Here is a 56,807-nt window from a genome sequence, read left to right as displayed (position 1 = left end):
CAGGGCGGCCGAGCGACGCTGCGGGCGGGCCTTGCCGCCACCGTTCTGTCGCTGGCGGCAGTGGCGGCGGGACCGGCCTTGACGACCAGCGCCTGCATGGTGGAGAGCCGCTACTATTGCATCCGCTCGCTCGACGTTTCCACTGACTTCGGCGCCCCGACACGCCTGATGGTGCTCGATCACCTGGGCCACGGCATCAACGTGCTCGACGACCCGGCGCGGCTGGTGATGCCCTATGCGGCGATCATCGACACGGTGACGCGCGCGCGTCTCGGCGGTCTGCCGGAACGCGCCTATTTCATCGGCGGCGGATCGCTGACCCTGCCCCGCGCCTGGGCGGCCGGGACACCGCGACCCGGCATTGTCGTTGCCGAGATCGATCCGCAGGTTACCCGCGTCGCTGCATCGGATTTCGGCGTCGACCCGACGCGCTTCACCGTCCGTCACGGCGACGCCCGCGCCCTTCTGGAGGGATACAGCGGCCTGCAACTGGTCATCGGGGACGCCTTCACCGACATCGCGGTTCCCGCGCATCTGGTGACGCGCGAGTTCTATTCGCAGGTCGGTTCGGCCCTCGCGCCGGAGGGCTTCTACGCGATGAACCTGATCGACCACATGGACCGGCTGCAAGCACTCGCCGCAACCGTTCGCACGCTGCGCGAGGTCTTCGACACGGTCGAGGTCTGGGTGGAGGCGGAGGACTTCACCGCCGGCGGACGCACCACATTCGTGCTCGTCGCCGGCCGCACCCCCACGCCGCAGGCCCGCTTCGTGCTGCCGCCGGATGCGCCGGGGAGCAGTGCTCGCATCCTCGGGCGGATGCCGGCGGCGCGTATCGACACGCTGGTGGCAACACTCGATCCGCCGGTGCTCACCGACGACTATGTGCCGATCGACCGGCTGATGGGACCCAAGCCCTGATCCAGCTCCGGCTTGATACCGGCGCGCACCGACGCCATCTCCCGAGCGTACGGACAACGGGAGACCCACCGACCGATGCTGATCACAACGACCAACACGCTGCAGGGCCGCGAGATTTCCGACTACAAAGGGATTGTCACGGGCGAGGCCATTCTCGGCGCCAACATCTTCAAGGATCTTTTCGCCGGCATACGCGACATCGTCGGCGGCCGGTCCGGCGCCTATGAGGAAGAGTTGATGAAAGCCCGCGAGATCGCCCTTGGCGAGATGCAGCAACGCGCCGCTCAGCTTGGCGCCAACGCCGTGATCGGCGTCGATCTCGACTATGAGACCGTCGGCCAGAACGGCTCCATGCTGATGGTCAGCGCGACGGGAACCGCCGTAACCATTCGCTGAGCTGTCCTGGAACGAAAACGGCGGGGTCATTCCCCGCCGTCATCGCCTGTCCTGCATGCCGCCGAAAGACGCGGCGACGCCTCAGTCCAGTCCGTCGAACAGCGCCGTGGACAGATAGCGCTCGGCGAAGGAGGGGATGATCACAACGATCCGCTTGCCCTTCATTTCGGGGCGCGCGCCGACCTTCAGCGCCGCCGCCAGCGCCGCGCCCGAAGAAATGCCGACAGGCAGGCCCTCGATGCGGGCCACCTTGCGGGCCAGTTCGAAGGCCTCGTCATTGGCGACCGTGACAACTTCGTCATAGGCCTTGGTGTTGAGCACACCCGGCACGAAGCCGGCGCCGATCCCCTGGATCTTGTGCGGGCCGGGATTTCCGCCGGACAGGATCGGACTGTCGGTGGGCTCGACGGCGACCACATGGAGATCCGGATTGCGCTGTTTCAGCACGCCGCTGACACCGGTGATCGTGCCGCCCGTGCCGATGCCGGAAACGAAGACGTCAACCTTGCCGTCGGTGTCGTTCCAGATCTCCTCGGCGGTGGTACGGCGGTGGATATCCGGGTTGGCCGGGTTCTCGAACTGCTGCGGCATTACCGCGTTGTCGATCTCGCCGACCAGTTCCTCCGCCCGGGCGATCGCACCCTTCATGCCCTTGGGCCCTTCGGTCAGCTCCAGCTCCGCGCCGAGCAGCTTCAGCATCTTGCGCCGTTCGATGGACATGGTCTCGGGCATCACCAGGATCAGCCGGTAGCCCTTGGCGGCAGCCACGAAGGCGAGCGCGATGCCGGTGTTGCCGGATGTCGGCTCGACCAGGGTCGTCTTGCCGGGAACGATCCTGCCATCGGCCTCCAGCGCCTCGATCATCGAGACGCCAATGCGGTCCTTGACGCTGGAGATCGGGTTGAAGAACTCGAGCTTGCCGAGAATTTCCGCCTCGACGCCGGCATCCTGCGCGAGCCGGTCAAGCCGGACGAGGGGCGTGTCGCCGATGGTCTCGGTGATCGAGGCATAGATGCGGCCGCGGCCGGGTTTCTTGTCGCTCATGCGAGGCTCCCTGCTTGGCCGGGCCGCGTCGCGCCCGGCATCTCGTTCTCCGGTCAATCTAGGCACTGACTGCGACGCTGGCGAGACCCCCGGCCAACCAGCCATCCCCGAAGATTGGAACGGGATGCCCGAAATCCCCCGATTTCCGGAACGAAATTTCACAGAAGACCTGCCGGAGCCGGACGTCGCCCAGTCAATGATGCCCGGTCGATCCGAACCCGCCCTCTCCCCGGCGCGTCTCGTCGAGAACCGAGACCTCGACAAGACTTGCCCGGGAAACGGGTGCGATGACCATCTGCGCGATGCGGCTGCCACGTTCCACGGTGAAGGGTTCATGGCCAAGATTGATCAGGATCACCTTGATCTCGCCGCGATAATCGGAATCCACCGTCCCCGGCGTGTTGAGAACGGTGACGCCGTTTCGCGCGGCAAGCCCCGAGCGCGGCCGGACCTGGGCTTCCGTTCCCGGCGGCAGGGCAATGGCAATCCCGGTCGGCACCAGCGCCCGCGAGCCCGGTGCGATCACCAGCGGCGCCTCGACGGCGGCCAGAAGGTCAAGGCCGGCGGCCTCCTCGCTCTGATAAGCGGGCAGCGGCAGGTCGGCACCATGGGACAGGCGGCGTACTTGAACGGGAAGGGTCATGGCGTTTTCCGGGTCGGCAGCTTCGGGAACGGCGCGGGAGGGGTTCCCCCGTTGCGGTGATCGCATCGGACAGCGCCCGGATCAAGCGCTTCGCCCCGCTCGTCCACGCCGGATCAGGTAAGCCGCCGCGCAATCTCGGCGACCAACCGCCGCGCGACCTCGTCCTTGGGAAGCGTCGGCCAGTCTTCGACACCCTCGCGGCTGACGAGACGCACCGTGTTCGCGTCCCCGCCCATCACGCCATGCTGGGGGGAAACGTCATTGGCAACGATCAGGTCGGCGCCCTTGCGGTCAAGCTTGGCCCGGGCGTTGTCGACAACCGCATCGGTCTCGGCGGCAAACCCGACAACAAGACGCGGGCGCAGTGTCGCGTGACGCCCCACGGTCGCGAGAATGTCAGGGTTCTCGGCCAGCGCCAGCGCCGGCACCTCGCCGCTGCCGTCCTTCTTGATCTTGCGGCCGCTGGCCTCCGCCGCGCGCCAGTCGGCAACCGCCGCCGCCATCACGGCGACATCGGCGGGCAGCGCCGCGTCGACCGCCGCCAGCATCTCGCGCGCCGTCTCGACCCTGATCACGTCGACGCCCGGCGGATCGGGCAACGTCACCGGGCCGCTGACCAGCGTCACCCTGGCACCGTGACGCGCCATCCAGCCGGCGATCGCGTGGCCCTGCTTGCCCGACGAACGGTTGGCGATATACCGCACCGGATCGATCGGCTCATGGGTCGGGCCGGACGTGATCAGGACATGGCGGCCGGCAAGGCTCGGCGCCACCGGCGACAGCATGTCTTCCAGTGCCGAGACGATCTCCAGCGGCTCGGCCATGCGGCCGATGCCAGCCTCGCCACTCTCGGCCATCTCGCCGGAATTCGGGCCGACAAGGGCAAGACCGTCGGCCGCGAGCCGCGCGACATTGCGCCGGGTCGCCGGATGATTCCACATGGCAGGGTTCATGGCCGGAGCAAGCAGCACCTTCTTGTCGGTGGCGAGCAGCACCGCAGTCGCAAGATCGCCGGCGAGCCCGGCCGCCATCTTCGCCATCAGGTCGGCGGTGGCCGGTGCGACAATGATCGCATCGGCCTCCCGCGACAGGCGGATATGGCCGACATCATGCTCGTCGTCGCGATCAAAGAGGTCCGTGAAGACCTTGTCGCCGGTCAGTGCGCCGACCGCCATGGGCGTGACGAACTGGCGCGCACCTTCCGTCATAACCGCGCGCACACGGGCGCCGCGCTCGCGCAGGCGGCGCACCAGGTCGAGGCTCTTGTAGGCGGCGATGCCGCCGCCAATAACGAGAAGAATGCGCTTTTGCGAAAGATCCACCCGGCTCACTCCCCCGGTTCAGACGCCGAATGCCGGCCGGCAACGGTTCGCTCGGAGCAGCGTCAGCTTCCCGAGCCGAACGCGCGCGGCGCCGGCGAGACAACGCGCGATCCCGACCCCGTGACCTCGTAGATCGCAAGCCCGCGCTGGTTGCCACCGTTCCGTTCGAAGCGGAACACGCCGTCGATGCCAAGGAACCCGTCGCGGTTGGTCAGGACCCGTTCGGAAAACCGTGCCTGGCCCGCCGAACGCACCAGCCCCGCGGCGAGGATCGTCGCGTCATAGGCAAGCGATGCGTTGCGCGGCGGCTGGCTGCCATAGGTGCTGCGATAGCGATCGGCGAATGCCTGGAAGCCCGCGCTGTCGGGTCCCGGATACCAGGCTCCGGTCAACGGCGAGGCGTTGAGCACCTGTGGCGTCTCCCACTGGCCGCTGCCCAGGAGCCGGGTCGTGGCAAGGTTCACGCCGCCAGTGGTCAGCGTCTGCGCCACGAAGGGCGCGACATTGCCGGCGGGAACGAAAATCGCGTCGATCTGGGCTGCGTTGGCCGCGATTCGCCCGGCCTTGGCGGCAATATCGGATGTGTCGTTGCCCTGCAGGGTGTAGCGCTCGATCGACACGATACGGCCTCCGGCCCGGCCGACTTCCTGGCGGAACGCCGCCTCGGCCACCGCGCCGTATGTATCGTCAGGCAGGAGCGCTGCGAACGAGCGCTTGCCCTGGCGCGCGGCATGCGAAACGATCCGCGCCACGTCGCTGCGCGGCAGGAAGCTCAGCAGATAGACCCCGCGCGAGCCGACGGATTCATCGCTGGAAAAAGCAACGACCGGCACTCCGGCCGAGCGCGCGGCCGATCCGGCACCGCCGACGGCCGGTGCGAAGACCGGACCGATGATCAGCTCCGCCCCTTCGGCGATCGCGGCCTGGGCGGCGGCCTGACCGCCTTGCGCCGTCCCGCCGGTATCCTTGACGAGAATCTGGATGTCGGCGCCCTGGAAGTCGGACAGGGCCAGTTCGGCGGTGTTGCGGAAAACGGTGGCGATGGAGGTCGCGCTGCCACCACCGCTCATCGGCAGGAGCATGGCGACGCGGACCGACCCGGTACCGATGGTCTGACCGCTGACCGGCGGCTGGCCGGACGGCGTGGAAGGATAACCCGGATATTCGCCAAGGCTCGATCCGGAACAGCCGGCGAGTGCCATCGACGCGCCAAGCGCCAGCCCCTGGGCGGCCCGTCGCCCGCGCGCGAGGCGGAAAGTCTCTTTCACGATTCGAAGCACTGGGCCCGATCTCCCCGTATCGGCAGTCCATGTCCGCGATCTGCCACCCCGCCGCGGGCAGCCTGCGCGCGATCCTCGCGCGCTGCGTTCCCGCAAATGCTTACCAGCACGCCCGGCGCGCTGCAAACCTTCGCTGGCCAGCTTGGCCTTGCAGGTGATTCCTGTCAAAACGGACGAGATCGATCCGGCCGCCTTGCGCTGCGCCGGTCCCCGCCTCCCGCTCCGGACCCGCCATGACGTCTCCCGACCCAGACACGACCCCAGACGACGACGGCACGGGCGACCCGGCCGCGCAGGACGAAACGGGCGGGCAAGGCGACCGGTCCTTCTTCATCGGCGCACACAGGCTGGACGCGCCTCGAATCGAGGCCGGGCTCTACATCGTCTCGACGCCGATCGGAAATCTCGGCGACATGACCTTGCGCGGACTGGAGACGCTGGCCGCCGCCGATATCGTCGCCTGCGAGGACACGCGCGTGACGGCGACCTTGATGCGTCGCTTCGGGTTGAGGACGCCGCTGACCGCCTATCACGAGCACAACGCCCAGCGCGCGAAGCCGAAACTGATGGCCGCGCTTGCCGAGGGAAAGGTCGTGGCGCTCGTCTCCGACGCCGGCACACCGCTCGTCTCCGATCCCGGCTACCGGCTGGTGCGCGACGTGATCGAGGAAGGGCACCGCGTCTTTCCCGTGCCCGGCGCCAATGCGCCGCTGGCCGCTCTCGTGGGGTCCGGACTTCCTTCCGACACGATCTGCTTTGCCGGGTTCCTGCCACAGAAAAGCGGCCAGCGCCGTACCAGGTTGCAAGAGCTCGAAGCGCTCCCTGCCACGCTTGTCCTGTTCGAAAGCCCGCACCGGATTGCCGCCTCGCTCGCCGACATGGCGGAGGTTCTGGGGGACTCGCGTCAGGCTGCGGTGGCGCGCGAACTGACCAAGCGCTTCGAGACCTTCGAGCGCGGCACCCTCGGGGAACTGGCCGGGCGCTTTGACGGCGAAACCGTCAAGGGCGAGATCGTCGTCGTCATCGCGCCGCCCGAGGCCCGCCCGGCTGCCGAAGCCGCCGATGCAGACGCGCTGCTCGGCGCGGCCCTGAAGACAATGAAACCCGCAGGCGCCGCCAAGCATGTCGCCGGACTGACCGGTCTTGACCGCAAAGACCTCTACGCCCGCGCCCTGGCGATCAAGGCCGGCTGAGCGCCCGGTTTTGCCGGCCGGCGGAAAGCATGCTAGGCCAACCCGGCACCAACGGCCGTGCCATCGGCCCGCTTTCCGGAGACGCGCGTGACCAAGATCATCATGGTGTTTTTCGCCGCCGTCGCCGCCATCCAGTTGATCAAGCCGCTCGGCTGGCCCGGCCTGCATCACCGTCGCGATGCCTGGAAGCTGGCCGCCGGCGGGTTCCTGGTGACCGTCTTCGCGGTGATCCTCGCCGCCATGTTCCAGCCCGCCGCCTGAACAGTCCGCGCAGAGGTCGCCATGACACGCCCCGACCGCCCGGACACGCCAAGCGGACGGAGGCGCGGCGCCTATCGCCTCGGTTTGCGCGCCGAGACGCTTGCCGCCGCGCTCCTGCAACTCAAGGGCTGGCGGGTGCTCGCCCGCCGCTACCGGGCAGGGGGCGGCGAGATCGACATCATCGCAAGACGCGGGGCGACCATCGCCTTCGTCGAGGTAAAGGCGCGCACTTCCCGCGACCAGGCCCTTGCCTCGATCACCCCGCGCGCCCGGAGGCGGATCGCGTCGGCGGCGCGGTCCTGGTGCGCCAGCCGCGAAGACCTCGGCACTGCAACGCTGCGCTTCGACGCGATCCTCGTCCTGCCATGGCGGCTGCCCGAGCATGTCGTCGACGCCTTCCCCGCCCCGCCCGACTGAGCCCGGGAGGCGCCGCGCAGGGGCTGCGACTGGACAAAGCCCCTTACGGATCGCATATGCTCTCCAACCCTTCCGGGACCGTTGTCCCGTTTTTTCCATCCGCCTGTCCGGGCGCCGGAGACCCTCCCATGCCGTCTTCCACAAAGCCGACCTCCCGTCCCCTCAAGGTCGCGGTCCAGATGGACCACATCTCCAGCATCAACATCGCCGGCGACAGCGCCTTCGCGCTGATGCTGGAAGCCCAGGCGCGCGGCCACGTCCTGCACCACTACACGCCGGAGCGGCTCGCCATGAACGGCGACACGGTCACGGCGGCGCTCGAGCCGGTCACCGTGCGCGACGAGCCGGGCAACCATTTCTCGCTCGGGGACAAGCGGCTCACCGACCTTTCCGAGATGGACGTCATCCTGATGCGGCAGGATCCGCCCTTCGACATGGCCTATGTCGCGGCGACCCACATGCTGGAGAAGATCCACCCGAAGACCCTCGTGGTGAACGACCCCGCATCGGTGCGCAACGCGCCGGAAAAGCTGTTCGTCACCGAATTCGCCGACCTGATGCCCGAAACGCTGATCACCCGCGACCGGGACGCCATCGACGCGTTTCGCGCCGAGCACCGCGACATCGTCATGAAGCCGCTGTTCGGACATGGCGGGGCGGCGGTCTTCCGCATCACCGCCGACGACCTCAATTACGGCTCGCTCTATGACTTCTTCGCCGCCACCTTCCGCGAGCCCTGGGTAATCCAGCGCTTCCTGCCGGAGGTCTCCAAGGGCGACAAGCGCATCCTCCTGGTCGACGGCGAGTTCGCCGGTGCGGTCAACCGGGTGCCGCAGGCAGGCGACCTGCGCTCCAACATGGTGCGTGGCGGTGCGGCGCGCGAGGCCGACCTCACCCCGCGCGAGCGCGAGATCTGCGCCCGCCTCGGCCCGGCCCTGCGCGAGAAGGGCCTGATCCTCGTCGGCATCGACGTCATCGACGGCTGCCTGACGGAAATCAACGTGACGGCCCCCACCGGCATCCGCGCCGTTGCCCGCCTCGGCGGCCCCGACATCGCCGGCAAGGTCTGGGATGTCGTGGAGGCCAAGCGCGCCGCGACCTGATCCTCTTTCCGCGAGTCGCCGCCCCGTCTCCCGCCCCGGTTGTGACCGACTTCCGGTTGCGCTAAGTTGCATCCAGTCCAGTTGCGCCGGTCGCGCGCAAGGCTACGGAGGCGGGAGGGGCGATGGTTTCGCGGGTCACGACGGTCGCGTTCCAGGGGATCGAGGCGCAACCTGTCGATGTGCAGGTGCAGATCGGCCCCGGCCAGGTCGCCTTCACGATTGTCGGCCTGCCGGACAAGGCGGTCGGCGAAAGCCGCGAGCGGGTGCGTTCCGCCTTGCTGGCATCAGGCCTGTCGCTGCCGGCCAAGCGCGTCACCGTCAACCTTGCCCCCGCCGACCTTCCCAAGGAAGGATCGCATTTCGACCTGCCGATCGCGCTGGCGCTGATGGCTGCCATGGGCGCGGTACCGGCCGCCGAGCTGGAGCGCTATGTCGTGCTTGGCGAACTGGCGCTGGACGGCACGATCACGGCCGTCGCCGGTGTGCTGCCGGCGGCGATCGGCGCCAACACACTGTCCAAGGGCCTTATCTGCCCGGCGACCTGCGGTGCGGAGGCCGCCTGGGCCGATCCGGAGATGGACCTGCTCGCACCGGTCTCGCTGATCCAGCTCGCCAACCACTTCAAGGGCACGCAGATGCTGTCGCGTCCCGCGCCGAAGCTGAACGCCGACCCTGCAGTGCTGCCGGACCTTTCGGAGGTACGCGGCCAGGAGACCGCCAAGCGCGCGCTTGAGATCGCGGCCGGCGGCGGCCACAACCTGCTGATGATCGGACCGCCGGGCGCCGGCAAGTCGATGCTCGCCACCCGTCTGCCGTCGATCCTGCCGCCGCTCAGCCCGAAGGAGTTGCTGGAGGTCTCGATGATCTCCTCGATCGCCGGCGAACTGGCGGACGGACGGCTGACCGACCGGCGACCGTTTCGCGCGCCGCATCATTCCGCCTCCATGGCAGCGCTTGTCGGCGGCGGCATCCGGGCCCGACCCGGCGAAGTCTCGCTTGCGCACAACGGCGTGCTGTTCCTCGACGAGTTGCCCGAGTTCCACCCCCAGGTGCTCGACAGCCTGCGGCAGCCGCTGGAAAGCGGCGAGACGGTCATCGTGCGCGCCAACCACCGCACCAGCTATCCCTCGCGCGTTCAGCTGATCGCGGCGATGAACCCCTGCCGCTGCGGCCATGCGGGCGAACCCGGCCACACATGCCGGCGGGGCGAACGCTGTGCGAGCGAGTACCAGTCGCGCCTGTCGGGCCCGCTGCTCGACCGGCTCGACCTGCGCATCGAGGTTCCGGCGGTCTCCGCCGCCGACCTGATCCGGCCGGCAGACGCGGAAAGCTCAAGCGCCGTCGCCGGCCGCGTGGCGGCGGCGCGGCAAAGGCAGACGCAACGGTATTCCGTCCTCGGCGTTTCGGCGCGCACCAATGCGCAGGCAGGCGCACGGCTGATCGAGCAGGTCGCGGCTCCCGATGCCGCCGGGATGGAGCTCCTGCAGGGCGCGGCCGACGCCCTGCAGCTCTCGGCGCGCGGCTATCACCGGGTGCTCAAGGTCGCCCGCACGCTGGCCGATCTGGACGGCGCGGAAACCGTCTCGCGCCTGCATCTGGCCGAAGCGCTCAGCTATCGGGGCGCCAGTCTGGAACGCCGGGCGGCCTGAGCGCCCCCTCCGCCCTTGGCTGCTGGGCCGCCGCATCCTAAATGAGGATCCAACGGAGATCCTCATGCACCATTATTCCCTTCTCGATCTGGCCCCCGTGCCGGAAGGCAAGACGTCGGCCGACGCGCTTGCCAACACCATCGATCTGGCCCGCAAGGCGGAAGCCGCCGGCTATCACCGCTACTGGCTCGCCGAGCACCACAACATGCCGGGCATCGCCAGCGCGGCCACGTCCGTCGTCATCGGCCAGGTGGCGGCGGCGACGAAGACCATCCGCGTCGGGGCAGGCGGCATCATGCTGCCCAACCATGCGCCGCTGGTCATCGCCGAGCAGTTCGGCACGCTGGCGACGCTGTTTCCCGGGCGGATCGATCTGGGTCTCGGACGCGCGCCGGGAACGGACCTGGCAACGGCCCGGGCGCTGCGCCGGCACATGGCGGGCGAGGACAACTTCCCGCAGGACGTCGTCGATCTCATCGCCTATCTCGGCGACCCGTCGGAAGGCGGGCCGGTGCGCGCCATTCCCGGCGAGGGCACCAACGTGCCGGTCTGGATCCTCGGTTCAAGCCTTTACGGCGCACAGCTTGCAGCCGCTTTCGGCCTGCCCTACGCCTTCGCTTCCCATTTCGCGCCGGCGATGCTGGAGGAGGCGCTTGCCGTCTACCGCAGCACATTCCGGCCCTCGGAACAGCTTGCCGAACCGCGCGTGATGATCGCCGCCGGCGTCTTCGTTGCCGACACGGATGCCGAGGCCCGCTATCTTCGATCCTCGCAGATACTCTCCTTCGCTCGGCTCCGCACCGGGCATCCTGGAAAGCTGCCCGCCCCGGTCGAGGACGTTGGTGCCGAGATCCCGCCCCACGTCCTTGCGCAGGTCGACCAGGCCCTTAGCGTGTCGGCCACCGGATCGCCCGAAACCGTCCGGCGCGAGCTGGCTGCGATCCTCGATCGCTACCGGCCCGACGAGTTGATCGTCACCGGAATGATCCATGACCACGCAGCCCGGGTGCGGTCCTTCGAGCTGGCGGCCGGGATCCTTGGCGATCTGGTCGAGGGCGAGCGACGGTTGCTCCGGGGAGCGTGATGCGCCCGCTTGCGGGCGCATCGGCCGCCGGTTCCAGGTAGTCCGCCCCACTCAAGGCCTTTTGCCGCAACGGTTTCTCAATCTCTCCCGCCGAAAATGGACAGGTTCGTGTGCCTTGCGCGGACCAACCGATTGACGAGGAGAGCAGGTGGCCGCCCCGAAACGCCATGACCGTGCGGAGCAACGCGACACCGGAACGACCGCATCTGAGCGCATCGAGGCCCGTGCGGGCGAGGCTTCGGCGCTCGCCGCACCGCGCACCCTTGCCGGCGTTCTTGGCGGCCTTGTGCTTGTCGCCGTCTCCTTCGCAGCCTTCGTTGGCGGCGCGGCTCTCGTCGTGGCGGTGGTGCCGGAGACGCTGCGCCTTACCGTTGCCGGCACGGCGCTTGCGCTAACCGGGCTGGCGACCGGAGTGTTCAGCGCGCTCGAGGCCCGCCGCCGCAGCGACCGACAGGCGCTTGCCGACGCCTCGGCGCGGATCGATGCGCTGGTCCGCGAGAGGCTGTCGCTTGCCCGAGACAACGAACGCCTGCGTGACGAGACCTGGCGGCTGAAGGAAAGCGACGCACGCCTGCGCGACGTGCTCGACACACTCGGCGACGTCGTCACCCGGTGGCGCGTCGGCGGAGAGATCGTCTACGCCAATGACGCCGCACAGGGGCTATTTCCGGAAGGACTGGCCGCGGCGCTGCACGGCAATGCGGATCGTACGGCCCGTGAACCGCTTGCCGGCCCAGCCGAGACGAGCAGCGGCGACATCCTCATCGAGACCGCCAACGGGGCCAGGTGGTTCGCGCGCCGCGACGTCGCGGTGCGTGACGGCAAGAGCGGCGAACCGTTGATCCAGACCATGCTGCGCGACGTGTCGGACCGGCGCGGCATCGAGGACGCCCTCGTTGCCGCCCGCAACCAGGCCGAAATCGCGAGCGCCTCGAAAAGCCGTTTCCTGGCCACTGTCAGCCACGAGATCCGCACGCCGCTCAACGGCATTCTCGGCATGGCCGGACTGCTGTGCGACACACGGCTGACCGCCGAGCAGCGCAGCTATGTGGAGGCGGTTCGAAGCTCCGGCGAAATCCTGCTGCTCCTGATCAGCGAGGTGCTCGACCTCTCGCGAATCGAAGCCGGACGGCTCGACCTTGTCCCCGACGAGGTCGAGATCGCATCGCTTGCCGAGGGTGTCGTGGAACTTCTGGGACCGCGCGCGCAGTCGAAGGGACTTGAGATCGGCTGCTTCATCGCGCCCGACATGCCGCGACGCATTTCCATCGATCCGACCCGGTTGCGCCAGATCCTGTTCAACCTTGCCGGCAACGGCCTCAAGTTCACGGAGACCGGAGGCGTCGAGGTATCGATCGAAACCGTCTCGGCCGACGCTTCCGGGACACCCAGGTTCGCGATCGCCGTGCGCGACACGGGCATCGGGTTCGCCGCAGGCGAAGGCGAGCGCCTGTTCGAGGAATTCGAACAGGTCGACCATGGACCGGCGCGCCGTTTCGACGGGGCTGGCCTCGGACTGGCCATCTCGCGCCGGCTGGCGCGGTTGATGGGCGGCGACGTCACGGCACACTCGGATCCCGGCAAGGGCGCCTGTTTCCGCGTCGAACTGCCCCTCGAGGTGATCGAGGACGCACCGGACGGCCTCGCCGATCTCGGCGCGGCGCAGGTTGTCATCGTCTCGGCCAGCCGGATCGAGGCGCCACTCGCCGCACGGTCGCTGAAGGCGCATGGCGCGCAGGTCGCGCTGGTAACGCCCGGCGACGAAACCGGCGACGAAAAGCTGCTTGCCGCCGATCTCGTGTTGCTCGATCCAGGCTGCGTGGCCGATGCCGGAGCCTGGCTCGCCGGTGCCCGCGCCGTCGGGGTCCAGGCGCCGGCCGCGGCCCTCATAGCGCCCGCCGACCGTGACCGGTTGCCGCGCCTGCGCGAGGCCGGCTTCGGCGGCTATCTGATTCGCCCCGTACGCTCCGCATCGCTGGTGAAGTTGGCCCACACCCTGCTGGGCCACGAGAGCGAATGGTGTCCCTGGGAGCAGGCGAGCGGAACGACGCATGTCGCCGGCCAGGCACCGGACGCGGAGGACACGAACACGGCGTCATCACCCGCGCGACCGTTGCGGGTTCTGGTTGCCGATGACAACGACATCAACCGGATGCTGAGCGAAGCCTTGCTGCGCAAGCTCGGCCACGAGCCGGTCGTCGTGGGCGACGGGGCGGAAGCCCTGGACGTGGCCGCGGACGGCGGTTTCGACCTGATCCTGATGGATCTTCACATGCCGGTCGTCGACGGGGTCACCGCGATCCGACGGTTCCGCGCGTTGGAGCACGACGGCAAATGGTCGCGCATTCCGGTGTTCGCGGTAACCGCCGATGTGACCCCGGACGCCGAGGAGGCCGCGCTTGCCGCGGGCGCCGACGCGGTTTTCGCCAAGCCTCTCGACCCTGATCTCCTGAGCCGGCGCATCACCCGGGAACGGGGCTCCAGCCGGTTCTGACGCCGGCTTGTCAAAAACATCGTCAATTGTCACGCAAGTGTCGGGAAAGTATGATCTACGGCACGCTCGACGCGATTGATCGCGCGATCCGGCATGTCCGTCCGCATTCGGCTCCTTAACCGGGTGACTTGCAAAACGGACGAGGGCAGCCGAGATAATCATAAGCGGGATGCCTTGGAAGCATCCGCTCGGGGGCAGTCAGGGAAGGCATCGGGGCCATGACAAGGAACGCACTTTTGTCGCCGCGCAGTCTTGTGCGCAAGTTCGTTCCCGCAGCGGCCGGCGCAGCCTTGCGCCACGCCTGGCTTCCGGGCACCAAGACCGCTCCCGCCGGTCGTCATACGCCAAGTCTCGGCCGCATCGGTCCCCTCGAGGTTCGCCTGGCGCGCACCGCCAAGGAGATCCGCAAGGCGCAGGAGCTGCGCTACCACGTTTTCTACGAGGAGATGTCGGCGGTCGCCGACCCGCACACCGCGACACTCGGCCGCGACGTCGACGCCTATGACACGATCTGCGACCATCTTCTGGTGCTGGATCACGAGACAACGGAGCGCAACGCGCTCGGCCGGCGCAAACCCCGGATCGTGGGCACCTACCGGCTGCTGCGCCAGGATGTCGCCGAGCGCCATGCCGGCTTCTACACGGCCAGCGAATTCGACATCCAGTCGCTGGTGGACGCCCATCCGCGCCTGCAATTCCTGGAACTTGGTCGCTCCTGCGTCCTCAAGCCCTACCGCACCAAGCGCACTGTGGAGCTGCTCTGGCACGGTATCTGGGCCTACGTGCTGATGCACCGCATCGACGTGATGGTCGGCTGCGCCTCGATCGAAGGCACCGATCCCGAGCGTCTGGCCTCCCAACTGGCCTTCCTGCACCACAATGCGCGGGCACCGGAGGAATGGCGCGTGCGGGCACTCGACGCCCGCTATGTCGACATGAACCGCCTGCCACGGGCCGAGGTCAACGAGCGCCAGGCCCTGCGTGAATTGCCGCCGCTGATCAAGGGCTACCTGCGGCTCGGCGCCTATATCGGCGACGGCGCCGTGGTTGACCACCAGTTCGGCACAACGGACGTGCTGATCGTCATGCCGGTGCAGGCGCTGAACAGCCGCTATGTCAACCATTACGGGGCAGACGCCGGACGTTACGCCAGCCAGTAGCCGATCTGCCGCAGCGGTGTCAGATCCGCCGGACCCAGACCGCCAGATCGCGCGAACGGGCCAGCGCACGGACGCCTCCTGCAAGCCGCTCGCCGTCGAGCCGCATGAATCCGACCCGTTCCAGAAAGGCGTTTTCGCCTTTCGGCGCCAGCACCACCAGCGCCGGATACTGGGCCCATTGCCCATAGCCGAGGACGGCCGCCAGAAGCGAGCTCGCCAGTCCGCGTCCCCGGCAGGTCCGCGATACGCCGAACACCGACAGCCACAAGGCCCCGTCCAGATCGCCTGCGGCGGCAAGCGCGACCGGAAGGCCCCGCTGGAAGGCCGCCCAGACCCGCCCTTCCGAGGCGAGGATGTCGAGTTCCTCGACAAGCCCCTGGCCACCGGAGGCCGGCCGCCAGTCGCCGCGATCGTCGGCCGCCTGCCACAATGCATGCAATGCATCGACCTCCGGGCGTTCCACCGGACGCACGACGAAAGCGCCGGCCGACCGGGTCACGGTTGCGGGCCGTCGTAACCCTCGATGATGACCAGGTCGGAGACAGCCTGCCCAAGGCGCAGCGACATCGCGCGCCCATAGGCCTCGCTCTCGTAGCATTCGAGTGCCTTTTCATAGCTGTCGAACTCGATGACGACATTGCGCGCCCGCGCCGCGCCCTCCTTGCACTCGAACCGGCCGCCCCGCACGATGAAGCGGGCGCCATAGGCGTGAAACGCCTCCGCGTTGGCCGCGATGTACGCCTTGTAAGCGTCGGCGTCCGTCACATCGACCCGCGCCACCCAGTATCCCTTCGCCATGCCGTCTCGTCCCCTGATCCTCTCCTGCGCACCTTGCCGGTGGCGATTTCGGTCTTCAGGCGTAGCCCGCCGCGCCCCTGCCTGTAAAGCCGCGCGGGAGCCCGCCCCGGGCGCGGTGCGTCAGACTTAACACCCCCTTAAATTGCCGCATTTAAGCTTCACCCCGACACGAGGGACAAAGGAGCCTTTCGCTCCCAAGGGAAGACGCAGACCGCAGGCATGGCACGAGGACCGTCAACCGGAAAACGGCGCGAACCGCGCGTGGAGCCGCGCCTCGATGGACCCGAGGCCGGCACGCTCGACATGCGGCTGACGGGCGCGGACAGGCCGGCGGCCGGCGGCAAGCCGTCCCGGCAGCGTGCGTCCCGCGGACGGAAGGGCGACGCGGAGACAAAGGGTCGCTCCGGCGGCAATGGCCGCCCGCCGCGCGGCGGCGGCCGAAAGGGGAAGGCAAGGCGTCGGCGCGGCGGACTTGTCGGGCTGATCCGCCGGGCGGTCTACTGGGGCTTCGTGCTGTGCATCTGGGCCGGCATCGGCGGCGCCGGCGTGCTCATCTATTACGCCGCCTACCTGCCACCGACCTCGGAATGGAAGGTGCCGCAGCGCCCGCCCAATGTCCGTATTGTCGCGGCCGACGGCACATTGATGGCAAATCGCGGCGACACCGGCGGCGAGGCGGTGCGCCTGGAACAGTTGCCGCCCTATCTCCCGCAGGCGGTGATTGCCATCGAGGACCGGCGCTTCCGCTCGCATTTCGGTCTCGATCCGCTCGGCCTTGCCCGCGCCGTGTTCACCAACATCACCTCAGGACGGCTCGTGCAGGGCGGCTCGACGCTGACGCAGCAGCTCGCCAAGAACCTCTTCCTCGAACCCGACCGGACCTTGAAGCGCAAGGTGCAGGAGGCGGTCCTGGCGATCTGGCTGGAAGCCAGCTACTCCAAGGACGAAATCCTGGAGATGTATCTCAACCGGGTCTATTTCGGCGCCGGCGCCTACGGCGTCGATGGCGCGGCGCGGCGCTATTTCGGCAAGTCCGCCCGCCTCGTCAGCATCGCCGAGGCGGCAACGCTCGCCGGATTGCTGAAGGCGCCGTCGCGCTATGCCCCGACCCGCAATCCGGACCTTGCCGCGGAGCGCGCCGCGACCGTTCTCGGCGCAATGGCCGAGGAGGGCTATCTCACCGAGCGCGAGGCGACCGACGCCATCGCCGCGCCGATGCGTGTCGTCACCCACCACACCTCGGCCAGCGAGAACTACGTCGCCGACTGGGTGATGGAGCGGCTCCCGGGTTATGTCGGCGCCGTCGATGCCGACATCATCGTCGACACGACCATCGACCTGGGCCTGCAAATCATCGCCGAGGACGCACTGCGCCGGGCGCTTGACGAGGAAGGCGCCAAGCGCGGCGTCGGCCAGGGCGCGGTGGTGACGCTCGACGGTTCCGGCGCGGTCAAGGCGCTGGTGGGGGGGCGCGACTATTCCCGCAGCCAGTTCAACCGCGCCGTCAATGCCCGCCGCCAGCCGGGTTCGGCCTTCAAGCCGTTCGTCTACCTGGCGGCGCTGGAACGCGGCCTGACGCCCGGCACCGTGCGCCAGGACGCTCCGGTCAAGATCGGCAAGTGGGCGCCGCAAAACTATTCCAAATCCTATCGCGGACCGGTGACGTTGACGGAAGCCCTGTCGCTGTCGCTCAACACGGTCGCCGCGCGCCTTGCCAACGAGGTCGGCCCGAAGGCGATCATCCGCACGGCGCGCAAGCTCGGCATTTCCTCGCCGCTTGCCTCCAACCTGTCGATCTCGCTCGGCACCTCGGAAGTGACGCCGCTGGAAATCGCCGCCGCCTATGTGCCCTTTTCCAACGGCGGCCACGCGGTCGTACCGCATGTCATCCGCTCGATCCGCACGATGGACGGCAAGCTGCTCTATGCCCGCAAGGGCGATGGCGGCGGTCGGGTGATCGACCACCGGACCCTGTCGGACATGAACATGATGATGGGCGAGACCCTGATGACTGGCACGGGCAAGGCGGCGCATCTTGCCGGTCGTCCGGCCGGCGGCAAGACGGGCACCAGCCAGGATTTCCGTGACGGCTGGTTCATCGGCTACACCGGCAGCATGACCACCGCCGTCTGGCTCGGCAATGACGACAATTCGCCGACCAAGCGGGCAACCGGCGGGTCGCTGCCGGCAAAGATCTGGAAGGACGTGATGTCGGCCGGTCACCAGGGCCTGCCGGTCGCCGGCCTTCCCGGCATTTCCGACCGCCCCGTCCAGGTGGCGGAACCGGCCGCGCCGCTCGACATGCCGATGCGCGACATTCCCGCGGAAGGCGACCCCGCCCGCCGCCTGCCGCCGATGCGCGACGGCGAGGGCGGCGGCGGACCGCTCGACCTGCTCAACCGGATCTTCGGCGGTTAGGGTTCCAGGCTACACGCCAGCCGCCCTTGCCCGGGCTGTTGCGAGAAAGACAAGTGCGGCGCCCACGCCGTTGGCGGCGATGATCAGGGCCAGCGGCAGGGCCGTGCCGCCGTGGGTCATGCCGACAAGGATACCGACCAGCGCGGCTACGCTCATCTGACAGATGCCCATCAGCGACGAGGCTGTTCCCGCGCGCCCGGGAAAGGGCATCAGCGCGGCTGCCTGGGCCTGCGGCATGGCGAGCCCGACGCCGGCCATGTAGAGCATCATCGGCAGCACGACGGCAGGCATCGAAGGCGCGAGGAACACCGCCGCGATCATGGCCGCGCCGGCCGTCCCCATCAGCAGACAGCCGGCCAGGATCGTCGTCTCCGCGCCCTTTTTCGGCGCCAGCCGCTGCCCCGCGAGCGTGCCGGCCACATAGGCGAGCGCACAGATGCCGAACGCGATGCCGAAACCTGCAGGGCTCAGGCCAAAAATGTCCTGCAGGACGAAGGACGAGCCGGAAATGAACGCGAACAGGCCGGAATAGGTCAGCGTGACGATCGCCAGATGGGCCGCGAACACCCTGTGGCGCAGCAGGCCGGCAAAGGCGGAGACCAGCGCCCGCGCGGAGAACGGCGCGGTCTCGCGGGCCCGGATCGTTTCCGGCAGACGCCGCCAGATCGCGACCAGCACCGCGGCGGCAAAGGCGAGCGACACGAGAAACACCAGCCGCCAACCGCCGGCCGCAGCGATCAGTCCGCCGAAGAAGGGGGCAACGGCCGGAGCCAGTCCCATGATCGAGCCCATCCGGGCGAGTTCCTGGCCGGCCCGGGGGCCCTCGTAGAGATCGCGCACGATGGCTCGGGCGAGGACGACCGGCCCCGCCGCCCCGAATGCCTGGAGGAAGCGCGCACCGATCAGCACCTCGACCGTCGGAGCCAGGGTGCAGGCAAGGCACGCGCCCGCGTAAATCGCGAGCCCCGTCATCAACACCGGCTTGCGCCCCAGCCGGTCGGCGAGCGGACCATAGAAGATCTGGCCGACGGCGAAGCCGACCAGGAACACGGACAGGGTCAGTTGCACCGAGGCATGCACCGTGTCGAGATCACGCAGGATCGCCGGCAGCGCCGGCAGGTACATGTCCGTGGACAACGGCCCCAGCGCCGTCAGGCAGGCGAGCAGGATGGTGAGCGCCCAGGTGTCGGGCTTGAGCATGTGACGGGCACCTTCTCGTGCGGTTGCTGCCGGGCTGTCGCCAAGCGGAAGCCTGTTCCGGTTCCTTGTCGGCGACCTAGCCGTAGAGATGCAGGCGGCCGCCCTCCCGGCGGAGCCAGCCACGCGCCTCCTCGGTGCGTGGCGCCAAGCGCCGGCACAGGGCCCAGAAACGCGGGCCATGGTTCATCTCGGCGAGATGGGCAACCTCGTGGGCCGCGACGTAGTCGAGGATGAAAGGCGGCGCAAGCACAAGCCGCCAGGAAAAGGAAAGCCGGCCGTCGGAGGTGCACGAGCCCCAGCGGCTGCGCGTGTCGCGCAAGGTGATGCCGGCATGGCGATGCCCCAGCGCGCCGGCGTGCAACTCGACGGCCCGTTCCAGGTCCTGGCGCGCCTCGCGCTTCAGCCAGTCCGTCAGCCGGCGCGCGAGATGCTCCGGCGCGCCCGGCACATGCAGCACCGCCTCGCCGGCCTGCTCCCCGATCCGTACGAGACCGCGGAGGCCCCCGGCAGCGACAATCCGGTGCTGCTCACCGCGCAGCGGCACGATCCCTCCCGCGACAAAGGCGACGGCGTCCGGCCGCCGGTCGAGCTGTGCCGCGAGCCAGTCGCGCTGGCGCTCGGCGAAATCTCGCGCCGTGGCAAGCGTTCCCTTCGCCGGAACGGTGAGCACCGGATCGCCGCCCGTTGCCGGCAGCCGCAATATGTAACGCCGCGCATTGGCGTTGCGACGCAGCTCGATGCGCTGCTCGCCGTCGGCAAGCGCGACGGTGATGGCCTCTGGAAGCGGCGCCGCGCGCATCCCGAACATGGCTCTCACGCGCCCGCCAGTTCGTCGAAGCGCAGTGGCGCCGATCCGTTCAGCGGGTTCTTCGCCGACCAGCGGTAACGGATGGTCTCGAAGCGCATCGAGCGCGCGTCGACGAGCAGCAGCCGGCCGAGGAGTCCCTCGCCGAACCCGGCTATCTCCTTGATCGCCTCCATCGCCTGCATGGTGCCGATCATGCCGGTCAGGGCGCCAAGCACCCCGGCTTCCGCGCAGGTCGGCAGCGCACCGTCGGCAGGACGGTCGGGAAACAGGCAGCGATAGGTCGGATTGGGCGTGCCTTCGGCGTCCGTCGCGTAGGGCTTCAGCAGAGTCAGCGAGCCGTCGAGGCGGCCGACGGCGCCCGTAATGAGCGGCTTGCCAGCGAAGAAACAGGCATCGGAGACAAGATAGCGCGTGGTGAAATTGTCGGAACCGTCGATGACGAGGTCGTAGCGCGAGATCAGCGCCAGCGCGTTCGTCGCCGACAGGCGCACCGGATGCGGCTCGACGCGCACATGCGGATTGAGCCGGGCGATCGCCTCCGCCGCGCTCGCCACCTTGGGCTCGCCGAGCTGGTCGGTGTCGTGGATCACCTGGCGCTGAAGATTGGAGAGCGACACGGTGTCGTCGTCGACGATGCCGAGCGTGCCGACCCCGGCGGCCGCCAGGTATTGCAGCACCGGCGCGCCAAGACCGCCGGCGCCCACGACCAGCACCCGGGCCGCCTTGAGCTTCTGCTGCCCCGGTCCGCCAACGTCCTGCAACACGATGTGGCGGGCATAGCGTTCGAGTTCGGCGGGCGTCAGGGTCGTCATGAAATGTCCGTTGAGGGATTGGGGCCGGTCAGCGCAGCAGCCGGCCGACCAGGCGTGCGGTGTAGTCAACCATCGGGATGATGCGGGCATAGTTGAGGCGGGTCGGCCCGATCACGCCGAGCACGCCGATGATGCGCTCGTCCTGGTCCCGGAAGGGGGAAACGACGATCGAGGACCCCGACAGCGAGAACAGCTTGTTCTCCGAGCCGATGAAGATGCGCACCCCTTCCCCGCCCTCGGCGGCGGCCAGAAGCTGGATCAGGTCGCGCTTGCTCTCCAGATCGTCGAAGAGGAGGCGGATGCGTTCCAGGTCCTGTTCCGCCTCCAGATGCGAGAGCAGGTTCGAGCGCCCGCGCACGATCAGCGAACCGGCATCCCCGCCGGTTCCCCCGCGCAGGGCGATGCCCGCTTCGACCAGCTTGGCGGTGAGCTCGTCCAGTTCCTTCTGGTGGCGGTCGCGCTGGGTCTCCAGCTCGCGCCGCGCCTCGGCAAGGGTGCGCCCGCGAATCAGGCTTGTCAGATAATTCGAGGCCTCGATCAGCGCCGATTGCGGCAGGCCGGGCGGCAGGTCGACAATCCGGTTCTCGACCGAACCGTCATCGCCGACCAGCACGACCAGCGCCTTCAGCGGCTCGATGCGGACGAATTCGACATGGCGCAGGCGCACATCGCCCTTGTGGGTGAAGACCACGCCGGCGCCGCGCGACAGGCCGGACAGCATCTGGCTGGCCTCCGTCAGCAACTGTTCGCTGGTGCTCTCGCTGCGCGCCGCCTTGACCTGGATCTCGATCTGGGCGCGCTCCTCGCGCGTCAGGTCTCCGACTTCCAGCAAGGCGTCGACGAAAAAACGCAGACCGCCCTCGGTGGGCATGCGACCAGCGGATGTATGCGGTGCATAGAGCAGGCCGGCATGTTCCAGGTCGGCCATGATGTTGCGGATCGAGGCCGGCGAAAGCTGGATGGACGGCAAGCGGGACAGATTGCGCGACCCGACCGGCTCGCCGGTCTCCAGATACGATTCGACGATCGCGCGGAAAATTTCGCGCGAACGCCGGTCCAGTTCGCTCAGGCTGACGGATGGCACGCCGAGTGTCACGCTTGCGGTCCCCGGTCCTCTTGCATGTCTTTCCTCTTGCGTCGCCGCTGCCGGCCATGGGCGGATTTCGTCATGACCGCGGATAATCGGGCGAGCAGCTTCGCCCCTCGCGGCGAATATAGTGCGTCTTCGCCGCGATTGCCCACCGCAAACACACCATCGCGACGCGCACCATTGCGTCCCGCGGTTCGAGAAAGCTCAGACAGGCATTTCATTCCGGCCCCATCTTGGATTAAGAGGGACGCCAGACAGGAGCACGGGCACAGCGCCCCTGCGGGACCGGCTTGAAGGGGATCGACATGCGGCCATCCAAACGCGCAGCCGACGAGTTGCGCGCCGTGACGCTGGAGCGGAGCGTTTCCAAACACGCGGAAGGCTCATGCCTGGTCAAGTTCGGCGACACCCATGTGTTGTGCACGGCCAGTCTCGAGGAGCGCATTCCGCCCTGGCTGCGAGGCCAGGGGCGCGGCTGGGTGACGGCGGAATACGGCATGCTGCCGCGCGCCACCGGCGAGCGCATGCGCCGCGAGGCCTCGGCCGGCAAGCAGTCGGGACGCACCCAGGAGATCCAGCGCCTGATCGGCCGGTCGCTGCGCGCCGTGGTCGACCTGACGGCACTCGGCGAGCGCCAGATCTCGGTCGATTGCGACGTCATCCAGGCCGATGGCGGCACGCGAACCGCCGCGATCACCGGCGCCTGGGTCGCGCTGCATGACTGCATCGCCTGGATGCGCGCGCGCGACATGGTCACCAAACCGGTGCTCAGGGATCATGTCGCCGCCATATCCTGCGGCATTCACGGCGGGCAGGCCGTTCTCGACCTCGACTACGCGGAGGATTCGGAAGCCGAGACGGACTCCAATTTCGTCATGACCGGAGCCGGCGGCATTGTCGAGATCCAGGGCACGGCCGAGGGCACGCCCTTCACCGAGGAGGAATTCGCCCAGCTTCTCGGCCTTGCCAAGGCGGGTATCGGCCAGCTGGTCGACCTGCAGAAGCTGGCCATCCTGTGAGACGCGCATGACCGACACGCCCGCATCCACCCAAGTGCCGCGCCGGCTGGCGCCGGGCCGTATTGTGCTGGCCAGCCACAATCCCGGCAAGCTGCGCGAGTTCGACGCGCTGATGGCACCGTTCGGCTATGATGTCGTTTCGGCCGGCAGTCTCGACCTGCCGGAGCCGGAAGAAACCGGAACGACCTTCGAGGCCAATGCGGAATTGAAGGCGCGGGCCGCGGCCGAGGTCTCGGGACTGCCCGCGCTTGCCGACGACAGCGGTTTCTGTGTTGCCGCGCTCGACGGCGATCCCGGCGTCTATTCGGCCCGATGGGCGGGTCCGGAGAAGGATTTCGCCATGGCGATGCGCACCATCGAGGAAAAGCTCCAGGCGGCCGGCGCCACCGCGCCCGAAAACCGCCGGTCTTCCTTCGTCGCGGTGCTCTGCCTCGCCTGGCCGGACGGGCATGTCGAGATGTTCCGTGGCGAGGTCGATGGAACAGCCGTGTGGCCGCCGCGCGGAAGCGGAGGCTTCGGCTACGACCCGATGTTCCAGCCGGACGGCGAGAGCCGCACATTCGGCGAGATGCCGACGGCGGAAAAGCAGGGCATGTCGCACCGCGCCCTCGCTTTCGCGGACTTTTCGGCACGGTGCCTGGAGGGGTGATGGCTGATACGGCGAAGGTTGACGGCGGTTTCGGCATCTATGTGCACTGGCCCTTCTGCGAGGCCAAGTGTCCGTATTGCGACTTCAACAGCCATGTCCGTCACGCCGGCGTCGACCAGCCTCGTTTTGCCGCTGCCTTCGAGCGCGAGCTTTCCCATTTCGCGGCCCGCACGCGGGGACGCCGCGTCGATTCGATCTTTCTGGGCGGCGGCACGCCGTCCTTGATGGATCCGGCAACCGTCGGCCGCGTGCTCGATGCGATCGCAGGCTTGTGGAGCGTGGCGCCGGACGCGGAAGTCTCGATGGAAGCCAACCCGTCCTCCGTCGAGGCGGACAGGTTTCGCGGCTACCGCGCGGCCGGCGTCAACCGGTTGTCGCTCGGCGTGCAGGCGCTCAACGACGGTGATCTGCGCCGCCTCGGCCGGCTGCACGACGTTGCCCAGGCCAAGACCGCGATCGGTATCGCCCGCTCGACCTTCGAGCGCATCTCCTTCGACCTGATCTATGCACGGCCGGGCCAGGATGGCGCGGCCTGGCGGCGGGAACTGAACGAGGCCATCGATCTTGCCGCCGACCACCTGTCGCTCTACCAGCTCACCATCGAGCAGGGCACGCCCTATTTCGAGCTGCACCGGGCCGGCAAGCTGGTGGTTCCCGATGTCGACGCCGCCGCCGATCTCTACGACCTGACCCAGGACATCTGCGCCGGGCGCGGCATGCCGGCCTATGAGGTCTCCAACCACGCGGTGCCCGGCGCCGAATGCAGGCACAATCTCGTCTACTGGCGCTATGGCGATTATGTCGGCGTCGGTCCAGGCGCGCACGGCCGGCTCAGCGGCGGCAACGGCAAGTTCGCCACCGCGACCGAGCGCCACCCCGAAACCTGGCTTGCGGCGGTCGAGGCGCGCGGCGAAGGCACGGTGGAGGATCTCGCCCTGACCCAGGAAGAACAGGGTGATGAATACCTGCTGATGGGTCTGCGGCTCGTCGAGGGCGTCGATCTCGCCCGCTACGAGGCGATCGCCGACCGCCGGATCGACCCGCGCCGGGTGGCGGACCTTGTCGAGCACGGCATGGTGGAACGACTCAGCGACACGCGCATGCGGGCCACACCGGCCGGTTTCCTGGTGCTCGACGCGGTCGTCGCCGATCTCGCGGCGTAATTTTTACCTGGTTCTTTTGCGCATACCTGTCGCTCCGGACCTCCGGCAGCCGCGCCCGGAAGCCGCTGTGGCGGCGGGTCTTTTCGTCCCTGCATCCGGCTTCATCCCATCTGTTTTCGTGACAAATGCCCTGGCATCTTCTTCGCACCGCGGCATATCGACCTCCGTATCGGTTGATGCGACGCACATCTTTGTCATACTATTTTTGCAATGCGAAAAAATGCGCGGGCGATGTTGCGCCGCGTCCGCCAGACTGCGAGGTCGGTCACGTGTTCTACCAGGTCTATGAATTCAACCATGCGGCAATGAGTCCGGTACGGGCCACTGCCGACATGACGCGGCTCTATTTCCAGAACCCCCTGAACCCGCTGACGCATACGCCGTTCGGACGCTCGATGGCCGCCGGATGCGAGCTCATCGAGCGGATGACGCGGCGTTACGGCAAGCCGGAGTTCGGCCTCGGCCAGACAACGGTCAGCGGCGTCAAGGTCCCTGTGCGCGAGGAAATCGTCTGGAGCAAGCCGTTCTGCAACCTTCTGCATTTCGACCGCAAGCTCGGCGCGAAGCAGCGCAAGGATCCGAAAATCCTGATGGTGGCGCCGATGTCGGGTCACTATGCGACGCTGCTGCGCGGCACGGTCGAGACGCTGCTGCCCGGCGCGGACATCTACATCACAGACTGGATCGACGCGCGCATGGTTCCGCTCACGGAAGGCCGCTTCGATCTCGACGACTACATCGACTACCTGATCGAGATGCTGCATTTCCTCGGCCCGGACACCCATGTGATGGCGGTCTGCCAGCCGTCGGTGCCCGCGCTTGCCGCGGCCGCCGTCATGGAGGCTCATGACGATCCCTTCGCCCCCGCCAGCCTGACGCTGATGGGCGGGCCGATCGACACCCGCATCAACCCCACCGCCGTCAACGATCTCGCCGAACACAAGAGCATCGAGTGGTTCGAGCGCAACGTCATCATGAAGGTGCCGTTCCCGCAGCCCGGCTTCATGCGCGACGTCTATCCCGGCTTCCTGCAGCTGTCCGGCTTCATGAGCATGAACCTCGACCGGCATGTCAGCGCCCATCACGAATTCTTCCAGCATCTCGTCACCAATGACGGGGACAGCGCCGAGAAGCACCGCGATTTCTATGACGAGTATCTGGCGGTCATGGACCTGACGGCGGAGTTCTACCTGCAGACCGTCGACACGGTGTTCATCCAGCATGCGCTGGCGCGCGGCACGTTCCGTCACCGCGACGAGCTCGTCGATTGCGGCGCCATCCGGCGCACCGCGCTTCTCACCATCGAGGGCGAGAAGGACGACATCACCGGTCGTGGCCAGACCCGCGCCGCCCACGACCTTTGCACGGGCCTGGGGCCGGACATGCAGGCCCATTACATGCAGCCCGACGTCGGCCACTACGGCGTCTTCAACGGCTCGCGCTTCCGCTCCGAGATCGCACCGCGCATTCTCGACTTCATGCGCACCCACTGGACGCGCCCGGAGAACGCGCCGAAGGCCGCGGCCGCCGACGCTCCCGTGGCGGAGGCGCGCAAGCCCGCCGCAAAGGCCGCAAAGGCATCCGATCCGCTGGCCGAGGTGCTGCTCGCCAGACCGCGCGGCGTCGCCGACGACCTGACGGCGATCACCGGCGTCGGCCCGAAGCTGCAGACGGCGCTCAATGGCGCCGGTATCTTCCACTTCTGGCAGATCGCGGCGCTGACCGACGTCCAGATCGCCGCCCTGGACAGCCGCCTCGACTTCCGCGGCCGGATCGACCGCGACGGTTGGATCGAGCAGGCCCGCGGCCTCGCCGCGCAGCCGACCGCTTCCTGACGACGCGGGCCATGGGCGGTTACCTGATCGCCGTCGACGGCGGCGGCAGCACCTGCCGGGCCGCCCTGGCGACGCGCGACGGCCGCATCCTTGCCCGGGGCCGGGCAGGGCCCGCCAACATCGCCACCGACCCGGGCGAGGCCGGAGCCAGCATCGCGGCCGCCGCGCAGGCGGCGGTTGCCGATGCCGGATTGCCGGCGGACACGATCCGCGATTGCGCCGCCCTGCTGGGACTTGCCGGCGCCCGGCAGGCGGCGGCAACGGCCCGGACGCTTCTCGGCGACCTCCCGTTTTCCCGCATGGAACTCACCGGCGATGCCGAAATCGCGCTGGAAGGCGCGCTGGGGCCCGGTGACGGCATCATGGCGATCCTGGGCACCGGCTCCGCCTTTCTGGCCCGGCGCGGCGACGAAATCCGCAGCGTCGGCGGCTGGGGCCTGCATCTGGCCGACCAGGGCGGCGGCGCGCGGCTTGGACGGGAGGCCTTGCGGACGGCGCTGCTGGCCCGCGACGGCATGCGCCCGCACGGCCCCCTGTCACGGGCGCTGCTTTCCGCCTTCGACGACGATCCCGCGCAGATGGTGGCCTTTGCCGGAGCCGCCCGGCCCGCCGATTTCGGCCGTTTCGCGCCGCAGGTCTTCGACGCGGCGGATACCGGCGATCCGAACGCGATCGGGCTTCTGCAGGCCGCTTTAGCGGATATTTGCGAGATGATCGCGCACCTCGACTGGCCGGGGTGTCCGCGCATCGTCCTGATGGGCGGTCTCGCGCCGCTTTACGGCCGCCACCTTGCCGCTGGCCTGCGCGACCGGCTGTCGGAGCCGCAGGGCGATGCGCTCGACGGCGCGGTCCGTCTCGCCGTGCGGACCTTCGCGAGACGCTGAGCCTGCGCCCAGCGCGGCTTGCGCGGACGCGCCGGCTGGCGCATGAAGGCGGGGCACGCTGTCTTCAGCAGGCCGCCCGGAGGATCGCAGCGCGGATGACCGAACTCACAGCCCTTGCCGCCGCGCGGATCTTCGACGCGGAACGCTGGCATGACGATGCCGCGGTGCTCATCGAGGGCGCCCATGTGGCCGGCATCGTACCGCGCGGGGACGTGCCCGCATCCGCCCGCCTGGTGGAGGCGCGTGGACGGATCCTCGCGCCCGGCTTCGTCGACCTGCAGGTCAATGGCGGCGGCGGCTGCCAGTTCAACGATGCCCCCGACCATGACACCATCGCCCGCATTGCCGGGGCGCATCACGCCTTCGGCACCACCTCGATGCTGCCGACCCTGATCACCGACACGCCGGAAATCACCGCGCGGGCCATCCGCGCCGCCACCGGAGCCAGCCGTTCTGTGCCCGGCTGCCTCGGCCTGCACCTGGAAGGGCCGCATCTGTCCCTCGCACGCAAGGGCGCCCATGACGCGCGTCTGATCAGGCCGATGCAGGAAGCGGATCTCGACGCGCTTGTCGACGCGGCCCGGCTGCTGCCGGTGCTCCTGGTGACGCTGGCGCCGGAAAGCGTCTCGGCCGAACAGGTCGGCCGGCTCGCCCGGGCCGGCATCCGCGTCAGCCTCGGTCACAGCGACTGCGATTTCGACACGGCATGCGCCTATGCGCAGGCCGGCGCGCGGCTCGTCACCCACCTCTTCAACGCGATGAGCCCGCTCGGGCACCGCGCCCCGGGCCTTGCCGGCGCGGCGCTCGCCCTGCCCGGCCTCTCCGCCGGGCTGATCGCCGACGGCATCCATGTCGCCGACCCGGTCGCCTCCCTGGCGCTCAGGGCCAAGGCCGGACCAGGGCGGATATTCCTGGTCACCGACGCGATGGCGCCGCTCGGCACCGAGGCGGAGGGTTTCTCCCTCAACGGCCGCGAGATCACCCGCCGGCGGGGTGCGGACGGCATCGGCCGGCTGACGCTTGCCGACGGAACCTTGGCGGGAGCGGATATCGACATGGCCGCATCGGTCGCGCGCCTGGTGGCAGGGCTCGGCGTGCCCCTTGAGGAAGCCCTGCGCATGGCCTCGCTCTACCCGGCCGAGGCGATCGACGCGGCCCAGCGCAAGGGTCGCTTGGCGCCAGGTCACGACGCGGATATCGTCGAGCTGGACGAAACTCTCAAGGTGCGCGCCACCTGGATCGGCGGCAGCCGGTTCTACCCGTCCGGGGCAATGCGCGGCGCCCGGCCGGAATAGACGGCCAACTCCTCGGCGTTCGCGTCCGCCTCGTCATAGACCCCGATCAGCACGCCGGTGTTGCCGCCAGTCCCGCGCCGCCTTGCCAGAATGGCCGCGTCGGAGACCGTGGTCCGCTGGCTGAGGCGCAGCGCCCAGTCGGACAGCAGGGCGCGCAGCCGGGCGACTTCCCCGGCATGGGCCGGATCGCGACCGAGGTCGTTGAACTCCCGCGGATCGCTTTCCAGGTCGAACAGCATCGGCGGCAGGCCGCCTTCCGCGTGGATCAGCTTGTAGCGCCCGTCAAACACCATGAAGAGGCGCGCATCCTTCACGCAGACGCCGAGCCGGTCGGCCATCGGCGTACAGGAATAGTCGTATTCGCTGATCGCCGCCTTGCGCCAGTCGGCAGGCTTCTTGTCATGCAGGAAGGGCCGGAGCGAGCGCCCCTCAAGAATGTGCGAGGGAGAGTCCCGGGTGCCGTCATCCGCGACCTCGACAAAGGTCGCGGCAAGATCAATCGCCTCGACCAGCGCGTTGCAGGTCGTGCCGCGCGTGGCGTCGGCGGCCTGCGAAGGGTCGTAGACGATCAGCGGCACCTTGACCGAGGGCTCGTGGAACAGGTCCTTCTCGCCCATCCAGTGATCGCCGAGATAGTCACCGTGATCGGAGGTGACGACGATCATCGTCTCCTCAAGGGCGCCGGTCTCCTGCAGATGGTCGAGCAACCGGCCGAAATGATCGTCGCATTGCCGGACAAGGCCCATATAGGCGGGGATCGCGGCCTCCCGTACCTCGTCCCGGGAAAAACTGCGCGACACGCGCGAGGCCATGAAGGCGGCATGGACCGGATTGGGATCCTCGCGCTCGCGCGGATCGCGCAAGGCGGGGAGCACGTGCTCCGGCCCGTACATGGCGTGATAGGGAGCCGGAACGATATAGGGCCAGTGCGGCTTGATATAGGAGAGGTGACAGAGCCAGGGCACCGCGCGGCGGCTTGTGGCGCGGCTCGCCATGAATTCCAGCGCCCGGTCGGTCAACCAGGGCGTCTCGCTGTCCTCCTCGCGGACGTTCGCCGGCTCCGCCGCGTTGCGCATCAGCCAGCCGCTCTCGATCGCGCCGAGCCCGTCCGCATCCAGCTCCTCCGACAGGCCGGAGTTGGCGTGATCGTGCCAGGGATTGCGCGGCGCATAACCCCTGGCACGAAGAAAGTCGTTATAGGGCGAGGGCTTGGCGTCGTAAGGACCGTCCGGGCCTTCGGCCCACAGCCCGTCGTCGCGCACATGCGCGTCGAAGCCGCATTCGGCGATGCGCGCGCCGATAATACCCTCACGCGAAATGCCGAGCCGGTCGAGGCCGGCGCCATCGACCTTCATGTGGGTCTTGCCGATCAGCACCGCGTCCATGCCGCGTTCGCGCAGGTGGTCGCCGAGCGTCATCTCGCCCGCCTTCAGCGGATAATTGTTCCAGGCGGCGCCATGCGACTGCACATAGCGGCCGGTGTAGAAGCTCATCCGCGAGGCGCCGCAGATCGGCGACTGGACATAGGCGTTCGTGAAACGGACCCCCATCGCCGCCAGCCGGTCGAAATTCGGCGTCGCAAGATGCGGGTGTCCGGCGCAGCCGAGATAATCGAAGCGCAGCTGGTCATACATGACGAAGAGAATGTTGCGGGGATGTCTCGGCACGGCGGCAGCTTCCTTGGCTTCGGACGACATGCGGTCCACGGGCGGCAATTGATCCGGTCTGCCGGCCTGCCCGGCAAGCGGGAAACACGCCGCGAAGGCAAAATTCCCCGACGTCCGGTTATACAAAGCGGCTCAAATCTCATTTTACATTACCATTTGCATGGCCCATCCTTCTGTATTCGAGATCCCGTCGCACTGTCCCATCGGCGGGCGCGGGTCCGAAGCCGTGGGAGGAGACACAATGATCGGAAAATTCATGACGACGATGGTGGCCGCGACCGCCATCGCCGCGCTCGCCGGCATGTCGGCGCAGGCGCAGGACGTGACCCTGCGCGTGCACCAGATGCTGCCGATGCAGGCGGCCATCCCGGCCAAGGCGATCACGCCATGGATCGAGGCGGTCGAGGCCCAGTCGGGCGGACGCATCAAGGTCGAGCACTATCCCTCGATGCAGCTCGGCGGCGCCCCGCCCTCGCTCTATGACCAGGCCAAGGACGGGGTTGTCGACATCGTCTGGACCGTGCTCGGCTACACGCCCGGCCGCTTCCCCAAGACCGAAGCCTTCGAGCTGCCTTTCCTGGGCGCCGGCGGCGAAGCCACCTCGCGCGCCTTCCATGCCTTCGTCACCGAACACGCCATGGACGAGTTCGAAGGCGTGAAGCCGATCGCCCTGCATGTGCACGGGCCCGGCCTTCTGCACGTCAAGGGCGAGGGCGTCGGCAAGCTGGAGGACATGAACGGCCTGAAGCTGCGCGGGCCGACACGCATCGTCACCAAGCTGCTGGAAAAGCTCGGCGCAACCGCCATCGGCATGCCGGTGCCGGCGGTACCGGAGGCGATCTCCAAAGGGGTTATCGATGGTGCCGTGGTGCCTTGGGAAGTCACGCTTCCGCTGAAGCTGACCGAACTGGTCAACACCCATACCGGCTTCGACGATCCGCGCGGTCTCTACACAGCGACCTTCGTTTTCGCCATGAACCAGGCAAGCTACGACAAGCTGCCCGACGACCTGAAGGCGATCATCGACGCCAATTCCGGCATCGAGACGGCCGGCATGTTCGGTCGTGCGATGGATGAGGTCGACAAGATCGGCCGCGCCAAGGCGGAAGCCAGCGGCAACAAGATCATCACGCTGGATCCGACCGAAACCGCCCGCTGGAAGGCCGCGGCCGATCCGATCGTGGCCGAATGGATCGTCGAGATGAACGGCAAGGGCGTCGACGGCGCCGCGCTGGTCGAGGATTCGCGCGCGCTTGTCGCCGCCGAAGCCGGCAAGTAAGACAGTCGGGCAGCAAGCCGCCCGCGCCCGGCAGACCGCCGGCCCGCGTCACTGCGGGCCGGTTTTCCGGACAGGGTTGCCGGCCGGCGGCGGAGGGAGAGGTCAACCAGGTGCGTCAAACCATCGAACGCGTGCTCGAGCGGCTCGCCGCCGCCCTTGCCATCGCGGGCGGCGCTGTGCTTGTCGCGTTGACGGCCACCACGGTGATCTCTATCTCCGGGCGTGCCCTCAACTGGGCCGGTCTCGGCCCCATCCCCGGCGATTACGAGCTGGTCGAGGCCGGCACGGCCTTTGCCATTTTCGCCTTCCTGCCATGGTGCCAGTTGCGTCGCGGCCATGTGACCGTCGACCTGTTTCTCGCCCGCTTCGGGCCGCGCGCCAATGCGGCGGTCGACGTCGTCTCCAACCTCCTGATGACCGCCGTCTGCGCGCTCATCTGCTGGCGGCTCTGGCTTGGCCTTCTCGACAAGAAAGCTTATGGCGAGACCACGTTCATCCTGCAATTTCCGCTCTGGTGGCCTTACGCGGCGGCCATGGCCGGTGCCGTTTTCGCGATCATCGTCAGCGCCTATACCGTCTGGCGCAGTCTCGATGAAACCCTCGCCCGGCCAAGCGCCGCCCCGCGCCAGGAGTAGACAGACGTGACGTCCCTCGAATACGGGCTGTGGTCGATCCCGATCCTGCTGGCGCTGATCTTCGCGCGCATGCCCATCGGCCTTGCGATGTTCCTTGTCGGCGTGGCCGGAACGAGCCTCGTCACGGGCTCGACCGTGCCGATCCTCGCCCAGCTCAAGTCACTGGTCTACAGCACCTTTTCCAACTACTCGCTGTCCATCGTGCCGCTGTTCCTGCTGATGGGTCAGTTTGCCACCCGCGGGGGCATGTCGCGCGCCCTGTTCAAGGCGGCCGAGACGCTCGTCGGACACAGGCGCGGCGGCGTCGCCATGGCAGCCGTCGCCGCCTGCGGCGGCTTCGGCGCGATCTGCGGATCGTCGCTTGCCACCGCCGCGACCATGGGCCAGGTGGCGCTTCCCGAGATGCGCCGCTGCGGCTATTCCGGCGCGCTGTCGACCGCCTGCCTTGCCGCCGGCGGCACGCTGGGCATCCTCATTCCGCCCTCCGTGGTGCTGGTTATCTACGCCATCCTGACCGAGCAGAACATCGCCAAGCTGTTCATGGCGGCCTTCATTCCCGGCATTCTCGCCGCCGCCGGATACATGCTGACCGTGTCGCTCTATGTGCGTTTCCGGCCCGAAAGCGCCGGCAGCCAGGAGAAGGCGAGCTGGGCCGAACGGGGCGCGGCCCTGATCGCCGTATGGCCCGTGATGATCATCTTCATCGTGGTCATCGGCGGCATCTATTCCGGCATCTTCACGCCGACGGAAGGGGCGGCGGTGGGCGCCGCCGGCACCGGCATCGTCGCCCTCCTCAATGGCGGGCTCGACCGCAAGGGCCTGGTGGACTCCTTCCTGTCCACGGCCAGCGCCACCGGCATGATCTTCTTCATCGTGCTCGGCGCCAGCGTCTACAACGGTTTCCTCGCCTTCTCGCAATTGCCCCAGCAGTCAGCCGCTTTCGTCGTCGATCTCGGCCTCAATCCCTGGACGGTGCTGGTGCTGATCCTGGTCTGCTATCTGATCTTCGGCTGCATCATGGATTCGCTCTCGATGATCCTGCTGACCATTCCGATCTTCTTCCCGATCGTCTCGGTTCTGGATTTCGGGCTGCCGCCGGAAGAGTTCGCTCTGTGGTTCGGCATCATCGTGTTGATCGTCGTCGAGGTCGGGCTGATCACCCCGCCGGTGGGCATGAATCTCTTCGTCATCAACTCGATGGCGCCCGACGTGCCGCTGTCGCAGACCTTCAGGGGCGTGGTGCCCTTCATTGCCAGCGACATCGTGCGGGTGGCGATCCTGGTGCTCTTCCCCGGCCTGACCCTGTTCCTGGTGCGGCTGCTCTACTGAGCTGCCGCATCGTCCTGCGGACGGGCGACAAACCCCGGCAGCCGCAATTCGGGCAGCATGTACCACTGCTCGACATGAGCGCGCACGAGCGGGTCGAAATGCCGGTCGAGCGCTGCCACGCCATCTGGAACCGAATGACCTTCCTCTCCCTCCCGCTCGACGACGAGGGGCGCGCCGACGACGAACCGGTAGTGGGCCGTCCCGGTGCGCAGGAGATGGACCGGCACGAGCGGGGCGCCCGTCCTCAGGGCCAGCTTCACCGCCGTCACCGCATTGCCGCGCGCCGGCAGGTTGCGGCCGAAGGCGGGCAGGTGAACCTGCCGGTCGCGGACCTCGTCGACGAAGAGGATCGCGTCGAAACCTTCAGCGACCGCCATCTTGTGCAGGTGACGGGCGGAGCGCTGTCCCGGCGGGAAGGCAAAGAGCCCGTAGCGGGCCCGCAACCGGGCGAGAATGGCGTTGGAGGCGTTCGACGGTTCCGGCTGCCAGGTGCCGACAGCCTCGCGGCCAAGCCCGTTGAGGATCGTCTCGAAGCAGAGTTCGAAAGGCCCCAGGTGAATGCAGGCGAAGATCACCGGGCCATCGGCGGGAAGCGCAGCAATGGTGCCCTCCGGGTCGTCGATGTCCACCCGGCCGGCATCCCGGAGCCGTTCCACCGTCGCGTATTCGGCAAAGACCGCACTGGCTCCCTTCCACCAGCGGCCAAGCGCGGCCGCGTGACCAGCCTCCGACAGCGGCGCTCGCGCGTGCAGACGGGCAAGGTTCCAGGCGATGCGACGGGCAAAGATGCGGCTGCCGTTCCTCCGCTGCACGAGCGGAGCGAGCAGCCGCCCCAGGCGCGGAGCGAGGCCGACCGGCAGCCGACGCAGGATCTCGTGCAGGGCCTGCTTGAGAAGATCGCGCAGCCACGCCCGCAAGCGGCCCGCCGGAGATACCGGCGCGAGTTTCGGCGCGCAGGTCTCCCCGAAGGCGACCGGCGGAATGCGGCGACGGCCGCGAACCGCACTCACGAGGAGCGCGGAACGAGCCGCATCGGCAGCCTGTCACCGGGCCGCAGCGTCAGCCGGCAGACCGGCTGGATGTCGACGCCGTCCTCGAGCTTCAGGTCGAAGGCCTGGGCGAGCATTGCGAGCGACAGGATCGATTCCGTCATGCCGAAGGCAAGGCCGGCGCAGATGCGCGGGCCTATGGCGAAGGGAACATAGGCGAATTTCGACTGGCCGCCACGGGCGCCACCGAGAAAACGTTCCGGCTCGAAATGATCGGGCCGCTGCCAGAGCTCGGGATTGCGGTGCAGCAGCCAGGGGACGACCATGACGATCGAACCCTTCGGCGTCGCCATCCCGCCGACCGTCCCGTCGGCGAGCGCCTCGCGGGCAAGAATCGGCACCGGCGGGTAGAGCCGCAGGGTCTCCTCGATGACGGCGCGGGCATAGGGCAGCCGGGCGATGTCGTCGAAACCGGGCATCCGCCCGCCGAGCACCTGATCGAGCTCCGCGTGCAGGGCATGGCGGGCGGCGGGCGCCTGCGACAGCAGGAACCAGGCCCATGCGAGCGTGTTGGCCGTCGTCTCGTGGCCGGCCATGAAGATCACGGCCGCCTCGTTGCGGATCGCCTCGCGCGACAGCGGCTGCCCGTCCTCGTCGCGGGCATCGAGCAGCCCGCCGATCACCGAGGTCTCGCCGTCGCGACTCTTCTGCTGATAGCGCGAGATGACCTCGTCGAGCACCTTGTCGATGCGCGCCACCGAGCGGCGGATCGCCCGGCCGCGCCGGCGCGGCAGCCAGTCGGGCAAGCCGAGCAGGGAGAGAAGGTCGATCTGGTCGATATGGCGCTGGTAGTCGGAAAAGCTCTCGACCACCTCGGCGGCATAGTCGCGCCCGAGCGCGCTGCCGAAGATGGTGCGGCAGATGATTTCCGCGGTCAGATGCGCCATTTCCTGCAAGGCATCGACAGGTGCGCCCTCGCCCGCCGCCGCCCAGGCACTGCGCCGCTCGGCCACCGTTTCCACCATCACCGGGAAGAACTCGCGCACTTTCGAGGAATGGATGATCGGGGCGACCACCTGGCGGCGGCGGCGCCAGGTCTCGCCGTCGGAGACGAACAGGCCGTCGCCGAGCAGGGGCTCGAGCGCGTGGCGCATCTGGGCGCTCTTGCGCTGGAAGGTCTCGTGCTTGCGCACAAAGGCCTCCTGCACGGTTTCCGGGCTGTTGCAGACGAAGATCTGCTTGCGCAGGACCGCGATCCTCAGCCAGGGCCTGGCAAAGGCCGAGGCCGGCCAGACCGAGAGAAAGCTGCGCCGGGCAAGCCCCAGCAGCCGGTAGACCGGCAGCGCCTTCACATGGCGGAACGGATAGGGCGGCACATAGCCGTCACCGGCAACCGCCGCCTGCCCTTCGGCGAGGGGGATATCGGTCGGCGGACCGCCGGCGGTCGCGGGCACAGGCGCAGGGTGAACCGGGCATACGCCCGCGCCCTGCGCGCCCCGCACACCGCCATTCGTCCCTGTCGGTTCATCCATGGTTCTCATCCGGCGCGCGTGGCAGGTGGGGGTTTATCGCCCGGACGGGGTCTCCCTCCAAGCCCTGAAAGTGGGCAAAGTTTCCGCCGATTCCGGTACAATTTTGACAATTCACGACCAGAATTTGCGAAAACTTGTTCGATTCTTTTTCGAAATTGCAGCATTTATGATTCACGGCCGGGCCGGGCCGGCAACCGCCAGCGCCATCTGCCGGACGTTTCCCGCGACCGCATCGGCCTGCGGTCCGTCCGGCATCGCCCGGATGACGGTGAGACCGCCGATCAGGATCGACAGGAAGCCCCAGGCCCGGGCTTCGGCATCGCGCTCCCCTTCAAGGCCGGCCGCGACAATCCCCGCGATCCGTCCCATGCGCTCCCGATAGGTCGCCCGGTTCTCGTCCGTGCCGCGCATCACCTCGCCGGAAAGCGCCGCCATGGCGCAGCCGCAGGCCAGATCGGCGCGATGGGCGGAACCCAGATAGTAGTCGGCGAAGGCCGCCGGCCAGTTCGCGCCATGTTCCTCGCGGAACTCCGGCAAGCGGGCGAGGGTCGCGTCCAGGCCAGCCTCGAGCGCCTTCTGGAAGGCCCCGGTCTTCGACCCGAAATGGGCATAGAAAGCCCCCGAGGTGACGCCCGCCTCGCGGGCGATGCCGTCGACGCCGACCCCGGCATAGCCGTGCTGCTTGAAGCCGCGCTCCGCCGCCTCGAGCACCAGCGCCCGGGTTTCCTGCTTCTTCCGCCCCTTGGGGTCCCTGTCAGACATCTGCGTGCACCCATTCATATAACGATCGTTATATTTTTGATTGACGAAATAACGACCGTTATGCAACATCACTCATAACGATCGTTATATTCCATTTATCCCATGACGGCAATGCGATCCGGGTCGCGTTGCCGCACAGGAGACCTTCATGACAGACACGCATGCGCCAGGCGACATCCCGCCGGCACAATCACTGTCGCCGGCACCGAGCCGCCGGCAGATCCTCGTCCACGGCCTCAAGGGCGCCGCGCTGACGGGCGTCGTCGCCGGTTCCGGCCTGCTTGCGGCGCCGAGCGGGTTCTCCGTTTCACCAGCAATGGCCGGCACCATACCGACCACCCTTTCCGACAAGGACCGTTCCATGACCCCGAAAGCCTTCGTCTACACCGAAGTCCAGATCGCCGTCCCCTTCGAGCAGGCGCCCTGGAAAGCGATCAACCAGGCGATCCTCCAACAGCCCGGCTTCCTCAACAAGACGTGGTTCGCCGGCAGCGGCACGAACTCGCTCGGCGGCATCTACGCCTTCGACAGCATCAGCAACGCGGAAGCCTTCGTCACCGGCTACTTCCCGCGCGAGGCCGCCGGCTTCGGCGTTGCCCATACGACGCGGATCTTCGATGCGGCGGCAACGCAGGAGGCGAGCCGCGACCTTGCCTCGCCGCATTTCGGCGCAAGGCCGACAACCGCGCCCGGCGCCTTCGTCTATACCGAGCTGCAGGTGAACATGCCTTTCCCGCAAGTGCCCTGGCAGGACAGGAACCCGGTTCTGCGGGCGCAGAAGGGGCTCTTGTCGAAGACCTGGCTGAGCGGCCTTCACACCGGTACGATCGGCGGCGTCGATGCCTTCGACACGCTTGAAAACGCGAAGGACTTTGCCGTCAATGTCTTCCCGGAGACCGCCGCAAGGATGAATGCGGCGCTGTACACACGCGTCTTCGACGCCGCCGCGATCGAGGCCGCCAGCCGGGAAATGCGATCCCCCTACTACGTGTGAGCGCGTGGCCGGTCGCCCGGCCGAAGGTAACCCCGGCAAGGGGCGGCGCCGCGTCGCCCCTTGCCATTTGCCATCTCAGCCTTTCGGCGCGTAGGACGCCGGATCAACCTCCGCCGGTCGTCCGTCAAGGGAAAGGCGGGTGATGGCGGGATCGCTCTCGGCAATGACCCTGCCCGCCCGCACCACGGCAAGGCGACGGGCGCGCAGGCGGATCGCCTCGATCGTATCCGCTGCCTGGAGCAGGACGAAATCGGCCCTGCAGCCCTTTTCCAGCCCGTAGCCCTCCAGCCCCATCGCGCGGGCCGGATGGAGCGTGACGCAGTCGAAAGCGTAACGCATCTCCTCGCGGCTCATCATCTGGGCAACGTGCAGGCCCATCGAGGCGACCTCCAGCATGTCGCCGGAGCCCATCGAGTACCAGGGGTCCATGACGCAGTCGTGGCCGAAGGCGACATTGATGCCATGGGCGCGCATCTCCGGCACGCGGGTCTGACCCCGGCGCTTCGGATAGGTGTCGTGGCGGCCCTGCAGGGTGATGTTGATGAGCGGATTGGCGATCGCGTGGACGCCGGCCTCCGCGATTAGCGGCAGCAGCTTGGAAACGTAGTAATTGTCCATGGAGTGCATGGAGGTGAGGTGCGAACCGGCGACGCGGCCGGACAAGCCGAGGCGCTGCGTCTCCGCCGCCAGCGTCTCGATATGGCGCGAAAGAGGGTCGTCGCTCTCGTCGCAATGCATGTCGACCATCAGCCCGCGCTCGGCCGCGATCTTGCAGAGCGCGCGCACCGAGCGGGCGCCATCCTCCATGGTGCGCTCGAAATGGGGAATGCCGCCGACCACATCGACCCCCATGTCGAGGGCACGCAGCAGGTTCTTCTCCGCATTCGCCGAGCGGTAGAGCCCGTCCTGGGGAAACGCGACAAGCTGCAGGTCAAGATATGGCGCCACCATTTCCCGAACCTGAAGCAGGCCCTCGACACCCGTCAGCCGGTCATCGCAGACATCGACATGAGAGCGGATCGCGAGCAGGCCCTGGGCGACCGCAAGGTCGCAATAGGCAAGCGCCCGCTCGACCACCGCCTCGACGGTGAGCAGCGGTTTCAGCTCGCCCCACAGTGCGATGCCCTCCAGCAGCGTGCCGCTCTCGTTCATGCGCGGCAGGCCGAGGGACAGCGTCGCGTCCATGTGGAAATGGCTGTCGACGAAGGGCGGCGAAACGAGGCGGCCGCCGGCATCGATCACCCGGCCGGCCTCGGCCTCGATGCCGGGCCCGAGCGCGACAATGATGCCGCGCTCGCAGGCGATGTCGATGTTTTCGCGCCCGTCGGGCAGGGTCGCGTTCTTGACGAGAAGGTCGGGAGACATGGCGGATTTTCCGGGTAGCGAGACTGAGGGGCCGCGACGGCAGCGGCGCGCGTGACGGGCAGTTTCGACCGCAACCGCGCCCTTTTCAAGCGCGCTTCGCCCACAGGCGGAAGCCGGCCGTTTCGGCAAGCCGGCACTGCGCGGCGCGGGCGAGCGCGCGCGGCGACTTTCCCGTCGAGCCGGTCCTCGCCGGCAAGGGAATGGTGGTGCTCACCGCCTCGGGCGGGTTCGGCCGCGAAACGAAAGGCACCGCCCGAGCAGTCCGTCGCGGTCAGTAGGGCAGGCCGACATAGTTCTCGGCGAAGGCGGCCTGAGCCGTCCGCGACGTGGCGAGATAGTCGAACTCGGCCTGCTGCATGCGGGCGCCGAACTCGCCCGCGTCGGGGAAGCTGTGCAGGGTCGAGGTCATCCACCAGGAGAAGCGCTCGGCCTTCCAGACACGGGCAAGCGCACGGTCCGAATAGCGCTCAAGGGCCAGATCGTCGCCGGCGGCATAATGGGCGATCAGTCCCTGGGACAGGTAATGAACGTCGGAGGCGGCAAGGTTCAGCCCCTTGGCACCGGTCGGCGGCACGATATGGGCGGCATCCCCGGCAAGGAACAGGCGGCCGTGGCGCATCGGTTCGGCGACGAAGGAGCGCAAGGGGGCAATACTCTTCTCGATCGACGGGCCGGTGACGAGACGGGCGGCGACATCCGCCGGCAGGTGAGCGGCAAGCGCCTCCCAGAAGCGGTCGTCGGACCAGTTTCCGGGTTCCTCGTCGAGCGGACACTGGATGTAGTAGCGGCTGCGGGTGGGCGAACGCATCGAGCACAGGGCGAAGCCCTTCTCGTGGCTGGCATAGATCAGCTCGTCGCTGACCGGCGGCACGTCGGCGAGAATGCCGAGCCAGCCGAAAGGATAGACGAGCTCGAACAGCTTCAGCCGGTCTTCCGGGATCGAGCGGCGCGAGACGCCGTGGAACCCGTCGCAGCCGGCGATGAAATCGCAGTTGATGCGCTGCGTCTCGCCGCCAAGCGTGAAGGTCGCGAAGGGGCTCGCGCTCTCGAGATCGTGCAGGGCGACATCCTCGACCTCGTGCAGGATGGTCCCCCCCATGGCATCGCGCGCCGCATAGAGATCGGCCGTCACCTCGGTCTGGCCATAGACCATGACCGAACGGCCGCCAGTGAGACCGGCAAGGTCGATGCGCAGGCGCCGTTCGCGAAAGGAGATCTCGACACCGCCGTGGAGGAGCCCCTTGCGGTCCATGCGGGCGCCGACCCCGGCCTGCCGCAGCAGGTCGACCGTGCCCTGCTCCAGCACTCCGGCGCGGATGCGCGAGAGCACATAGGCGCGCGAGCGACGCTCCAGCACGACATTGTCGACGCCTGCACGATGCAGCAACTGGGAAAGCAGCAGCCCGGCCGGGCCGCCACCGATGATGAGCACCTGCGTGCGGGCCGGAACGGCATCAGCGGCGAGGGAACCGGAAGGGTCGGCGATCATGGGCTACGGGCGTCCTGAGCAGGTCCTGGATGTCGTCGGCGGAAAGCGCGGCGCTATGCGCAGCGACGCGGCCGCATTTTTTCAGATCTTGCCGGAAGGGGCTGGACAAGGGAATGAAGAATTCGCTCCAATACATGGATGAATCGAACGCTCCCTTTCGCTCCCGATTACAGCCTTTATGGGGAACCGGCCGCTTCCGGATTTCCGGATACGCTGCATATCGAACGTCTTTCGGTGCGCAGCGGGCCGCGGCGCTGGCGCATTTCCCCTCATCGCCATCCGTCCCTTCACCAGTTGTTCTGGATCGAGCACGGCGGCGGCGCCCTCTTCCACGAGGACGGCGAGAGCGCACTTTTCGACGCCAGTTTCGTCAACATGCCGGCCGGGACGACGCATGGCTTCCGCTTCGCCCCGGGCACGCAGGGCTCGGTCCTGACGTTGCCGGACACGGTGTTCGAGCCGATCCGCGCCCGCATCGATCCGGACCGTCGGCTGACGCGGCTGCAGGTGAGGGCGGCGCGAACGGCGCCGGCCGAGATGGAAGCGCTGATTGCCGAGCATGGAGGGCGGCGCGCCAACCGGGGCGAGGCGCTGGCGGCGCTTGCCGCGCTCGCCTTCGTCTGGGCGCTCAGGCAAATGGACGCCGCGCCGGGCACAGCGGCCGCGGGAGGCGGCGCCTCGGCGCGGCTGGCGGAACGGTTCCAGGGGCTGCTCGACCGGCATCACGGCGAGTGGCACGCGGTCGGCGCCTATGCGGCGGCGCTCTCGGTGACGCCGCCGCACCTGTCGCGCGCCTGCCGCGAGGCACTCGGCCAGCCGGCCTCGGCGCTGATCCGCGAACGGCAGATGCTGGAGGCGCGGCGATTGCTCGCCTATACCCAGGCGAGCGTTGCCGAGGTCGCCTACCGGTTGGGGTTTTCCGATCCCGGCTATTTCTCGCGGGTGTTCACATCGCAGACAGGCGTCTCGCCGCGCGACTTCCGCCGCCGCTTCACCTCGGGCGCCGGATAGGACCTCCTACAGCACCTCCTTCAACCGGCCGACCAGGGTGCGCAGCACCTCGACACGGGCAAAACGCTTGTCCTCGGCCGGCACCAGATGCCACGGCGCGTAGCTGGTCGAGGTGCGGTCGATCATGTCGCCGGCAGCCTGGGCATAGGCGTCCCATTTCAGCCGGTTGCGCCAGTCGTCGTCAGTGATCTTGAACTGCTTGTAGGGCGTTTCCTGGCGCTCCTTGAAGCGGGCGAGCTGCTCCTGCTTGCTGATCGCCAGCCAGAACTTGACGACCAGCGTGCCGGCATCTTGAAGTTCGGCCTCGAACTCGTTGATCTCGTTGTAGGCCCGCATCCAGTCGGCTTGCGAACAGAACCCCTCGACCCGTTCGACCAGCACCCGTCCGTACCAGGAGCGGTCGAAGATCGCGGTGTGTCCGAGCCGCGGCAGGCGCCGCCAGAACCGCCAGAGATAGGGGCGCGCACGCGCCTCCTCGCCCGGCGCCGCGATCCGGTGCACCCGGTAGCGGCGCGGATCGAGCGGCCGCGTCACCCGGCGGATGGCGCCGCCCTTGCCGGCCGCGTCATTGCCCTCGAAGGCGACGACCAGCGACATCTTGCCGAACGCCTTCCTGGCCGCGAGATGGGCAAGCTCGCCCTGCCAATGGTCGAGTTCGGCCTGGTAGCGGTTCTTCGAGATCCGGCTGGCAAGGTCGATCGCCTCCACCGCGCTGCGCCGCCCGCCATCGGCTCCGAGCCCGGAGGCAACGGCGGGAAGGGCGGGAAGCGGCGGGGCCGCGGCCGCCTCCACCGTTTCGAGCCTGCGGCTCACCGCCATCTCGAGACAGCGCCCGGCGGCAAGGTCGCGGGCGTGCGGATCCTCGCTCGGAATGACGATCCACGGGGCGGCCGGCGTCGAAGTGACCAGCGCCGCGCGTTCAAACACCGCGCGGGCCTGGGCAGCCCGGCCGATGTCGGTCCACTCGGCCAGGATGTGGCGGGCACGGGCCTTCTTGCCCAACCCCTTGAGGCGCTCTTTCTGCACCTTCGGGGCGAGAGAGAACCAGAATTTCAGCACCAGCACGTTTTCGCGCGCCAGCAGGTCCTCGAACCGGTTGATACGGGCAAGCGCGCGTTCGAACTCCGTCTCGTCGGTGCGTCCGAGGGCGAAGTCGCGCATGGGCGCGTTGTACCAGGAGGCGACGACAATGGACATCTCGCCCAGCGCCGGAAGGTCGCGCCAGTAGCGCCACATGCCGGGCCGCTCGCGCTCCACATCGGTCTCCCCGTCATAGGCGTTGCAGGTGACGTAGCGCACGTCGAGCCATTCATGCAGGCGGGCGATGGCCGCATTCTTGCCCGCGCCATCGATGCCGGCCACGACGATGACGATGGAGAAGGGCTTCGTCTCGATCACCTTGCGCTGGGCCGCAAGCAGCTCGGTGCGCAGGACCGGCTCGAGCGCGTGGAAATCGGCGCGGGAAAGATCGACGGGAAGCGAAGCCGACTGGAACATGAAAACGGGCACCTTTCTCGGGAAATCCGGACGCCAAGGGTGGCGCGTCGCGCCGGCCGGCGCAATCGCCAAACATGCCAAACCCGCATGACGACGCAGAAAACGGCGCGGCCAAGGATTGGCGGAGCGCCCCGCAGCGCGTACATGTAGCGGGCCCTGCACCATTGGGCATCGTTTCATCCCGGTGGCCGCACCACCCTTCAGCGATTTTGCAATGATGCCGAGCAGCGATCCGTGACCGACCTTCTCAACCAGCTCGTCGCCTTTATCGGCGAGCACCCGACGCTCGCCAATGCCGTCGTGTTCCTGATCGCCATGGGCGAGGCGCTGTTCATCATCGGCATGGTCGTGCCCTCGACCGTGGTGCTGGTGGGGGCCGGGACGCTGGTCGGGCTCGGCAAGCTCGACCCCTGGCCGATCTTCATCTGGACGGTGCTGGGCGCCATCGCGGGCGATGCCATCTCCTACTGGATCGGCCATTTCTACAAGGACCGGATCAAGGCGGTCTGGCCGTTCAACCGCTACCGGACGCTGGTCGACAGGGGAGAGGCCTATTTCCTGCGTCATGGCGGGAAGAGCGTCTTCATCGGTCGCTTCGTGCCGGGCGTGAAGGCGATCGTGCCCGGCATCGCCGGCATGGTCGGCATGCCGGCGGGGCGTTTCACCTTCATCAACGTCACCTCGGCGATCGCCTGGAGCATCGTCCACCTGGGACCGGGCGTCATCGCCGGCACCGCCTTCAGCGCACTCGGCGAGATCAGCGGACGGCTGGCGACGATGCTCGGCGTCTTCATGGTGTTGCTGTTCCTGGCCGTGATGATCGCACGCTGGATGATCCTGATCGTGCTGCCGCTTTATGCCGGCAGCCGGCTGCGCACCGTCGACTGGCTGGCCCGGCGCCAACACCGGGCGGCCAAGTGGCTGGCCCGGGCGCTCGACCCCAGCCATCCGCGCTCGGCCGGCATGATCCTTTCGGCGCTGGCGATCATCATCACGGTGCCGCTCTTCGTCGCGCTGGCCGCGGCGATCTCGCCCGACAACGGCCTCAACCGCGCCGACACCGCGATCCGCAACCTGTTCCACGACCTGCGGACCCCCGTCGGCGACGACATCATGACCTTCCTGACGATGCTGGGCGACGGCGTCGTCACCGCCTGCGTCGCTGCCGTGGTGGTCGCCTATCTCTTCGCCCGGCGCGCCTGGCGGCGGGCGAGCGGGCTGCTGATCGCGATCGCCGGAGCGGCGGTGTTCGTGCCGCTGTTCAAGCTCTTGTTCCACCGCGAGCGGCCGATCGACATCTATTCCGGCGCCGATGCGCTGTCCTTTCCTTCCGGCCATGCCACGCTGACGACGGTGCTCTACGGCATCATCGCGGTGCTCGTCGCCCATGACCGCTCGCCCCTGACCAAGGCAGGCGTCTTTTCGATCACGGTGCCGCTGATCGGCGGCGTCGCCTTTTCGCGCATCTATCTGGGCGCCCACTGGATGAGCGACGTGGTGGGCGGCCTGGCGTTCGGCACGGCGATGGTGGCCGCCTTCGCCTTCGTCTTCGGTTCGATCCACAACGAGAAGATCGGGCGCTGGGCCCTGGCAGGGCTTGCCTGCGTAACGCTGGCAACCGTCGGCGGCCTGCATGTCATGCGCAATTTCGACCGGACCGCGGCCATGTACCGGCCGGCAACGCCGGTGGTGTCGATGTCGGCCGACGATTGGCTTGCCGACGGCTGGCGGCAATTGCCCTCGCACCGCATCGAGCTCAACGGCGAACGCGAGGAACCGCTGATCCTGCAATGGAGCGGCACCCCGAAGGCACTGGCCGAGGCGCTGGCGCCGGCCGGCTACATGCCGGCGCAGGGCTGGTCGCTGACCACGTTTGCCGGCTTCCTTACGGGACAAACCGCGCCGGAAGACCTGCCGGCGCTGCCGCGCGTCCACAACGGACGCGGCGCGGAACTGGTGCTGGTGCGCCGCGACAGCGACAGCAAGGGACCGGAGAGCGGCGGCGGAGACACCGGACAGGACGGCGAGCCGGCGCCGGGCGGACGCTGGGTGCTGCGCCTGTGGCCGACCCGCTACGAGGTTCGCCGGGGAGAGGCAGGCATGCAGCCGATCTATGTCGGCTCGCTGATCCACGAGCGGATCCTGAGGCCGCTCAACGAGCTGTCGGCACCGCGCACGGACCGGGACCTGCCGGAAGCAAAGGACAACCCGCTGCCGGGATTGCCGGGCACGGCACTGCGCAGCCGCCGCGACGGCTCCGGCGTGGTGCTGGGCGGGCTCGACCGGTAAAGCGTCAGGACGCGGGCGAGCAGTAGAGCCCGTGAAGCGTTTCCAGCAAGGCCCGGACCTTCTGGCTGGCAAGGCGGTAATAGACCGTCTGGCCGTCGCGGCGGGCATCGACGAACCCTTGCGCGCGCATGCGCGCCAGATGCTGCGACAGCGCCGACTGGCTGAGGCCGACCCGCTGGGCCAGAACCCCGACCGAACACTCGCCTGAAACAAGATGGCACAGCACCATCAGACGGCGGGAATTCGCCATCGACGCCAGCAGCGCAGCCGCCTGATCGGCGTTATCTTCCATTTCTTGAATATTCATTCTTGCTAATTTAATTGATTCTCTTATATTGCCAATTCGATAAACCCCTTACGGGTCGGATGGTCGCAACTGTGCTTTAGTGCAATTGACAGTTTCCGTGATCCGTCGGCCCTCCCCGATCTTGAAATATCACGCCGCGAGACTGTCAGATGAATGACTTCACCCCCCTTTCCTCCACGGCCGGCGGCCTGCTGATCGGCGTTGCCGCGGTGCTGCTGATGGCCGGGCTTGGCCGCGTCGCCGGCATAGCCGGCATTGTCGGCAGCCTGTTGCCGCCTCTCCCGGCGGATCGGGGCTGGCGGGTCGCGTTTCTCGCCGGCATGGTCGCCGCCGCGCCGCTGCTTTACCTGGCCACGGGCCGGATGCCGGAAATCGACGTGCCTGTCTCCCTCCCCCTGCTTGCCGTCGGCGGCCTGGTGGTGGGCATCGGCGTCTCCTACGGCAATGGCTGCACCTCCGGTCACGGCGTGTGCGGCATGGCCCGCCTGTCGAAGCGTTCGATCGCGGCAACGCTCGTCTTCATGGCGACGACGGCGGCAACCGTCTTCGTGCTGCGCCATGTGGCGGGAGGCTGACACCCATGATGCGGATCGCGCTTTCCTTCGCCGCCGGCCTCGTCTTCGGCGCCGGCATCCTGATCTCGGGCATGGCCAATCCGGCCAAGGTACTGAATTTCTTCGATCTTGGCGGCATTGCCGAGGGCACATGGGATCCGAGCCTCGCCTTCGTCATGGGCGGCGCGCTCGTTGTCACGGCGATCGGCTACCGGCTGGTGCTGCGGCGCCCCGCCCCGCTCGCGGACGCGCGCTTTCACCTGCCGAACAAGACTGTGCTCGATGCGCGGCTGATCGGCGGCGCGGCCCTGTTCGGCATCGGCTGGGGGATCACCGGCTTCTGCCCCGGCGGGGCGGTGCCGGCGCTCGGCCTCGGCCGTATCGAGCCTCTCGTCTTTGTCTCGACAATGATCCTTGGCATGATCGCGGCAAGAAGAATCGAAACCCGCGCGCCCTCCCGCCCGCGAGCCGCCTGAGACAGCGCCGGCCGCACGGACCCCGACCGCGCCATCACGGAGCACCAGCCATGACCGACACAACCTATCCGATCGACCCGGCGACGAAGCCGGAGGTCACCGCCTTTTTCGATCCGCAGACCAACACGATCTCCTATGTCGTTCAGGATCCGGGTTCGGATGCCTGCGCCGTCGTCGACAGCGTCATGGACATCGACTACGCCGCCGGCCGGATCTTCTTTGAATCGGCCGACCGCATCATCGCGCATATCCGCGAGAAGGGCCTCAAGCTCGAATGGCTGATCGAGACCCATGTCCATGCCGACCACCTGTCGGGGGCGCCCTATATCCAGGAAAAGCTCGGCGGACGGATCGGCATCGGCGAGAACATCCGCATCGTCCAGGACACGTTCGGCAAGGTCTTCAACGAAGGCACCGAATTCCAGCGCGACGGCTCGCAGTTCGACTACCTGTTCGGCGAAGGCGACACCTACAAGGTCGGCGGGATGACATGCTTCGCCATGCACACGCCGGGCCACACGCCGGCCTGCATGACCCATGTGATGGGGGATGCCGCCTTTGTCGGCGACACGCTGTTCATGCCGGACGGCGGCACGGCGCGGGCCGACTTCCCCGGCGGCGATGCGGGCGAGCTGTACCGCTCGATCCGCAAGGTGCTGGCGTTGCCGCAGGACTTCCGCCTGTTCATGTGCCACGACTACGGCCCGAACGGCCGCGACATCCGCTGGGAGACAACGGTGGGCGAGGAGCGGGCGCACAACATCCACGCGCGCGACGGGGTCACGGAAGAGGAATTCGTGGCCATGCGGACGGCGCGCGACGCGACGCTCGACATGCCGAAATTGATCATTCCCTCGATACAGGTCAACATGCGCGCCGGCAAACTGCCGCCCAAGGACGACAGCGGCAAGACCTTCCTCAAGGTGCCGGTCAACGGATTGTAAGGAACAGACAGAAATGCAAAGCGCCCGGGTCGACGACACGCTCACCGTCGCCTACCAGATCGAACCCGCCGATGTCGACGCGATCCGCGCGGCCGGCTTCGTCGCCATCATCAACAACCGGCCGGAAGGCGAGGCGCCCGACCAGCCGGGCGGCCACGAGATCGAGGCCGCCGCAACCGCCGCCGGCCTTGCCTACACGGCATTGCCGCTCGGCCGCGACGGGATCAGGCCCGAGCTGATCGACGGCTTCCGCCAGGCAATGGACGCGGCCGGTGGCCCGGTCTTCGCCTTCTGCCGCACCGGCACGCGGTCGATCAACCTCTGGGCCCTGTCGCAAGCGGGCCGACGCGATGCGTCGGAGATCGTCGGGCTCGCCGCCGATGCGGGCTACGACCTCTCCGGCCTGGTGCCGATGCTGCAGCAGCTGGCCGGCACCAGGGCCGGCGGCTGACACAACGGCCCGGGCGCGCGGTTCCCGCGCCGCCCGCGCGCCCCGGATCCGGCAGCGACACAGCGACATGAAAAAACTCTCGTCCTACCTGCCGATCCTCGACTGGGGACGCAGCTACACGCGCGCCACGGCGACCGACGACCTGGTCGCCGCGGTGATCGTCACGATCATGCTGATCCCGCAATCGCTGGCCTATGCGCTGCTCGCCGGACTGCCGCCGGAGATCGGCCTTTATGCCTCGATCCTGCCGCTGGTCGCCTATGCGATCTTCGGCACCAGCCGGGCGCTGGCCGTCGGGCCGGTCGCGGTCGTCTCCCTGATGACCGCCTCGGCCGTCGGCAACATCGCGGCGCAGGGCACGCCGGAATATCTGGGCGCGGCGATCGCGCTCGCCGTGCTGTCGGGCCTGATGCTCGTCGCAATGGGCTTGCTCAGGCTCGGATTTCTCGCCAATCTCCTCAGCCATCCGGTGATTTCAGGCTTCATCACCGCAAGCGGGCTGATCATCGCCGCGTCGCAGATCAAGCATCTCGCCGGCATCCAGGCCTCCGGGCACACGCTGGTGGAGATCGCCAGCGCCCTCGTCTCCCGGATCGGCGAGACCAATCCCTACACGCTGGCCGTCGGGCTTCCCGCCACCGCCTTCCTGTTCTGGGTGCGGGGCGGGCTGAAGCCGCTGCTGCTGCGCGCCGGGCTTGGTCCGCGCACTGCCGACATCATCGCCAAGTCGGGACCGGTGGCCGCCGTGGCGGCAACGACCGCCGCCGCCGAAATATTCGACCTCGGCGAAAAGGGCGTGAAGCTCGTCGGCGCGATCCCTTCCAGCCTGCCGGTGCCGGCGCTCCCGGGATTCGACCCCGCGCTGTGGTCGCAGCTTGCCGGACCCGCGCTGCTGATCTCGGCGATCGGTTTCGTCGAATCCGTCTCCGTGGCGCAGACCCTGGCAGCCAAGAAACGCCAGCGCATCGTTCCCGACCAGGAGCTGATCGGTCTGGGCGCGGCCAATCTCGCCTCCGGCCTGTCCGGCGGCTATCCGGTGACCGGCGGCTTTGCCCGCTCGGTGGTCAATTTCGACGCGGGCGCGGCGACACCCGCCGCCGGCGCCTTCACCGCCGTCGGCATCGCGATGGCGACCCTCTTCCTGACGCCGCTGATCGCCAACCTGCCTCAGGCGACGCTGGCGGCGACGATCATCGTCGCGGTGCTGTCGCTGGTCGACTTCAAGGCGCTCGCCCGGGTGCATGCCTATTCGAAAAGCGACTTCACGGCGATGGCCGGCACCATCGCGGTGACGCTCGGCTTCGGCGTGGAAACCGGCGTCGTCACCGGCGTCGCCGTGTCGCTGGCGCTCTATCTGTACCGCAACTCGCGCCCGCACATGGCGATCGTCGGCATCGTGCCGGGCACCGAGCATTTCCGAAACGTCAACCGGCACAAGGTGATCACCGGCGACAAGGTGCTTTCCGTGCGCGTCGACGAGAGCCTGTTCTTCGCCAACAGCCGCTTCCTGGAGGACCGGCTGACCGAACTCGTCGCCGAGCGGCCGGCACTCAAGCATGTGGTGCTGATGTGCCCGGCGGTGAACGAGATCGACGCCTCGGCGCTGGAGAGCCTGGAGGAGATCAACCGGCGGCTGCTGGATGCGGGCGTCGGCTTCCATCTCTCGGAAGTGAAGGGGCCGGTGATGGACCGGCTGCAGCGCACGGATTTCCTCAAGCACCTGAACGGGGAGGTGTTCCTGACCCAGTACGAGGCCTTCGCCGCGCTCGATCCGGACACAGCCCATATCGCCGAGGCGCGCAAGCCGCGCAAGGCGACCCGCGCCGATTTCTGGATCGGCCCGGAGATCTGAGGCGACGATGACGGGGGACGCGGCCGGCTTCGAGGGGTGCGATGCGGCAACCGGCCTCTCCTGGCGCTTTCGCCCGGCGCCGCGCGCGGACAGTGCCGGCATTCTCGCCGTGGTCTTTTCGCAGATGCGGGTGCCGGAGGGCCGCTTCGGCCTGGAGCGGCTGTTTGCCAACACCCGGCATGCCTGCCTGTTTCTCAATTGCCCCGACCCGGTCTGGTATCTTGGCTGCGAGGCGGCGATCGACCGCGAGATCGCGCGCGCCGTCGAGGCCGCGTCATCGTCCCGACGCATCGTCTATTACGGCGCCTCCAAGGGCGCGCACGGGGCACTGGCAACGGCGCTGCGGCGCGGCGACGGCGAGGCGTTCGCCTTCGGTCCGGAGCTGGTGCTCGGGCAGCCGGGCAGCCAGAGCGCCAGGGTCTTCGCGCCGGCAATGGCGCGGGCAGCAGGCCTTGCCGGCCCGCTGGCGGCGGCCGGGATGCCCGTCACACTGGTCTTCGGCATTTTCGATCCGGTCGATGCGGGCGGGGCGACGGCGCTCGCCAACAGGCCGCTACCGGCGGGCGTCCGCGTGCTGCGGCTCGCCTCGCCCCATGCCAGCCACGACCATCTCTACACGCTCAACATCGCCCGCAAGCTGATCGCCGGGCTCGACCGGGATCTTGCGGCGCTTTGCGCGGAGCGCGGCCTGATCTCATCCGACACCGACGCCGAACTTGCAAGATTCTCCGGCTTCGCATCGGCGCGGGCCGCAGGGCGGTTGACGCCGGATGCCATCGCGGCGGCGCGGCGCGATCCCTATCGCGCCCGCAACCCGGGCCATGCGCTGGAAGTGGCGCGGGCGCTCGCCGGCATCGGCGCGCCGGCCGAGGCCGCAGCGGAACTGGCCCTGGCGCAGGCGACGATCGATGCGAGCCCGGGCGCACGGGCCCTGCCCAAGCGCTGGCTCAAGACGTTCTGGCGGGAGCGGATCGCGGCCCTGCGGGCAGGCGGAGAGGATGGCGCGGCGGATGCGCTGGCACGGGAAGCCGGGCAACGCTTCCCCACGGATGCCGAGTGGATGCAGGAAACGTGAGCCGGCGCGACCCCCGCTGCCACCGCTTCAGATCCCTCAGCTCCAGGCTTGCGGCGGGGCGACGGCGTGCCCCTCGGCATAGGTCACGCCCAGCCCGCGCAGGATGTCGAGATGCAGCGGCTCGGTCACATATTCGGCCACCGTCGGCAGGCCGAGCGCCTCGGCGAGGCCGACGATGCCGGACACCGCTGCCCGCTTGACGGGATCGCTGGCGAGGCCCGCGGTCAGCACCCTGTCGATCTTGATCAGGTCGAAGGCATTGGCGCGCAGCTGGGTGAAAGAGGCAAAGCCCCGGCCAAAATGGTCGAGCGCGACCCGGCAACCCCGGTCGCGCAGGTCGGACAGCAAGGACCAGGCCTCCGGCTTGAGACGGGCAAGCACGCTCTCGGACACTTCGAAGACGAGCAGCGGCGGGATCGAGGCGTGGTGCTCCAGCCGGTCCAACAGCAGTCGCGCGAAAACCGGGCTGTGCAGCGACTCGGAGGAAAGATCGAGGCAGACCGGCATGTCGAGACCGGGCTCGGCGGTCTCCAGCCGGGCCAGAACGGCAGACAGGACCAGTCGGTCGACCGCCCGCATCAGCCCGTGCCGCTCGGCCGTGGCGCGGATCATCGACGGTCCGTGCAGACCGCCGTCGGCGCCGGCGAGCCGGGGCAGGACCTCGCGCATAGCGGGCGAACCGGTGGCCAGGTCGACGACCGTCATCTGATGAAGCAGGAAACCGTCCTCGGCAATCGCCTTTTCCACCGCCAGCAGGTGGCGCATCTCCGCCTTGCGGTCCTCGCCGGAACGATCCGCACCGTCATGGGCAACGATCCTGTGACCACCGGCGGCCTTCGCCTGCATGCAGGCGAAATCCGCCCATTGCAGCACCCGCCCGACGGTGACCGCCTGCTCCAGCCTGTCCCCGCCGTCCTGCCCGGCGAGCGGGGCAACCGTCGCCAGCCCGACACTGGCGCTGCTGCGAAAGGTCATGCCCTCCCAGTTGAAGCGGTGCACCTCGAAGGCGGAGAGAAGGCGGTTGCAGATCGCATGGGCGGCGACCCCGTCCTCGGTATCGATGATGAGACCGAACTCGTCGCCGCCGATGCGCGCCACGCAGACATCCTCGCCGGCGAACTGAACGAGAATGCGGGCGATGTCCTGCAGGAACCGGTCGCCGGCACCGTGACCGACGGTGTCATTGACCAGCTTGAAACTGTCGAGGTCGATGAAAACGACACTGAAGCCGGGGATCTCGCCGGCACGAAAGGCGGCAACGCGCCGCTCCAGCCACTTCTCGAAGGCGCGGCGGTTGGCAATGCCGGTCAGGTCGTCCTGCAGGGTCAGCCGTTCCAGCCTGTCTGACAGACGGCGGGTCTCGGTGACATCGCGCAAGGTGACGACGGCCGCCTCGATCTCGCCGACCGAATTGCGGAACGGCTCGAGCCGGGCACCCATGACCACCGAAGATCCGTCCGGCGCGGTGTCGTCGTAGTGATACTCCACCGTCTCACCGGCAAGGCAGCGTTCGAGGCGCGGCAGGATTTCGGCGTGGAAGCGCTCCTCGCCGACCATGCCGATCAGCTGCAGGCCCCGGAACGCGTCGCGGGGCCGACCATGCCACCGGGCATTGCTCTCGTTGGTGAGGATGTAACGGAAGGAGCGGTCGATGATCGAAAGACGGTCCGACATCTGGTTGATGACGTTCTCGTAGAGGCGCAGCACCTCCTCGGCCTGCTTCAGGTCGGTGATGTCGCGGCCATAGGCGGCGACCCCCAGAAGCATGCCGTCATCGTCGTGAACGGGCTGATAGCGGACATCGAAGAAGCGGCGGCCGAATCCCGGCACGTTCATCCAGTCCTGCAGGACGGCGGCCTCGCCGGCGAGCGCCCTGGCCAGATAAGGCTTGCGATGTTCGAAGGCCGACGCGCCGGCAACTTCCTGCACGGTGCGGCCGATGGCCTGCTCGCGCGTGAAGCCACCAATGGCGGCGTAGGGTTCGTTTGCCTCGCGGATGATATAGTCGGGCGAACAGAAGTAAATCGGGTCCTGCGACGCGGCAATGATCGCGGCGTGAAGATTGCCGGTCCATTCGCGCGATCCCGTCGCGCCGCCCCCCTTGCCTTTGTCGCTCATCGCGGATTTCCGTCGCGAATGGCGTTGCCGCCGCCTGCCCCATGCCCAAAGCAAAGCCCCGAACAGTACGACGGAGACCCGGCCCCCGCCTTAACAAGGTCATAAAAAATGATCATGCCCCAATAGACTCGTCAATTGATGGAGCCGTAGAGACGCGCTCCGAAAATCTGTCAAGACTCCGAGTATGAGTGGCCTGAAATGATTCGCAAGCCTTGCCTATACGTAATTGCGGCAGTTTCTGCCTTAGCGGCACCGGCACTGGCCGCGGCCGAGTGCGGCGGTGCGTCCTGGTACGAGCTGCGCGGCCGCACGGCGAGCGGCGCGATGGCCGACCCGGAAAAGATGACCGCGGCCCATCGCAAGCTGCCATTCGGCACAAGGGTGACCGTCGAGAATCTTGCCAATGGCCGGTCGGTGACGCTGACCATCGTCGACCGCGGCCCGTTCGTGCGCGGCCGGGTGATCGACGTCTCGCGGCGGGCGGCGCGGGAGCTGAAGTTCATCAACAGGGGCGTGACGCGGGTGCGCGTCACCGTCGCCGGCAGAAAGGCACCCGCCTGCGGGTGACAGCGTTGGCTCAACGCGAAATGACCATGGTCCGGGAGATCGTTCGGGATGGAAGCGGCCGCGACAAAAAAATGGTCCTGACCGCAGGGAGGGAGGGGGGGAACCCCACGGTCAGGACCGCCGCATCTCCTTTACGAAGACAGTCAGATACCAGCAGGATTCGCGCGGGATGCAAACCCGAAATTTTGCCTTGCGTCCGAACGCCGCGAAACCTGCACGATCCCGCCACCCCGTCCGCGCGGCTGCACAAGCTCTCCCACATCCGGTGAAGACTGAACAACTTTCCCTGTGTTCAATGCCTTGACGCCGCCGCCCGCACGTCCTGTCTCAACCCGGGAGCCAGGCCCTGTCGCCATTGCCGGCGGCGGCCTCGGCCAGCAGCCAGTCCCGGAAGCGCGCCGCCACCGGCCGCAAGCCCCGGTTTTCCGGATAGACCAGATGATAGGCGGACGGCAGCCTGAGAACCGTGTCGAACAACTGCACCAGGCGCCCGCTGGCCAGGTCCTCCGAGACGAAGAAGCGCGGCACGAGGGCCGCGCCCAGATCGTTGGCCGCGGCCTCCGCCATCATCACGAACTGCTCGAAGCGCGGCCCCTGGAAGGCGAGATCCGTGTCGACGCCGGCAGCCTCGAACCATTGCCGCCAGGCAAGCGGCCGCGTCGACTGGTGCAGCCGCGTCAGGCCCGCGAGATCGGCCGGGCCTGAAATGCGGTGGCGGGCGCGGAAGGACGGGGAGGACACCGCGACCACCTCCTCGCGGAACAGCGGTTCGGCCACCGCGCCGGCCCAGACCGGATCGCCGTAATGGATCGCCGCGTCGAAGGGCTCCTTGGCGAAGTCGAAGGGCCGCAGGCGCACGGCGATATTGAAGCTCGCCGAGGGGTGCGCCGCGATGAAGCCGGCGAGGCGTGGCGCCAGCCAGTGGGTGCCGAAGGACGGCAGGGTTGCAAGGTTGAGGACGTCCTCGTTGCCGGCGAAGGACATCACCTGCCGGGTGGCGGCGGTGAGGCTTTCCAGCGCGCCGCGCACATCGTGCAGATAGAGCCGGCCGGCGTCGGTCAGGACGATGCGCTGACGCACCCGCTTGAACAATTCGACGCCGAGACGCACCTCCAGATGGCGCACCTGCTTCGACACCGCGCCCTGGGTCAGGTGCAGCTCCTCGGCGGCGCGGGTGAAGCTGCCATGGCGGGCCGCGCATTCGAAGGCGATCAGGCTGTCGGCGTGGGGAACGAAACCGCGTTTCAAAACCTATTCCATTCGCTCATGAAGTCGGGACAACATATCACTTTGCGCAAGCCTGCACAGGCCAGACACTTCGGCCTCGCGATCAACACCGGCCCGGGGCGGAAAACCGGGCTTTATGGCCAGGAATGACGGTATGGCGGCGCGCTTCCGCGCCCCGCAAGCCGGCCCGCCAGGAGGAGACAGAACATGACCGCACAGGCCGCAACCAAGCCGAAATCCGATCCGACCGGAGGTGGGCGGTTCGCGTGGGACGATCCGTTCCTGCTGCGCGACCAGCTCAACGAGGACGAGATCCTCATCATGGAGACGGCCCGCGCCTACGCCCAGGAAAAGCTGATGCCGCGCGTGCTCGAGGCCTACGGCCAGGAGCGCACCCATCGCGAGATCTTCAACGAGATGGGCGAGCTCGGCCTGATCGGCGTGACCCTGCCGGAGGATTACGGCTGCGCCGCCGCCTCCTATGTCGCCTATGGCCTCGTCGCCCGCGAGATCGAGCGCGTCGACAGCGGCTTCCGCTCGATGAACTCGGTGCAGTCGTCGCTGGTCATGTATCCGATCTATGCCTATGGCAGCGAGGAACAGCGGCGCAAATACCTGCCGAAGCTCGCCTCGGGCGAATTCGTCGGCTGTTTCGGCCTGACCGAGCCGGATGCCGGCTCCGATCCCGGCGGCATGCGCACCCGCGCCGAGAAGATCGACGGCGGCTACCGGCTGAAGGGATCCAAGATGTGGATCTCCAATTCGCCGATCGCCGATGTCTTCGTCGTCTGGGCGAAGTCGGAAGCCCATGACGGGGCGATCCGCGGCTTCGTGCTGGACAAGGGCATGAAGGGCCTGTCGGCACCGAAGATCGGCGGCAAGCTCTCGCTTCGCGCCTCCGTCACCGGCGAGATCGTGATGGACAGTGTCGAGGTCGGCGAGGACGCGCTTCTGCCCAACGTCTCCGGCCTGAAGGGCCCCTTCGGCTGCCTCAACCGGGCCCGCTACGGCATTTCCTGGGGTGCGCTGGGCGCGGCCGAGGACTGCTGGCACCGGGCGCGCAACTATGGCCTGGAGCGCAAGCAGTTCAACCGGCCGCTGGCGCAGACGCAGCTCTTCCAGAAGAAGCTCGCCGACATGCAGACGGAGATCGCACTCGGCCTGCAGGGGTCCTTGCGTGTCGGCCGCCTCTTCGACGAGGGCCGCGTGGCGCCGGAGATGATCTCCATCGTCAAGCGCAACAATTGCGGCAAGGCGCTGGACATTGCCCGCCAGGCTCGCGACATGCACGGCGGCAACGGCATCCAGGAGGAGTATCACGTGATGCGCCACTCCCAGAACCTGGAGACGGTGAACACCTACGAGGGCACGCATGACGTCCATGCGCTGATCCTCGGCCGCGCCCAGACCGGCCTGCAGGCCTTTTTCTGATCGCATGCACCCGGCGGCGCGACCCGGAC

At 68.0% G+C, this 56,807-nt stretch carries 52 protein-coding genes (1 of these 52 running past the window's edge); 31 read left to right on the top strand and 21 right to left on the bottom strand.

Annotated features, from left to right (window positions below; translation table 11 throughout):
- Together RBB46_RS04910 and RBB46_RS04905 are read left to right on the top strand one after the other, a co-directional pair.
- On the top strand, positions 1–921 hold the 3' portion of the coding sequence (locus RBB46_RS04910; RefSeq protein ID WP_306027784.1) for a fused MFS/spermidine synthase. It extends 648 nt beyond the left edge of the window; only the last 921 of its 1,569 coding nucleotides appear in the window; the start codon falls outside the window, past its left edge; its stop codon occupies positions 919–921.
- A 75-nt stretch (positions 922–996) separates the two neighbouring features.
- Positions 997–1,317 (top strand): heavy metal-binding domain-containing protein, encoded by a 321-nt coding sequence (locus tag RBB46_RS04905; protein WP_306027783.1) that lies wholly within the window; start codon positions 997–999, stop codon positions 1,315–1,317.
- 81 nt (positions 1,318–1,398) lie between these two features.
- Here RBB46_RS04905 and cysK read toward each other — a convergent pair whose 3' ends face one another.
- The 4 genes from cysK to RBB46_RS04885 all read right to left on the bottom strand — a co-directional run bounded on the left by cysK (position 1,399) and on the right by RBB46_RS04885 (position 5,606).
- Positions 1,399–2,361, bottom strand: a complete 963-nt coding sequence (gene cysK, locus RBB46_RS04900) for a cysteine synthase A (protein WP_306027782.1) — start codon at positions 2,359–2,361, stop codon at positions 1,399–1,401.
- Between the two features lie 193 nt (positions 2,362–2,554).
- Complete coding sequence (gene dut / locus RBB46_RS04895; RefSeq protein ID WP_306027781.1) at positions 2,555–3,004, bottom strand: dUTP diphosphatase; 450 nt, start codon at positions 3,002–3,004, stop codon at positions 2,555–2,557.
- A 113-nt stretch (positions 3,005–3,117) separates the two neighbouring features.
- A complete protein-coding gene (coaBC, locus tag RBB46_RS04890) occupies positions 3,118–4,326 on the bottom strand; it encodes a bifunctional phosphopantothenoylcysteine decarboxylase/phosphopantothenate--cysteine ligase CoaBC (protein ID WP_306027780.1) in 1,209 nt (402 codons plus the stop codon).
- A 62-nt stretch (positions 4,327–4,388) separates the two neighbouring features.
- Positions 4,389–5,606: a penicillin-binding protein activator gene (locus RBB46_RS04885; RefSeq protein WP_306027779.1), complete on the bottom strand. Its 1,218-nt coding sequence runs from the start codon at positions 5,604–5,606 to the stop codon at positions 4,389–4,391.
- A 233-nt stretch (positions 5,607–5,839) separates the two neighbouring features.
- Here RBB46_RS04885 and rsmI point away from each other — a divergent pair, with 233 nt between their 5' ends.
- The 8 genes from rsmI to RBB46_RS04845 all read left to right on the top strand — a co-directional run bounded on the left by rsmI (position 5,840) and on the right by RBB46_RS04845 (position 14,967).
- Entirely contained in the window at positions 5,840–6,799 is a 960-nt protein-coding gene (gene rsmI, locus RBB46_RS04880) for a 16S rRNA (cytidine(1402)-2'-O)-methyltransferase (RefSeq protein ID WP_306027778.1), read from the top strand.
- Positions 6,800–6,886: 87 nt separating this feature from the next.
- Positions 6,887–7,060, top strand: coding sequence for a hypothetical protein (locus RBB46_RS04875; protein WP_306027777.1), 174 nt, complete (start codon positions 6,887–6,889; stop codon positions 7,058–7,060).
- Positions 7,061–7,081: 21 nt separating this feature from the next.
- On the top strand, positions 7,082–7,477 hold the full coding sequence (locus tag RBB46_RS04870; protein ID WP_306027776.1) for a YraN family protein: 396 nt from the start codon (positions 7,082–7,084) through the stop codon (positions 7,475–7,477).
- Positions 7,478–7,605: 128 nt separating this feature from the next.
- Positions 7,606–8,580, top strand: coding sequence for a glutathione synthase (gene gshB, locus RBB46_RS04865; protein WP_306027775.1), 975 nt, complete (start codon positions 7,606–7,608; stop codon positions 8,578–8,580).
- Between the two features lie 122 nt (positions 8,581–8,702).
- Entirely contained in the window at positions 8,703–10,229 is a 1,527-nt protein-coding gene (locus tag RBB46_RS04860) for a YifB family Mg chelatase-like AAA ATPase (protein ID WP_306027774.1), read from the top strand.
- 64 nt (positions 10,230–10,293) lie between these two features.
- Positions 10,294–11,313 carry an LLM class flavin-dependent oxidoreductase gene (locus RBB46_RS04855; protein ID WP_306027773.1) on the top strand — a complete coding sequence of 340 codons (1,020 nt, stop codon included), beginning with the start codon at positions 10,294–10,296 and terminating at the stop codon, positions 11,311–11,313.
- A gap of 148 nt (positions 11,314–11,461) precedes the next feature.
- Entirely contained in the window at positions 11,462–13,807 is a 2,346-nt protein-coding gene (locus RBB46_RS04850; RefSeq protein ID WP_306027772.1) for an ATP-binding protein, read from the top strand.
- 218 nt (positions 13,808–14,025) lie between these two features.
- Complete coding sequence (locus RBB46_RS04845) at positions 14,026–14,967, top strand: GNAT family N-acetyltransferase (protein WP_306027771.1); 942 nt, start codon at positions 14,026–14,028, stop codon at positions 14,965–14,967.
- Between the two features lie 19 nt (positions 14,968–14,986).
- Here the strand turns inward: RBB46_RS04845 and RBB46_RS04840 are convergent, their stop codons facing one another.
- On the bottom strand, positions 14,987–15,466 hold the full coding sequence (locus RBB46_RS04840; RefSeq protein WP_306027770.1) for a GNAT family N-acetyltransferase: 480 nt from the start codon (positions 15,464–15,466) through the stop codon (positions 14,987–14,989).
- The gene (locus RBB46_RS04835; RefSeq protein ID WP_306027769.1) at positions 15,463–15,765 is read right to left on the bottom strand and encodes a DUF1330 domain-containing protein; all 303 of its coding nucleotides are present in this window, start codon (positions 15,763–15,765) and stop codon (positions 15,463–15,465) included. Before RBB46_RS04835 ends, RBB46_RS04840 begins: the two co-directional genes overlap by 4 nt.
- A gap of 219 nt (positions 15,766–15,984) precedes the next feature.
- On the opposite strand from RBB46_RS04835, the gene RBB46_RS04830 reads away from it, so the two are divergent.
- Positions 15,985–18,183 (top strand): transglycosylase domain-containing protein, encoded by a 2,199-nt coding sequence (locus tag RBB46_RS04830; protein ID WP_306027768.1) that lies wholly within the window; start codon positions 15,985–15,987, stop codon positions 18,181–18,183.
- Between the two features lie 9 nt (positions 18,184–18,192).
- On the opposite strand, the gene RBB46_RS04825 is transcribed toward RBB46_RS04830, so the two are convergent.
- From RBB46_RS04825 to hrcA, 4 genes are all read right to left on the bottom strand, one after another.
- Positions 18,193–19,383 carry a multidrug effflux MFS transporter gene (locus tag RBB46_RS04825; protein ID WP_306027767.1) on the bottom strand — a complete coding sequence of 397 codons (1,191 nt, stop codon included), beginning with the start codon at positions 19,381–19,383 and terminating at the stop codon, positions 18,193–18,195.
- Between the two features lie 76 nt (positions 19,384–19,459).
- Complete coding sequence (locus tag RBB46_RS04820) at positions 19,460–20,191, bottom strand: M48 family metallopeptidase (protein WP_306027766.1); 732 nt, start codon at positions 20,189–20,191, stop codon at positions 19,460–19,462.
- A 5-nt stretch (positions 20,192–20,196) separates the two neighbouring features.
- The gene (gene moeB, locus RBB46_RS04815) at positions 20,197–21,003 is read right to left on the bottom strand and encodes a molybdopterin-synthase adenylyltransferase MoeB (protein WP_306027765.1); all 807 of its coding nucleotides are present in this window, start codon (positions 21,001–21,003) and stop codon (positions 20,197–20,199) included.
- 28 nt (positions 21,004–21,031) lie between these two features.
- Positions 21,032–22,099, bottom strand: coding sequence for a heat-inducible transcriptional repressor HrcA (gene hrcA / locus RBB46_RS04810; protein ID WP_306027764.1), 1,068 nt, complete (start codon positions 22,097–22,099; stop codon positions 21,032–21,034).
- Positions 22,100–22,398: 299 nt separating this feature from the next.
- Between hrcA and rph the strand changes: the two genes are divergently transcribed.
- The 6 genes from rph (at position 22,399) to nagA (ending at position 28,938) form a co-directional block, all read left to right on the top strand.
- Positions 22,399–23,112 (top strand): ribonuclease PH, encoded by a 714-nt coding sequence (gene rph / locus RBB46_RS04805; protein WP_306027763.1) that lies wholly within the window; start codon positions 22,399–22,401, stop codon positions 23,110–23,112.
- A 7-nt stretch (positions 23,113–23,119) separates the two neighbouring features.
- Positions 23,120–23,761, top strand: coding sequence for an RdgB/HAM1 family non-canonical purine NTP pyrophosphatase (gene rdgB / locus RBB46_RS04800; protein ID WP_306027762.1), 642 nt, complete (start codon positions 23,120–23,122; stop codon positions 23,759–23,761).
- Positions 23,761–24,924: a radical SAM family heme chaperone HemW gene (hemW, locus tag RBB46_RS04795; RefSeq protein WP_306027761.1), complete on the top strand. Its 1,164-nt coding sequence runs from the start codon at positions 23,761–23,763 to the stop codon at positions 24,922–24,924. Before rdgB ends, hemW begins: the two co-directional genes overlap by 1 nt.
- A gap of 269 nt (positions 24,925–25,193) precedes the next feature.
- Positions 25,194–26,759 carry a polyhydroxyalkanoate depolymerase gene (gene phaZ, locus RBB46_RS04790; protein WP_306027760.1) on the top strand — a complete coding sequence of 522 codons (1,566 nt, stop codon included), beginning with the start codon at positions 25,194–25,196 and terminating at the stop codon, positions 26,757–26,759.
- Positions 26,760–26,770: 11 nt separating this feature from the next.
- Positions 26,771–27,643 carry a BadF/BadG/BcrA/BcrD ATPase family protein gene (locus tag RBB46_RS04785; RefSeq protein WP_306027759.1) on the top strand — a complete coding sequence of 291 codons (873 nt, stop codon included), beginning with the start codon at positions 26,771–26,773 and terminating at the stop codon, positions 27,641–27,643.
- A gap of 95 nt (positions 27,644–27,738) precedes the next feature.
- A complete protein-coding gene (gene nagA, locus RBB46_RS04780; protein WP_306027758.1) occupies positions 27,739–28,938 on the top strand; it encodes an N-acetylglucosamine-6-phosphate deacetylase in 1,200 nt (399 codons plus the stop codon).
- On the opposite strand, the gene RBB46_RS04775 is transcribed toward nagA, so the two are convergent.
- Positions 28,899–30,605, bottom strand: a complete 1,707-nt coding sequence (locus RBB46_RS04775; RefSeq protein ID WP_306027757.1) for a sulfatase-like hydrolase/transferase — start codon at positions 30,603–30,605, stop codon at positions 28,899–28,901. The genes nagA and RBB46_RS04775 overlap by 40 nt on opposite strands.
- Before the next feature lie 241 nt (positions 30,606–30,846).
- On the opposite strand from RBB46_RS04775, the gene RBB46_RS04770 reads away from it, so the two are divergent.
- From RBB46_RS04770 to RBB46_RS04760, 3 genes are all read left to right on the top strand, one after another.
- Positions 30,847–31,884, top strand: a complete 1,038-nt coding sequence (locus RBB46_RS04770; protein ID WP_306027756.1) for a TRAP transporter substrate-binding protein — start codon at positions 30,847–30,849, stop codon at positions 31,882–31,884.
- A 110-nt stretch (positions 31,885–31,994) separates the two neighbouring features.
- Positions 31,995–32,519: a TRAP transporter small permease gene (locus RBB46_RS04765; RefSeq protein WP_306027755.1), complete on the top strand. Its 525-nt coding sequence runs from the start codon at positions 31,995–31,997 to the stop codon at positions 32,517–32,519.
- Positions 32,520–32,525: 6 nt separating this feature from the next.
- A complete protein-coding gene (locus RBB46_RS04760; protein WP_306027754.1) occupies positions 32,526–33,848 on the top strand; it encodes a TRAP transporter large permease in 1,323 nt (440 codons plus the stop codon).
- Here the strand turns inward: RBB46_RS04760 and RBB46_RS04755 are convergent.
- The 3 genes from RBB46_RS04755 to RBB46_RS04745 form a co-directional block, all read right to left on the bottom strand.
- Entirely contained in the window at positions 33,842–34,858 is a 1,017-nt protein-coding gene (locus tag RBB46_RS04755; protein WP_306027753.1) for a lysophospholipid acyltransferase family protein, read from the bottom strand. The genes RBB46_RS04760 and RBB46_RS04755 overlap by 7 nt on opposite strands.
- Entirely contained in the window at positions 34,855–36,369 is a 1,515-nt protein-coding gene (locus RBB46_RS04750; RefSeq protein WP_306027752.1) for a cytochrome P450, read from the bottom strand. Before RBB46_RS04750 ends, RBB46_RS04755 begins: the two co-directional genes overlap by 4 nt.
- A gap of 171 nt (positions 36,370–36,540) precedes the next feature.
- Positions 36,541–37,131, bottom strand: a complete 591-nt coding sequence (locus RBB46_RS04745; protein ID WP_306027751.1) for a TetR/AcrR family transcriptional regulator — start codon at positions 37,129–37,131, stop codon at positions 36,541–36,543.
- Positions 37,132–37,279: 148 nt separating this feature from the next.
- Here RBB46_RS04745 and RBB46_RS04740 point away from each other — a divergent pair, with 148 nt between their 5' ends.
- Positions 37,280–38,125 carry a YdhR family protein gene (locus RBB46_RS04740; RefSeq protein WP_306027750.1) on the top strand — a complete coding sequence of 282 codons (846 nt, stop codon included), beginning with the start codon at positions 37,280–37,282 and terminating at the stop codon, positions 38,123–38,125.
- Between the two features lie 75 nt (positions 38,126–38,200).
- On the opposite strand, the gene RBB46_RS04735 is transcribed toward RBB46_RS04740, so the two are convergent.
- From RBB46_RS04735 to pobA, 3 genes are all read right to left on the bottom strand, one after another.
- Entirely contained in the window at positions 38,201–39,490 is a 1,290-nt protein-coding gene (locus tag RBB46_RS04735; RefSeq protein ID WP_306027749.1) for an amidohydrolase family protein, read from the bottom strand.
- Between the two features lie 85 nt (positions 39,491–39,575).
- Positions 39,576–39,740, bottom strand: coding sequence for a hypothetical protein (locus RBB46_RS04730; RefSeq protein ID WP_306027748.1), 165 nt, complete (start codon positions 39,738–39,740; stop codon positions 39,576–39,578).
- Positions 39,741–39,761: 21 nt separating this feature from the next.
- The gene (gene pobA, locus RBB46_RS04725; protein WP_306027747.1) at positions 39,762–40,979 is read right to left on the bottom strand and encodes a 4-hydroxybenzoate 3-monooxygenase; all 1,218 of its coding nucleotides are present in this window, start codon (positions 40,977–40,979) and stop codon (positions 39,762–39,764) included.
- Between the two features lie 138 nt (positions 40,980–41,117).
- Between pobA and RBB46_RS04720 the strand changes: the two genes are divergently transcribed.
- A complete protein-coding gene (locus RBB46_RS04720; RefSeq protein ID WP_306027746.1) occupies positions 41,118–41,990 on the top strand; it encodes a helix-turn-helix domain-containing protein in 873 nt (290 codons plus the stop codon).
- Between the two features lie 6 nt (positions 41,991–41,996).
- Here RBB46_RS04720 and pap read toward each other — a convergent pair whose 3' ends face one another.
- On the bottom strand, positions 41,997–43,487 hold the full coding sequence (gene pap, locus RBB46_RS04715) for a polyphosphate:AMP phosphotransferase (protein ID WP_306027745.1): 1,491 nt from the start codon (positions 43,485–43,487) through the stop codon (positions 41,997–41,999).
- Between the two features lie 234 nt (positions 43,488–43,721).
- Between pap and RBB46_RS04710 the strand changes: the two genes are divergently transcribed.
- Positions 43,722–45,776, top strand: a complete 2,055-nt coding sequence (locus RBB46_RS04710; protein WP_306027744.1) for a bifunctional DedA family/phosphatase PAP2 family protein — start codon at positions 43,722–43,724, stop codon at positions 45,774–45,776.
- A 4-nt stretch (positions 45,777–45,780) separates the two neighbouring features.
- On the opposite strand, the gene RBB46_RS04705 is transcribed toward RBB46_RS04710, so the two are convergent.
- Entirely contained in the window at positions 45,781–46,068 is a 288-nt protein-coding gene (locus RBB46_RS04705; RefSeq protein WP_306027743.1) for a helix-turn-helix transcriptional regulator, read from the bottom strand.
- A gap of 164 nt (positions 46,069–46,232) precedes the next feature.
- Here RBB46_RS04705 and RBB46_RS04700 point away from each other — a divergent pair, with 164 nt between their 5' ends.
- From RBB46_RS04700 to RBB46_RS04675, 6 genes are all read left to right on the top strand, one after another.
- Positions 46,233–46,658: a YeeE/YedE family protein gene (locus tag RBB46_RS04700; RefSeq protein ID WP_306027742.1), complete on the top strand. Its 426-nt coding sequence runs from the start codon at positions 46,233–46,235 to the stop codon at positions 46,656–46,658.
- Between the two features lie 8 nt (positions 46,659–46,666).
- Entirely contained in the window at positions 46,667–47,113 is a 447-nt protein-coding gene (locus RBB46_RS04695) for a YeeE/YedE family protein (RefSeq protein ID WP_306027968.1), read from the top strand.
- A gap of 50 nt (positions 47,114–47,163) precedes the next feature.
- Positions 47,164–48,057 carry an MBL fold metallo-hydrolase gene (locus RBB46_RS04690; RefSeq protein ID WP_306027741.1) on the top strand — a complete coding sequence of 298 codons (894 nt, stop codon included), beginning with the start codon at positions 47,164–47,166 and terminating at the stop codon, positions 48,055–48,057.
- A 13-nt stretch (positions 48,058–48,070) separates the two neighbouring features.
- Positions 48,071–48,508: a TIGR01244 family sulfur transferase gene (locus tag RBB46_RS04685; protein WP_306027740.1), complete on the top strand. Its 438-nt coding sequence runs from the start codon at positions 48,071–48,073 to the stop codon at positions 48,506–48,508.
- Positions 48,509–48,575: 67 nt separating this feature from the next.
- Positions 48,576–50,360 carry a SulP family inorganic anion transporter gene (locus RBB46_RS04680; RefSeq protein ID WP_306027739.1) on the top strand — a complete coding sequence of 595 codons (1,785 nt, stop codon included), beginning with the start codon at positions 48,576–48,578 and terminating at the stop codon, positions 50,358–50,360.
- Positions 50,361–50,367: 7 nt separating this feature from the next.
- Positions 50,368–51,435: a hypothetical protein gene (locus RBB46_RS04675; protein WP_306027738.1), complete on the top strand. Its 1,068-nt coding sequence runs from the start codon at positions 50,368–50,370 to the stop codon at positions 51,433–51,435.
- Positions 51,436–51,471: 36 nt separating this feature from the next.
- Here RBB46_RS04675 and RBB46_RS04670 read toward each other — a convergent pair whose 3' ends face one another.
- A complete protein-coding gene (locus RBB46_RS04670) occupies positions 51,472–53,553 on the bottom strand; it encodes a GGDEF and EAL domain-containing protein (protein ID WP_306027737.1) in 2,082 nt (693 codons plus the stop codon).
- Between the two features lie 198 nt (positions 53,554–53,751).
- Here RBB46_RS04670 and RBB46_RS04665 point away from each other — a divergent pair, with 198 nt between their 5' ends.
- Positions 53,752–54,120, top strand: a complete 369-nt coding sequence (locus RBB46_RS04665) for a septal ring lytic transglycosylase RlpA family protein (RefSeq protein WP_306027736.1) — start codon at positions 53,752–53,754, stop codon at positions 54,118–54,120.
- A gap of 327 nt (positions 54,121–54,447) precedes the next feature.
- Here the strand turns inward: RBB46_RS04665 and RBB46_RS04660 are convergent, their stop codons facing one another.
- The gene (locus RBB46_RS04660) at positions 54,448–55,368 is read right to left on the bottom strand and encodes a LysR substrate-binding domain-containing protein (protein ID WP_306027735.1); all 921 of its coding nucleotides are present in this window, start codon (positions 55,366–55,368) and stop codon (positions 54,448–54,450) included.
- 186 nt (positions 55,369–55,554) lie between these two features.
- Between RBB46_RS04660 and RBB46_RS04655 the strand changes: the two genes are divergently transcribed.
- On the top strand, positions 55,555–56,778 hold the full coding sequence (locus tag RBB46_RS04655) for an acyl-CoA dehydrogenase (RefSeq protein ID WP_306027734.1): 1,224 nt from the start codon (positions 55,555–55,557) through the stop codon (positions 56,776–56,778).
- Positions 56,779–56,807 lie beyond the last annotated feature (29 nt).

The sequence above is a fragment of the Stappia sp. MMSF_3263 genome (assembly GCF_030733745.1).
Lineage (GTDB): Bacteria > Pseudomonadota > Alphaproteobacteria > Rhizobiales > Stappiaceae > Stappia.
This window is presented reverse-complemented; position numbering and strand designations above follow the sequence as displayed.

Excerpts from the sequence above, each read along its gene's own strand:
- RBB46_RS04740 (WP_306027750.1), top strand. The coding sequence starts at position 37,280 with ATGACAGACACGCATGCGCCAGGCGACATCCCGCCGGCACAATCACTG.
- pobA (WP_306027747.1), bottom strand. The coding sequence starts at position 40,979 with ATGATCGCCGACCCTTCCGGTTCCCTCGCCGCTGATGCCGTTCCGGCC.
- gshB (WP_306027775.1), top strand. The coding sequence starts at position 7,606 with ATGCCGTCTTCCACAAAGCCGACCTCCCGTCCCCTCAAGGTCGCGGTC.
- RBB46_RS04675 (WP_306027738.1), top strand. The coding sequence starts at position 50,368 with ATGACGGGGGACGCGGCCGGCTTCGAGGGGTGCGATGCGGCAACCGGC.
- RBB46_RS04785 (WP_306027759.1), top strand. The coding sequence starts at position 26,771 with ATGGGCGGTTACCTGATCGCCGTCGACGGCGGCGGCAGCACCTGCCGG.
- rph (WP_306027763.1), top strand. The coding sequence starts at position 22,399 with ATGCGGCCATCCAAACGCGCAGCCGACGAGTTGCGCGCCGTGACGCTG.
- hemW (WP_306027761.1), top strand. The coding sequence starts at position 23,761 with ATGGCTGATACGGCGAAGGTTGACGGCGGTTTCGGCATCTATGTGCAC.
- RBB46_RS04705 (WP_306027743.1), bottom strand. The coding sequence starts at position 46,068 with ATGGAAGATAACGCCGATCAGGCGGCTGCGCTGCTGGCGTCGATGGCG.
- RBB46_RS04720 (WP_306027746.1), top strand. The coding sequence starts at position 41,118 with ATGAATCGAACGCTCCCTTTCGCTCCCGATTACAGCCTTTATGGGGAA.
- rsmI (WP_306027778.1), top strand. The coding sequence starts at position 5,840 with ATGACGTCTCCCGACCCAGACACGACCCCAGACGACGACGGCACGGGC.
- RBB46_RS04745 (WP_306027751.1), bottom strand. The coding sequence starts at position 37,131 with ATGTCTGACAGGGACCCCAAGGGGCGGAAGAAGCAGGAAACCCGGGCG.
- RBB46_RS04855 (WP_306027773.1), top strand. The coding sequence starts at position 10,294 with ATGCACCATTATTCCCTTCTCGATCTGGCCCCCGTGCCGGAAGGCAAG.
- cysK (WP_306027782.1), bottom strand. The coding sequence starts at position 2,361 with ATGAGCGACAAGAAACCCGGCCGCGGCCGCATCTATGCCTCGATCACC.
- RBB46_RS04905 (WP_306027783.1), top strand. The coding sequence starts at position 997 with ATGCTGATCACAACGACCAACACGCTGCAGGGCCGCGAGATTTCCGAC.
- RBB46_RS04845 (WP_306027771.1), top strand. The coding sequence starts at position 14,026 with ATGACAAGGAACGCACTTTTGTCGCCGCGCAGTCTTGTGCGCAAGTTC.
- nagA (WP_306027758.1), top strand. The coding sequence starts at position 27,739 with ATGACCGAACTCACAGCCCTTGCCGCCGCGCGGATCTTCGACGCGGAA.
- RBB46_RS04735 (WP_306027749.1), bottom strand. The coding sequence starts at position 39,490 with ATGTCTCCCGACCTTCTCGTCAAGAACGCGACCCTGCCCGACGGGCGC.
- RBB46_RS04870 (WP_306027776.1), top strand. The coding sequence starts at position 7,082 with ATGACACGCCCCGACCGCCCGGACACGCCAAGCGGACGGAGGCGCGGC.
- RBB46_RS04700 (WP_306027742.1), top strand. The coding sequence starts at position 46,233 with ATGAATGACTTCACCCCCCTTTCCTCCACGGCCGGCGGCCTGCTGATC.
- RBB46_RS04670 (WP_306027737.1), bottom strand. The coding sequence starts at position 53,553 with ATGAGCGACAAAGGCAAGGGGGGCGGCGCGACGGGATCGCGCGAATGG.
- RBB46_RS04695 (WP_306027968.1), top strand. The coding sequence starts at position 46,667 with ATGCGGATCGCGCTTTCCTTCGCCGCCGGCCTCGTCTTCGGCGCCGGC.
- moeB (WP_306027765.1), bottom strand. The coding sequence starts at position 21,003 with ATGACGACCCTGACGCCCGCCGAACTCGAACGCTATGCCCGCCACATC.
- RBB46_RS04680 (WP_306027739.1), top strand. The coding sequence starts at position 48,576 with ATGAAAAAACTCTCGTCCTACCTGCCGATCCTCGACTGGGGACGCAGC.
- RBB46_RS04825 (WP_306027767.1), bottom strand. The coding sequence starts at position 19,383 with ATGCTCAAGCCCGACACCTGGGCGCTCACCATCCTGCTCGCCTGCCTG.
- RBB46_RS04750 (WP_306027752.1), bottom strand. The coding sequence starts at position 36,369 with ATGGATGAACCGACAGGGACGAATGGCGGTGTGCGGGGCGCGCAGGGC.
- RBB46_RS04830 (WP_306027768.1), top strand. The coding sequence starts at position 15,985 with ATGGCACGAGGACCGTCAACCGGAAAACGGCGCGAACCGCGCGTGGAG.
- dut (WP_306027781.1), bottom strand. The coding sequence starts at position 3,004 with ATGACCCTTCCCGTTCAAGTACGCCGCCTGTCCCATGGTGCCGACCTG.
- rdgB (WP_306027762.1), top strand. The coding sequence starts at position 23,120 with ATGACCGACACGCCCGCATCCACCCAAGTGCCGCGCCGGCTGGCGCCG.
- RBB46_RS04820 (WP_306027766.1), bottom strand. The coding sequence starts at position 20,191 with ATGTTCGGGATGCGCGCGGCGCCGCTTCCAGAGGCCATCACCGTCGCG.
- RBB46_RS04835 (WP_306027769.1), bottom strand. The coding sequence starts at position 15,765 with ATGGCGAAGGGATACTGGGTGGCGCGGGTCGATGTGACGGACGCCGAC.
- RBB46_RS04665 (WP_306027736.1), top strand. The coding sequence starts at position 53,752 with ATGATTCGCAAGCCTTGCCTATACGTAATTGCGGCAGTTTCTGCCTTA.
- pap (WP_306027745.1), bottom strand. The coding sequence starts at position 43,487 with ATGTTCCAGTCGGCTTCGCTTCCCGTCGATCTTTCCCGCGCCGATTTC.
- RBB46_RS04690 (WP_306027741.1), top strand. The coding sequence starts at position 47,164 with ATGACCGACACAACCTATCCGATCGACCCGGCGACGAAGCCGGAGGTC.
- RBB46_RS04860 (WP_306027774.1), top strand. The coding sequence starts at position 8,703 with ATGGTTTCGCGGGTCACGACGGTCGCGTTCCAGGGGATCGAGGCGCAA.
- RBB46_RS04770 (WP_306027756.1), top strand. The coding sequence starts at position 30,847 with ATGATCGGAAAATTCATGACGACGATGGTGGCCGCGACCGCCATCGCC.
- RBB46_RS04655 (WP_306027734.1), top strand. The coding sequence starts at position 55,555 with ATGACCGCACAGGCCGCAACCAAGCCGAAATCCGATCCGACCGGAGGT.
- RBB46_RS04685 (WP_306027740.1), top strand. The coding sequence starts at position 48,071 with ATGCAAAGCGCCCGGGTCGACGACACGCTCACCGTCGCCTACCAGATC.